Here is a 54,106-nt window from a genome sequence, read left to right on the forward strand (position 1 = left end):
AGCAGTTCGCGGTGGACCTCAACGTCGACAACCTCACCGACCGCTATTACCTGGATCCCCTGGCGCTCGGCGTGATGCCGGCACCGGGCCGGATCGTGCGACTGGCGCTGACCTGGCGCTACTGAGGGTGAAGTGATGTACCCCACGGGGCCGGCAACTGCCGGCCCCGTGTTCGTTTCAGGCGCCGGTCTGCTGCGCGACCGCGTCGGCATGCAGGGCCTCGCCCAGCTCATCAACGATGATGGCCCAGTCCGCATCGGACTTGAGCTGCTCGGCCAGGAACTGGCGCTGGCCATCATTCCAGAACGGCGCCTCCACCAGGGCCACCTCGGCGGGCAGCTGGTGGTCGACGATGAAGCGTGCGATCGCTTCGTCGCTGGCATCCAGGCCCAGCTGCAGGAACAGGTTGGTCATGCGCGGTTCGGTGGTGATCATCATGGCGGGGTCCTCCTCAAGAATGTGCCGCCATTATCGGTGCAGGCGCGTGAGGCCGGCATCGCCGGATCGGGTAGGGCAGCCGGCTGTACAACCAGGCTTGGGGTTGCCGCCGCGGCAGACGTCTCACTCGGGAAACCTGCGCACGGCCTGCTCCCGGGCGTGCGCGGGCTGCATCCCCCATTGCCAGCACGAGCGCCATGACCGTCATCGATACCCTTGAAGCCACCCGCAGCCAGCGCCTGAAGGCCGCCACCCGCGACAGCCACGGCGCGCTGGACAAGCGCATCATGGCCGGCGACATCTTCGCCAGCCGCGGCCAGTTCGCGCGTTTCCTGCGCGTGCAGTACCGCTTCCATCGCGATATCGACGCGCTCTACGCCAATGCCGCGCTCGACGCCCTGCTGCCGGATCTGGAGGCACGCCGCCGGCTGCCGTTGATCGCCCGCGACCTGGCCGACCTCGAACAGATCCTGCCGGCCCCGGTGCCGATGCGGCTGGACCCGGACCTGGCGCTGCCGACCGCGCTGGGCTGGCTGTACGTGGCCGAAGGCTCCAACCTGGGCGGCACCATCCTGTACAAGATGGCCGCCAGGCTGGGGCTGGACGCCGGGTTCGGTGCACGCCACCTGGCCGCACATCCCGACGGCGCCGCGCGTCATTGGCGCGAGTTCACCGCCGCGCTCGACGGGGTGGTGCTGGACGATGCGCAGGAACAGCAGGTCATCGATGCCGCCGATGCGGCGTTCCGCAGCGTGCACGGCCACGTTGAACTCGAGTTCGACGCGCGCTGATGCGCTGGCTGTGGTTCGGCCTGGGCTGGGGGATGGTGGCGCTGGGCGTGATCGGCGCGCTGCTGCCGGTGATGCCCACCACCATCTTCCTGATCCTGGCGGTGGGCTGCTTTGCACGCAGCTCGCCACGCTTTGAACGCAGGCTGCTCGACCATCCGCGTTACGGCCCGGCCTTGCGCCTGTGGCGCGAGCAGGGCGCGGTGAGCCGCAAGGGCAAGGCCTTTGCGGCCGGCGGCATGGCGTTCGGCTTCGTCATGTTCTGCTGGGGCGCGCATCCGTCGTGGCGGCTGTTGCTGGGCGTGGGCGCGTTCTTCATTGCCAGCGCGGCCTACGTGCTGTCGCGGCCATCGCCGCGCCTGCCGCCCACACCCGAGTGAGCCTGCGCCTTGTTCCGGCGCGCGTTGCAGCGCCCCTGCGCCTCCTTTCCTGATGAGCCTGACCATGACTGTGTTGCTTCCCTTCGCCATTGCCGCCCCCGCACCCGCACTGACGCCGTGGGGCATGTACCTGGCCGCCGACGTGGTGGTCAAAACGGTGATGATCGGCCTGGCTGTCGCGTCGGTGGCCACCTGGACGGTGCTGCTCGCCAAGGGCTGGGAACTGGCGCGCGAACGCCGCCACCTGCTGCAGGCGCGCGCGCTGCTGCTGGACAGCGTGCAACTGCCCGATCCACAGCTCGACCCGCGCCTGCAGCAAGAACCGGTGCGCCTGTTGCTGGAGGCGGCGCGTACCGAGCTGCGGCTGTCGCCGCACGGGGGCGACCCGGCGGGGGTGAAGGAGCGCGTCGGCTCGCGCCTGGAGCGCATTGAACTGGCCTGTGCGCGGCAGGCGAGGCGCGGCATCGGCGTGCTCGCCAGCATCGGTGCGATCGCGCCGTTCGTGGGCCTGTTCGGCACCGTGTGGGGGATCATGAACAGCTTCGTCGGGATCGCCCAGTCCAACACCACCAACCTGGCGGTGGTGGCGCCCGGCATCGCCGAAGCGTTGTTGGCCACCGCGCTGGGGCTGGTAGCCGCCATTCCCGCCGTGGTGATCTACAACCACTTCACCCGGGTGCTGGCCGGCCTGCGCGCGCTGCTGGGCGATCTTTCGGCGGCCGTGCAGCAACTGGTGTCGCGCGACCTGGACCGCGCCGCAGTGCACGCCGGCCCGGTGCTGGCACGCGCGGCGCACTGAGGCTTACGCATGGCACTCCGTACCGCACGCCACGACGACGACGCGCTGGAAGAAGCCCACGCGATCAACGTCACCCCTTTCATCGATGTGATGCTGGTGCTGCTGATCATCTTCATGGTCGCCGCGCCGCTGGCCACCGTGGACACCGCCGTGGACCTGCCGGCCAGCAGCGCGCGCCCGCAACCGCGCGAGGGCGAGCCGGTGTTCCTGACCGTGCAGGCCGACCTGTCGCTGCGGGTGAACGATGCCGCCGTTGCCGCTGACGCGTTGTCGGCGGCATTGCAGCGGCTGACCGGCGGCGACCGTGAGCAGCGCATCTATCTGCGCGCCGACCGCCAGGTGGCCTACGGCGACCTGATGCAGACCATGAACGCGCTGCGCGCGGCCGGCTACCTCAAGGTGGCCCTGGTCGGGCTGGAACAGCCCGCACCATGAGCGGAGGGAGTGCAGGGCACGCACGCTGGGCCGGCAGCCTGGGCATCGTGTTGGCCACCTACGCCATCGGCATCGGGGCCGTGCTGTGGTGGATAGGATGCGCGCCACCCGCACCGGCCAGCGCACCGCCGGAAGCGCTGAGGGTGGAACTGGCCGCGGTTGCCGAAGCGCCGCCGGTGCCGCCCACCGATATCGCGCAGGGGCCCTCGCAACAGGAACAACACCGCCCCAAACCGGAGCCGCAGCCGCTGCGCGCGCCGGTGCTGCCCCCGCAACCGCACCCGGACGGCGAGGAGGTCGCGCAACGCACGCCGCCGCCCCCCGAGCAGACGCCGTCGGACCAACACAACGTGGACCAGACCCTGGCGCCGCCGGACGTGCAGGCCAAGGCCACGCAACGGTACGCGGCGCCGCAGACGATGGCTGGCCAGCGCAGCGACGCGCAGGTCACCTGGCAGGGGCTGCTGCTGGGCCATCTGGAGCAGCACCGGCGCTATCCCCGCGGGGCCGAGCGCCTGCGCCAACAGGGCGTGGCCTATGTGCGCTTTGCGGTGGACCGGCAGGGCAATGCGAGCAACATCCGCATCGGCCAGAGCAGTGGGCATCCGCTGCTGGATGCCGAAACGCTGGACACCGTGCGACGCGGCAGCCCGGTGCCGGCGCCGCCGCCGGAGATCGGCGGCGACCCGGTAGAGGTGATGGTGCCGGTGGCGTTCTTCATCCGCCGGCGCTGACCCCGGCAACGCCCGGCCATGGGCCGGGCGACGGTGTGCCTACAGCAGCGGCACCAGCAACAGCGCGACGATGTTGATGATCTTGATCAACGGATTGATCGCGGGCCCTGCGGTGTCCTTGTACGGATCGCCCACGGTGTCGCCGGTGACGGCGGCCTTGTGCGCCTCGCTGCCCTTGCCGCCGAAGTGGCCATCCTCGATGTACTTCTTGGCGTTGTCCCAGGCCCCACCGCCGGTGGTCATCGAGATCGCCACGAACAGGCCGGTGACGATGGTGCCGATCAGCAACCCGCCCAGCGCGCGCGGCCCCAGCAGCAGGCCCACCACCACCGGCACGGCCACCGGCAACAGCGAGGGCACGATCATTTCGCGGATCGCCGAGCGGGTCAGCATGTCCACCGCGCGGTCGTACTGCGGCTTGCCGGTGCCTTCCATGATGCCGGGGATCTCGCGGAACTGGCGGCGCACTTCCTTCACCACCGCACCGGCCGCGCGGCCCACCGCTTCCATCGCCATCGCACCGAACAGGTAGGGGATCAGGCCGCCGATCAGCAGGCCGATGATCACCGTGTGGTCGGACAGGTCGAAGGCGAACGTCTGGCCCGGATTGGCCGCCTGCAGGTTGTGCGTGTAATCGGCGAACAGCACCAGCGCGGCCAGCGCCGCCGAGCCGATCGCATAGCCCTTGGTGACGGCCTTGGTGGTGTTGCCCACCGCGTCCAGCGGGTCGGTGATGTCGCGGATGCTGGAGGGCAGTTCGGCCATCTCGGCAATGCCGCCGGCGTTGTCGGTGATCGGGCCGTAGGCATCCAGCGCCACGATCATGCCGGCCATCGACAGCATCGCGGTGGCCGCGATGGCGATGCCGTACAGGCCGCCGAAGTAGTGTGCCAACCAGATCGCCACGCACACCGCGATCACCGGCAGCGCGGTCGACTTCATCGACACCCCGAGCCCGGCGATGATGTTGGTGCCATGCCCGGTGGTGGAGGCCTGCGCCACGTGCTGTACCGGCTTGTACTGGGTGCCGGTGTAGTACTCGGTGATCCACACGATCAGCCCGGTCAGCACCAGCCCGATCAACGCGCAGAAGTAGAGGTTCAGCGCGCCGTGGCTGTTGTCGGGCATCAGCTGCAGGGTGATCGGGTAAAACGCGATCGCTGCCAGCACCGCCGACACGATCACGCCCTTGTACAGCGCGCCCATGATCGAGCCGCCGGGCTTCACCTTGACGAACAGCGCGCCGATGATCGAGGCGATGATCGACACGCCGCCGAGCACCAGCGGATACAGGATCGCGTTGCGCCCGGCTTCGGCGATCATCAGGCTGCCCAGCAGCATGGTGGCGATCACCGTCACCGCGTAAGTCTCGAACAGGTCGGCGGCCATGCCGGCGCAGTCGCCGACGTTGTCGCCCACGTTGTCGGCGATCACCGCCGGGTTGCGCGGGTCATCCTCGGGGATACCGGCCTCCACCTTGCCCACCAGGTCCGCGCCGACGTCGGCGCCCTTGGTGAAAATGCCGCCGCCCAGTCGCGCGAAGATCGAAATCAGCGAGGAGCCAAACGCCAGCCCGACCAGCGCATGCAGTGCCTGCGCGGTGTCCAGCCCCATCCGCAGCAGCAGCGCGTAGTACCCGGCCACGCCCAGCAGGCCGAGCCCGACCACCAGCATGCCGGTGATGGCACCGCCGCGGAACGCCACGTCCATGGCGGCACTGAGGCCGTTGCGGGCCGCTTCGGCGGTGCGCACGTTGGCGCGCACCGACACGTTCATGCCGATGTAGCCGGCGGCGCCGGACAGCACCGCGCCGATCGCAAAGCCGATCGCGGTGTACCAGCTGAGGAAGAAACCAACCAGCACGAACAGCACCACGCCGGCGATGCCGATGGTGAGGTATTGACGGTTGAGATAGGCGCGCGCGCCTTCCTGGATGGCGGCGGCGATTTCCTGCATGCGGGCATTGCCAGCCGGTTGCCGGAGGATCCAGCGTGCCGACACGATGCCGTAGAGAATCGCGAGAATGGCGCAGAACAGCGCCAGAGAAAGCCCATAACGTTCCAGCATGTCCCCTCCCGGGTGATGGAATGGCATCCAGACGAACGGATGAACCTCTCCACGCGGGGGCACAACGGGCTGCAACCTTGGACCAACCCGTTCAGACCGTGCCCGGTCTTCAAGCGTGTGGCGGTGTTCAGCAATCCCTGGTGCCCCGAGTATGCGGGCAACACCCGCATACGGGTAGTGCCGGCCGCTGGCCGGCAACCACACACGCCCCTCCGCATCCGCGATCTGCCGGCCGCTGGCCGGCAACCACGCATGCCCCTCCGCATCCGCGATCTGCCGGGTACGCGACATCGCGTGCGCGCTGTCGCCCCATGGTTTGCTGCGCAAACCACGGGTCCCTCCTATCTGCCTCCAATCCCCCGCCGCTTCGCGGCTGCCCCCTGACTCAAGGGGCAGGCGTCCCGTCGTCTGGATCCCGCCAGGCGTTGAAGGGACGCCTTGCCACGCCGTTCAGCCACCCGCTGGCAGCCTCGGCCCATCCCCAGCCTCCGGAGTTCCGCCATGTCCACCCGTCACCTGCTCTGGCTGGCCCTGCTGCCCGCCGTGGCCGCCAGTGCCGCTGAAACCCCCGAGCTGAAACGCGCCGTTGGTGCGCCGCAGGCGGTGGGCGCGGCCCATACGCTGCGCCAGATCCCCGAGGCCTGTGCACGGCTGGAGGGCATGTTCACCGCCGATGCCGCACAGCCCTATAAATTCGCCGTGGTGCGCACCAGCGAGCAGTGCCAGCCGCGCGCCCGCTTCGTCGATTTCGACAAGGCCCAGCCCAGCGAAGCCAAAGGCTGGAAGCTCAACGACGTGATCCGGGTGCCGAACGCCGCGTGCCCGGCGCAGCAGGCGGTGGTGCGCGTGTGGCGCATGCCGGTGGCGCAGAAGGCCGAACTGGATGGCCAGGGCCAGTCGCGCATCTACCTGGAAGAGGCCAAGAAGCAGGCGGCCGCCGGCAAGATCGCACAGATCCCGATGTTCGCCGCGCAGCTGAAAGTGGACGGCACCGCCTGCCGCTGAGGCCCACGAAAAAGCCCGGACGGCAGGGCCGGTTCGGGCTTGGGTATCACGCGACGCTGGCCGGGCTCAGTTGCCCTTGCAGTCCTTCAGCCACAGCACGCGGCCGATCTGGTCGTAATGGTCGACCACGCCGACCAGGGTGACCTTTTCCTTCGGGCGCAACGCCAGCGCGAAGGCGGCCTGGCTCGGCGCGAAGGCGCAGGTGATGGCCACGCTTTCGAAGTCGATGCCACCGGAGCCGTTGGGCAGCTCGAAGCCGGTGTTGTAGGTGCCACCGCTCTTGAGCACGCCGTTGACCCGGCCGGTGATCGAATAGATCTTGCCCTTGTAGCGCGGTTCGATCGCGGCGGGGTTGTCCTTGTTCTGCGTGCGCAGCTGGAACCCGAAATCGCTGGCCGAAATGTTCACCGTGGAGGCCTTCGGCGTGGACGCGGCGAGCTGCTCGCCAGCCTTGCCCGGCTTTACCTGGGTCAGCATCTTGCACATCTCGGCGCGGATCGAATCGGCCTTGGCAAAGGCGCCGGGGTTGAGCTTGACCGTCATCGCCACGGTGCCGGTGCGGCCCTCGCTGGTGGCGCTGATGATGATCGGAATCGTCTTGTGCATCGCCGTCTGCGGATCTTCGATCAGCATCGCGCCGTTTTCCACGTCCGAGCTCAAGACGTCCATGTTGTTGCCCTTGGCAATCACGTTCATCTGGCCGATCGCGCTCTTGACGGTCAGCTCAGGCACGGTCACCGAGGCGGTATAGGTGGTGCCGGACAGGGGGTTGCCCTTCTTCTGGAAGCTGCTTTCGCAGGTATCGGCAAAGGCGGGCGCCGCTGCGGTGAGCAGCAGCAGGGAAACCAGGGTGTGGCGCTTCATCGGTACGGTCCTTGTCATCGCACGCAGGTGCGGAATGGGTTGCGGGTGCAGAAGCCCGCATGTCCTGCCGGCTCGGCGCGATTGTAGGGGGCACCCCGGCGCGCCGCAATTGCCGGCGGGCGGCACGCCCAGGAGCGCGCCGCCCGCCGGAGGGGCTCAGCCTTCCTGCCAGGCCGGCAGCTTCTTCTTCACGCCCACGTTCTTGAGCGTCACATACTTCGGCAGCCCATCGGCACCGTAGGGCAGGGGCGCCTCGCCCTTGATCAGCGGTGACAGGTAGGCGCGGGCCTTGGCCGTGATGCCGAAGCCGTCCTTGCGGATGAAGCCGGCCGGCATTTTCTTCTCGTGGTTGGCCACCTTGTGCAGGGGCGCGGCCTCGATCTTCCAGCGGTAGGGCGCGTCGCTGCTGCGCACGATCACCGGCATCACCGCGTTGTGGCCCTTCAAGGCGAACTGCACCGCCGCCTTGCCCACCGCCTGGGCCTGCTCCCAGTCGGTCTTGGAGGCGATGTGGCGCGCCGAGCGCTGCAGGTAGTCGGGCAGGGTCCAGTGCACCTTGTAGCCCAGCGTGTCCTTGACCCGGGCGGCCAGTTGCGAGGCCACGCCGCCCAGCTGGGTATGCCCGAACGAATCCTTGCCGCCGCCGGCATCGGCAACGAACGTACCGTCCGCAGTCTGGATGCCTTCGGAGGCGACCACCACGCAATGGCCCACGCGCTCGACCACCTGCTTGACCTTGGCCAGGAAGGCGGCCTCGTCGTAGGCGCGTTCGGGCAGCAGGATGATGTGCGGGGCATCGTCGGGGCCTTGCCCGGCCAGGCCAGCCGCCGCCGCCAGCCAGCCGGCATGGCGGCCCATGGCCTCATAGACGAACACCTTGGTCGAGGTTTCCGCCATGGCCGCCACGTCCAGCGCCGCCTCACGCACCGACACCGCGGTGTACTTGGCCGCCGAGCCGAAGCCCGGGCAGGTGTCGGTGACCGCCAGGTCGTTGTCGATGGTCTTGGGCACGCCGATGCAGGTGAGGTCGTAATCGAAGGCCTTGGCCAGCTGGGAGACCTTCCAGGCGGTGTCGGCCGAGTCGTTGCCGCCGTTGTAGAGGAACCAGCGCACGTCGTGGGCGCGCAGGACCTCCAGCAGGCGTTCGTACTTGCCCCGGTCGGCCTCGAGCGACTTGAGCTTGTACCGGCAGGAGCCGAAGGCCCCGCCCGGGGTGTGGGCCAGTGCGGCGATGGCCGCCGCCGACTCCTTCGTGGTGTCGATCAGCTCCTCGCGGAGCGCGCCAAGAATGCCGTTGCGCGCGGCCAAGACCTTGATTCCCTTGGCCCGGGCGGTGCTGATCACCGCCGAGGCGGTGGCATTGATCACGGCGGTGACGCCGCCTGACTGGGCGTAGAGCAGGGTACCTTTGGACATCATTTCACCTGGGGGTGGGGGAAGGACATTGCAGAGACATTACCGGTATGGGGTAAAGTGCGCGTATTGCGGTGCAGCGTGATTGTGGACAATCCCGGGGCGCGCGCCCTTCCATTTTTTTACCAAGTTGGAGTCAGGTTGATGCGATTGGTTCTGTTGGGACCGCCCGGTTCGGGCAAGGGGACACAGGCGACGCGCCTGAAGGAACACCTGTCGATTGCGCACATTTCCACCGGCGACCTGCTGCGTGCCGAAGTGGCCGCAGGCACCGAGCTGGGCAAGCAGGCCAAGGCTGTCATGGACGCCGGCAACCTGGTGTCCGACGACATCCTGCTGGGCATGCTCGAGTCGCGCCTGGGCCAGGCCGACGTGGCCAACGGCTTCATCCTTGATGGTTACCCGCGCAACGTGGCCCAGGCCAACGCGCTGGACACCCTGCTGGTGAAGATCGGCCAGCCGCTGGATGCGGTGGTGCAGCTGGACGTGCCGACCGAACTGCTGGTCGAGCGCATCGCCGGCCGCGCCGCCGAACAGGGCCGCGCCGACGACAACCCCGAATCGGTGCGCCAGCGTCTGCAGGTTTACAACGACCAGACCGCTCCGGTGGTCGATTTCTACGCCGGCCGCGGCACCCTGGCGCGCGTGGATGGCGTGGGTGAACTGGACGACGTGGAAGCGCGCATCCGCGCGGCGATCCACGGCTGAGCCGGTGGCGCTGCTTCGGCAGCGCGTGCCGAGCCTGTAAACACACACGCCTGGCCCCAAGGGGCCAGGCGTGCGGTTTAAGGTGCCAGCGGACGGGCTTGCTCAGAGCCCCGCAGCATGAGCTCCCCTGGGGATGGCCTCTTGGGGAGTAGGACCAATGGGGTGCTGCGGCTGGCCACCTGAATTGTGTCCGTCTTCACAGTGCATCGCTATCGGGGATTCCCCGACACGCCGAGTATTCTTCCTACACGCTTCCGGGGAATTGTCTGACGACAATATCCACAGTCGCAGGTGATCGGTCACAATCCACCGCATGAGCAAGATTCATATCCTTGGTATCGCCGGCACCTTCATGGGCGGCGTGGCCGCGCTGGCGCGGGAACTGGGCCATGCGGTGCATGGCAGCGATCAGGCGATCTATCCGCCGATGTCGACCCAGCTGGAACAGCTGGGCATCGCACTCGATCCGGGCTACCGGGCCAACAGTGTTGCCGCCGACTGCGATGAGGTGATCGTCGGCAATGCGCTGTCGCGCGGCAATCCGGCGGTGGAAGCGGTGCTCGATGCCGGCCAGCGCTACATTTCCGGTGCGCAGTGGTTGTCCGAACAGGTCCTGCCCGGGCGTGACACGCTGGCCGTGGCCGGTACCCACGGCAAGACCACCACCACCACCATCCTGACCTGGCTGCTGCAGGCGGCCGGGCGCGAGCCGGGCTTCCTGATCGGCGGCGTGGCCGAAGACTTCGGCGTGTCGGCGCGCCTGGGCAGCGGGCGCGAGTTCGTGGTCGAGGCCGACGAGTACGACACGGCCTTCTTCGACAAGCGCAGCAAGTTCGTGCACTACCGGCCGCTGGTGGCCATCCTCAACAACCTGGAATACGACCACGCCGACATCTTCCCGGACGTGGCCGCGATCCAGCGCCAGTTCCACCACCTGGTGCGCACCGTGCCCGCGCGCGGCCGCTTGATCGTCAATGGTGAGGATGCCTACCTGGCGCAGGTGCTGGCGATGGGCTGCTGGACCCCGGTGGAGCGCTTCGGCTTCGATCCGTCGCTGGAATGGCATGCCGAACTGGTCAACGCCGACGGCAGCGCGTTCGTGGTGCATCACCGCGGTGTGCGCGTAGGCGAGGTGCGCTGGCCCCTGCTGGGTCGCCACAACGTGCTCAACGGCCTGGCCGCGCTGGCCGCCGCGCACGCGGTCGGGGTGGAACTGACGTCGGTGATCCCGGCGCTGGCCAACTTCCGCAGCGTCAAACGCCGCCTGGAAGTGATCGGGCAGGCGCATGACATCACTGTCTACGACGATTTCGCCCACCACCCCACCGCCATCCACACCACGCTGGAAGGGCTGCGTGCCAAGGTTGGTGCTGCACGCATCGTGGTGGCGATGGAACCGCGCAGCAACTCGATGCGGCTGGGCGCGCATGCCGAAGCGCTGGCGCCCTCGCTGGACCTGGCCGATGCGGTGGTGTTCCTGCACCGCCCGGAGCTGGCCTGGGATGCGGCCGGCGTGATCGCTGCGGTGCGTGGGCAGGCCCACGCCGTGCCCGATACCGACGCGTTGCTGGCCCGCCTGGGCGAGATCGCAGCGTCCGGCGACCATGTCGTGTTCATGTCCAACGGCGGTTTCGACGGCGCCCCGCGGCGCTTCCTGGCGCAGCTGCAGCAGGGATGAGGCGGGCGCGCCCCAGGCCATGACCGAGACCGCTTCGCTGCCGTTGTTCCCGCTGCACGTGGTGCTGTTGCCTGGCGCCGCGCTGGGCCTGCGGGTGTTTGAACGCCGCTACCTGGACATGCTGCGCGAGTGCAGCCGGCAGGACACGAGTTTCGGCGTCTGCCTGATCCTGGATGGCGATGAAGTGGGGTCGCCGGCGGTGCCGGCCGCCTACGGCGTGGAAGCGCGCGTCGAGGATTTCGACGTGGGCGCCGACGGCGTGCTGGTATTGCGCCTGCGTGGCCAGCGTCGTTTCCATGTGTTGCGCACGCGTATCCGCGACAACGGGCTGGTGCTGGCCGACGTGGAATGGGCCACCCCCGACCACGACGACGAACTGCGTCCGGAACACGCGCTGCTGGCTACCGTGCTGGAGCACATCATCGAACAGGCCGGCGCGGCCTTCGCCCCGACCCATCCGGCCCAGCTGGAGCAGGCTGCCTGGGTAGGCTGGCGGCTGGCCGAACTGCTGCCGCTCGACGAACCGCAGCGCCTGCAGCTGCTCCAGCAGGACGACCCCCACCAGCGCCTGCAGCACCTGCTGGCCTGGATCCCCGACCTGACACCCCCCGCGTAGAGCGGGGCTCTGCCCCGCTGCTCAAGACGCCACGCCGCGTCTGCCGCGCTACACCACGCCGCGTAGAGCGGGGCTCTGCCCCGCTGCTCGACGCAATAACGCAACCGCACTTACCCGCACTTGCCGGGTAGAACCCGGCACTACGTCGCGCGTTGCCGCGTCATTCGGCCGGCGTGCGCACCCGCAACACCGGCATCTGCGTTTCCGGATGCGTGTCCACCTGCTGCGGCAGGCCGTCCAGTGCGTCGCGCACCGCCTTCAACGACGGGTCGATGCCGCGCATCGGTCGCCACATCCCGATCAGGTGGAAGTGCTGCTGGTAATGCAGCGTCTGCGCGCTGCCCAGCCACAACGGCTGGTTGCCCGGCTGCAGCCGCGCCGGCGCCGGCCACAGGCGCAGCGCGAAGATCTCGTTGGGCGCATTGCCCGCGCGCAGCATCAGCAGCGACTCCACCTGGGTGTCCAGCGTGGCCGGCAGCACCGGCACTTCGTCCGGCGTGGCCGACTTGTCGAGCATCAGCAGCGCCTGTTCCCACCCGGCCTGCGGCTGCACGTGCCAGCCCTGGCTTTCCAGGCGCTTCTGCAGCGGCGCCAGCGGGCCGGCCACCTGCACGTCCAGCGGCCAGCGCTGGTCGTCATCGAACTCGTTGCGACGCGCCGGCAGCTCCCGCCAGGCGTCCTGCAGCCACGCCGCGGCCGTCATGTCCACCGGGGCCGGCTGGGCTGGCTCGAAGCGGGCCAGCTTGAGTGGAATGTTGCGCGGCGCGTACCAGAGCGCGGCCACGGCGAACACGCCGTAGAACAGCCAGGCCACCGGCTTGACCCAGAACGAACGGTTGAAGCGGCGGCGATAGGCAATGCCCAGCACCAGCAGCCAGAAGATGCCGAACAGCATGCCGCCGATGACATCGCTCAGCCAATGCGCGCCCAGGTACAACCGCGCAAACCCGATCAGGCTCACCACGATGCCCGACAGCAGGTACGGCCACACGCGCGTGCGCCCGGGCAGCTCGCGCGCGATCAGCACGGCGAAGAAGCCGAAGATGATGGTGGCCATGGTCACCGACACCGACGGGAAGCCGAAGCCACTGCTGGCGTCCGGCGGGCGCACCACGTGCACCGTGGCGCCCAGCAGCTTGGTCAGTGCCAGCCCGAAGGCCAGCGCGGCCAGCCAGTGCGCGGCCGCCATCCAGCGCCGGCGCCAGACCAGGTAGCCCATGCCGGCTGCCGTGGCCGGCAGCAGCACCTGCCACGCGCCCAGCGACGCCAGCGCGGCCATCGGGTAGTCGGCCAGCGGGTTGCGCAGCGCCAGCATGGCCTGGTGCACCACCATGTCCAGGCGCAGCGGCTCGCCGTGCGCCACCACGGCCATCAGCAGCGCGAACCAGCACCAGCCCAGCAACAGCAGCATCAGCGCCAGCATGGCCAGCGGCACCGACTCGCGCCGTTGCGGGTCGAACACGGCCACCGAGTAACGGCCCAGGGTGGGGTGGCGCTGTGACCAGCGCAGCAGCGTGGCCAGCCAGCTGTCCATGCGCGAGGCCGACCAGCGGTAGCCGTACAGCACGATCGCCCACACCGCGCCCATCAGCACCGCCACCAGGCCCAGCACCATCACCAGCCGCCCGGCCACCGCCGCAACGGCGTCATAGGCTTCGCCCAGGACCCAGCCCGGCGCCAGGAACAGCACCGCCCAGGACAGGCTGGCGATACCGCTGGCCTGGAAGTAGCGCGACAGCGGCATCTTCATCATGCCGGCAATGGCCGGCACGAACGGACGGATCGCCCCGACATAGCGCGCCACCAGGATGCTCTTGAACGCATTGCGGCGGAACATCGTCTCGCCGCGGTCCAGCAGCTGCGGGTACTTGCTGAAGGGCCAGAAGCCCCGAAGCCGGTCGCCCCAGCGGCGCCCCACCCAGTAGCTGATGCCGTCACCGGCGAACGCACCCACCGCCGCACACGCCACCGCGTACGGGCCGGAGATCTGACCCAGGCCGATGAACACGCCCACGGCGAACAGCAGCGGCAGCGCGGGCACGATCGCGCCCAGCACGATGACCGCATCGCAGAAGGCAATGAGGAAAATGACCGCACCGGCGAGCACGGGGTGAGCTGAGATCCACGCAAGCGTGGTATCGATCCATGACGAGTCCATCGTCGGATTATAGAGGTGTGAAGGTGACTGACTGCCGGCCAGCGGCGGCCAACGTGCGTGATCTACAGTGAATGAACGCGATCGCACGCCTAGAATGGCGCCATGAACCGCGCCCCTGATCCCGCTCCGCATGCCCTGAAGGCCGACAGTTTCGGCCGCATTCTGTTGATCGAGCAGGACGGGCAGCGCTTTGTCCGCCGCGACCTGGGCGCCACCCCGTGGTGGCTGCGCCTGCCGGCCTGGTGGCTGGCCCGGCGCGAAGCACGCGCGCTGGCCCACCTGGACGGCATGGCCGACACCCCGGCGCTGCTGGCCTGGAACGGGCGCTGGCTGGACCGCAGCTTCATGGCCGGTGACGCGATGTACCAGCGACCGCCGCAGGGCGACCTGGCCTATTTCCGCGCCGCGCGCCGGCTGCTGCAGCGCGTGCACCGGCATGGCATCGCGCACAACGACCTGGCCAAGGAAGCCAACTGGCTGGTGCGCGAGGACGGCTCGCCGGCCCTGATCGACTTCCAGCTGGCGGTGATCGGCAACCCGCGCTCGCGCTGGATGCGCCTGCTGGCCCGCGAAGACCTGCGCCACCTGCTCAAGCACAAGCGCATGTACTGCCGACAGCACCTGACCCCGGTGGAGAAGCGGCTGCTCAAGCGCACCTCGTGGGTACGCGATGTGTGGTTCCGCACCGGCAAGCCGGTCTACCGCTTCGTCACCCGGAAGATCCTGCACTGGGAAGACAACGAAGGGCAGGGGCCCAAGCCGTGAGCGCGCCGGTGGTGCGCGGGGTGCCGGTGGATGCCGGCAACGTGCTGCACGCGCAGTTGCCCGGCGCCGACTTCGTGCACGCGTGCCGGGCGACGGTGCCACGCGGCGGCCGCTCGGCGCTGCAGGCCTACAAGGACATGGCGTCCACCGTGCCGGGCTGGTTTGACGGGCTCATGGCGGTGCGCAACGGTGGCATGCGGCTACTGGGCATGAAGGACCTGGGATCGCTGCGTGCCGTGCAGGACGCGGCCGACCCCATGCCCGGCCAACGGCTGGGCATCTTCACCGTGCAGCGGCGCACGGCCGACGCGATCGTGCTGGAGGACGACGACCGCCACCTGCACGTGCAACTGGCACTGCAATGGCGTGGCGATGCACTGGAGATCGCCACGGTGGTGCATACGCACAATGCCTTCGGGCGGCTGTACATGCTGCCGGTGGCGCCGGTACATCGGGTGATCGTGCCGCATCTGTTGCGGCGGCAGGTGCGCGGCTATGGGGTTTCGGGGGACCAATGAGCCGTGGATGCACCGGCGATGATGTCATTGTCGCTGGACGCGCCGTTCGTAAGTCAAGCCATTCGGCCAAAGACCAGCGGCAAGAGAATTTCCAGGAGGTTCCATGTGGTACTGCGCTCATGCGATTTTTTACTTCAAGTACGAACGGCAGGAATCATTCCTCCTGCATGAGAATGTCTATTTGATTGAGGCGGCGGATGATGGGCAGGCGCTGCTGGACGCAAAGAAGCTTGCCATGGAGAGCGAAGATCTGAGCGAAGATGGACACTTGGAAGTTGATGGAAACAAGGCGAGTTATCGCTTTGCTGGCATCAGAAAACTGATTGAGGTTCAGCTTGACTCGGACAAGACCGATAGAAAGCTCGATTCGGGCGTCGAGCTGACGTACTCGGTGTTGGCTGTTGACAGTCTTGTCGAGGTAGAACAGCTTGCCCGTGGCGAGATGACACATGTGCTGTATCAGGAATAAAAATCGATGCACAGGGAGCACGGAGACGAGAACGCGATGGGCTGGTGGCGGAGTATGTCTCGCAGCGCCCGACCAGGTGCAATGCCGTCGTACGTCCAAATCGCACCCCGGTCCGGGCAGTGTACGGTGAAACGTTATCGTGCATCCCCGTTGCTGCTGACGGCTGCTCTCGTCCTTGTGGCAGGTTGCGGTGTCGCCGATCATGATGATGCTGCGCTGCGCGATGGCGATTGCTGGCACGTCGGTAACCGTGCCGATCGCATTTACTGCGCCACGACCTACACGCAGTTGCTTGCGCATCCCGAGCGCTATGATGGGAGGCGTATCCAGATACAGGGTAGAGCGGCGGCAAAGGATGTCATTGAAGTCTACCCCTCGCTTGATTCGTTCGAGGGTAATGAGATCCAGGCGTCGCTGTCGCTGCGTTCGGGTGACCGAGTGCCTGAGCTAAGGGCGTATCTGCTGTCACCAACGCGTGTGGATTCCGCGTCGCGCGTCGTTGTGATGGGTGTCTTTCATTTGAATCGAACAGTTCCGGTTGGAAAGAGGCGGGGTGTAACGCTTGAGACGACTCGTCTGGGCAGCCTGGAACTGGATGACTTCAAGTTGTAGGTGGGCTTGTGTGGGGATGAACCTCGCATGCCGCCTGCAGGTGAATCCGCATGCGGGAGTTCGCCCTGTTATGCCTTCGGGGCACTTCTGTGTGAGATCTTGGTTTTGCGGAGCCGGCCAGCGGTCGGCACAACCGCGATTACCAGATCACCTCATGTCACTGGTGCAACTGCTGGGCGGCCTCCTGTCGATGTCGCGCATTGCCTCAGCGGAAGCCATCCAAGGCGCAAGAGTAAACCGTGTTTTCATGCCTTGCGTTCCAGCCACCGGCCGCATGTGTTGCCCGATGCCGTGGCGAATTTGATGTTTTGTAGTTGGCACAATCGGCGCGTCACTGCATCCCATTCCCGGGTGACGGAAGGAGGATGCGGTTTGGTGGCCTGGCGAGGGAGGTGAAATGATTAATATCAGAGCATCGGCGTTGATCGTCCTGGGGCTCGCGGGATGCCAAGGTGCGGAGCCCGTTACCGTCAGCGGCGTCGAAGATGTATGCGCCTATCGGATGAGCGGGGGCGTTTGCCATGTCTCGCCGACCCAGCTGCTGACCGCGCCGGAGAAGCTGGCGGGCAGAGAGGTTGTCGTGGTTCTCTACTACCCCGGCTTCGGTGCCCGCGTGTTGTTCGCCAGCCGCGATGCGGCGCAGAGCAACGATCTGTCGTCCGGGTTCGTTGTTCCCGGCGACGACCCTGCAGGTGGGCAGGGGGCGCAGCCAACGCTGGATCAGCCCGGCTATTACCGCGTGCTCGCTCACTTCGAACGATCCAGGCCGGTGATTGTCGGTGAGGGGGTAACACCGTTGGCCGTTGTTGCCGGTCGATTTGATCGCATTGTCCAGGCGCAGCGCATGTCCTCCCTGGACGAGGTGGTTGAGGAGTGCAGTGCGCTCGAGAACTGCAGCATGGGCTACGCACACGGGCTTCTGCCCATGCCACGGCTGGAGGTCACCGATAAGAAATAGAGTGCCGTCCTTGGCAACGTATGGATGTGTCGAAGGCCGTGTGTGACATCTGCGCGGCCTGACGTTGGCCGTTCCGCCGTCAGGGAGCGGTCACTGGCACCACCTGCTTCCCGATGAAGTTCCGCATCTGTGCGCTTGGCGTGGCGGTGGAGGGCGGACCAGTGGGTACGGTTGGGAGCGCAGCAAACGTTGCTGGCACGGCAGGTCAAAGCGATTTGGACGGCACGCCAGTGACTAGTACTCAATTGGATGTGTCAGCAGCAGGCGGGGCGCTGAGTAGTCTTGGTGGAAGCGCCATTAGTATCATGGCGGGTGATTCTGCACAGGCTTCAACTCAGGGGCTTCAGTCAACATGGGTAAAGCTCCGGTCAACTCGCCGACAGGCATTGGCTTTCAGATAGCTGCAACGACAGCAAGTTCCCTCCGCGTGGGGGTAGCTCAGGGAGCCGCGCAGGGAGCTATGTCCAACGCTGGGCAGAGGACCGCAGACGTTACCGTCGGAACATTGCAGAAAGTAGTTGAGGAGAAAGTGAAGTGAGAGGCTTCTTCAACCGGGCGTTCTTCGTGTACGAAATCGGCTCGCTCATAATGCTGCTTGTCCTGGCAACCGTCCTCACTTGGCCAGACCTGTTCAAAGCCCTGCGGTTCGGCGGGCGGCTGTTTTTGTTGATACAGCCGTTCCTTCTTCTGGGACTTGTTGCGGACCATTTCTCGCGGCGTCGTCGTAGATGAAACGTCGTGTCTGACACGCACCAACCGCTGGATCGGCAACGCTTCCTGGTGAGGCCGCGCCCTATGCAACTGATGATCGACGCGTGCAGGCTCCCGCATCTGCGGGGGCAGGAAGCCGGACAGCGGCCGGCACTCCGAGGTCGCCAGATCACGGTGCGGCCGCAGGGCCTGCCTGTTGCCCGATATGCGGGGCAACTGGATCATACGTGCGAAGAATTCGATGAGGACGGTCCTGTTAATCGGGCGCACGGCGTTCGGGAGTAGCGCCTGCGCCCAATTACTCACGGCGTAGCCACAGGCACCACCTGCTGCCCGATGAAATGCCGCGTTCCATCGAAGTCGTAGCCGATCTGAATCTGTCCGACGTCGGCGCACGCATGGCAGTCGCGCAGCGGCGTGCGGTACAGCAGTCGGATGCCGCCATTGTCCAGCGGCGTACTGCCGCCTGCCTGCGCCGGCGCGAACGGCGTTGCCTGTGGGTGGGCGGCCAGCAGGGCCTGCACGCCCGGGTCGGCACGCACGGTGTCGTCCAGCTGTACGGCGTCCACATCGATGCGCTTGCCGGCGGCATCCACCAGCCGCGTGCCCTCGTTGGTGTTGGCCCGGAACGGGTAGGCCACCGTGGCCACGCCAATGCCGTCGTGTTCATGCCAGGCGGTGACAAACGCCAGTTCGCCGGCACTGGACAGTTGCCCGGCCGCCGTGACCGCATCCGCGCTGGCACCACCGGCCTGCATCGCCTTGATCAGGCATTCGCGGGTGGCGGCCGCCTCGCCCTGGCGGCAGCTGTTGAGGTCGCCACTCCACACCACGGCATTGCTCCAGCGCACCGTGGCATCGGCGGCCATCTTCTGCGCGCTCGGCGTGGCGGTGGGGGGCGGGTCGGCGGGTTCGGCGGGGTCTTTCTGGCAGGCGGCAAGCAGCAACAGACCCAGGGCAGGCAACAGACAACGGGAACGGCGCATGGCAAGTACCTCGCAGCGGTAACCGGGAGGCCACTATCGTCAAGGGGCGGTGAAAATTCTGTGGGCGCGGCATACTGGCGCGAGACATTCATGCGCAGGAGCATTCGACGTGGCCAGTCTGCAAGGCAAGACCATTTTCATCACCGGTGGCTCGCGCGGCATCGGCCTGGCCATCGCCCTGCGCGCGGCGCGCGATGGTGCCAACGTGGCGATCGCAGCGAAGTCGTCGGTGCCCAACCCGAAGCTGCCTGGCACCATCCACAGCGCGGTCGAGGCAGTCACCGCCGCCGGCGGCCAGGGCCTGGCACTGAAGTGCGACATCCGCGAGGAAGACCAGGTGCGCGCCGCGGTGGCTGCGACCGTGGACACCTTCGGCGGCATCGACATCTTGGTCAACAACGCCAGCGCGATCTGGCTGCGCGGCACGCTGGATACGCCGATGAAGCGCTTCGACCTGATGCAGCAGGTCAATTCGCGCGGCAGTTTCCTGTGCGCGCAGGCGTGCCTGCCGTACCTGCTGCAGGCGCCCAATCCGCACATCCTGACCCTGGCGCCGCCACCGAGCCTGGATCCCAAATGGTGGGGCCCGCACACCGGCTACACGCTGGCCAAGATGGGCATGAGCTTCGTCACCCTGGGGCTGGCGGCCGAATTCGGTCCGCAGGGCGTGGCGGTCAATGCGCTGTGGCCGCGCACCATCATCGCCACCGATGCGATCAACATGATTCCCGGCGTGGATGTTGCCGGGTGCCGCACGCCGGAGATCCTGGCCGATGCCGCGCACGCCGTGCTGACCCGCGACGCAGCCGGCTTCAGCGGGCAGTTCCTGCTCGATGACGAGGTGCTGGCCGCGGCAGGTATCACCGACCTCAGCGGCTATGCGGTGGACCCGTCGCGGCCGCTGCTGCCGGATCTGTTCCTGGATTAAGGTTCCGGGCGGTAGGGGGGGGCGTTGTCGACAGCGGCTGCACGCGCAGCTGCTAAGGTGCGCACCCCCCGTGTTTCAGATCCCTGTCATGTCCCAGTGTGTTTCCCGTCTCTCCCTGGCCGCGGCCATCGCCGTGGCCGGCCTGCTCGGCGCCTGCAGCAAAGGCGCCTCCACCGCCGCCGATGCGCAGGGCGTGGAAAAAGTGAATGCCTACATCAACTGCTTCAACGCAGTGGAGGAGCCGATCCATCAGGGCTTCCAGCAGTACACCGGCTGGATGAAGGACGCCGACGCCGGCCCCACTGGCAAGGAAACGCAGGTGCGCGGCCCCGGCACGGTGCTGTCCCATCGCGTGGATGCGTGCAACGCCCCGATGGTGGCGGCACTGGCCATGACCCCGGCCGAGCCGGACCTGGACCCGGCGGCACGCGCGTATCAGAAGACCTTTGTCGACCTGTACGCGCTGATCGAGCAGGCCGACCGTTACTACAGCCGCGAAGACTACCTGCGCGATGACCACGCCGGCATGCGCAGCCAGCACGCGCCGCTGATGCAGGCCTACGCGGCATTCTTCGCCGCTGGCACGGCACTGGATGCCGCGCTGGAGAAGCGCGAGGACGAGCGACGTGCCGCGCAGCTCAAGGAGATCGAAGCCACCGAAGGCCGCTCGCTGGCGTACTACCAGCTCAGGATCGTGGGCGATGGCAAGCGGCTGACCCAGCTGCTCAGTGCCGATGCACCGGATCTGGCGCAGGCCCGCACCGAGCTGGCCGCATTCCAGGCGTTGTTGCAGCAGGCACAGAACGACAAGGTCGGGCGGGGCGATGCGATGTGGGGGCACGTAGAACGTTCGGCTGATGCGCTGGCCCGCGACGCCGGCCGCCGCATCGAACGCGTGCAGGAAAACAAACCGCTCACCCGCGGCGAGCAGATGCTGCTGCAGAGCGGTGGCCGCGCGAGCCTGCCGCAGGGTTCGGCAGAAGCCGTCATGGCCAGCTACAACGACCTGGTGGACATGGCCAACCGGATGACGCGGTTCAGCGGCGCGCGCTGAACGACCCTGTCGGCAGGGTGCGCCCTGCACCCTGCTGACGTGGCTGTCCTGCATCGCTGCCACCTTCCTTGTTGCCGGTTGGCAACCCGCGCGGTCCGCAGACCTGCGCGGTTCGCGTTGCTAAACTATGGCTCTGGAATCGTTTACAACACGGAGACGTTCAATGAAACACGTTCTTTCCACGGCGGTACTGGCCGTGTCGATCACCCTGGCGCTGGCCGCCTGCGGCAACAAGTCCGCCGAGCCTGCCAAGGACGCCGCCGCCCCGGCCAGCAAGGCCGACGCCCAGGCCGAAGAGGCCGAGCAGGCGCTCACCGGCAAGCTCAACAGCTACATCGACTGCTACAACGATGTCGATTCGGGCATCCACCAGGGCATCGGGTACTACACCAGCTGGATGAAGGACCCCAAGGCCGGCCCGACCGGTCGCGAAGAACGCCCGATCGGTCCGCCGGACCTGGACGCCGACGACCTCAAGACCTGCGATGCGGCCATTCCCACGGCGATTGCCGCGGCGCCGGCGCTGCCGGAGCTGGACAAGGCGGCCAAGGCTTACCTGGACAGCCTGCACACCCTGCAGCCGCTCACCCATGCGGCGTACGACTACTACAAGCGCGAAGACTTTGAAGACGACGGCTACGCGCGCGGCAAGGCGATGCATGCGCCGCTGATGGACGCCCTGGCCGCCTTCGTGCAGGCCAGCGGCGTGTTCAGCACCGCCCTGGAGGCCGAGAACGACCGTGCCCAGCAGGCGCAGCTGCAGGCGCTGGAGAAGCAGGAAGGCCGCACCCGCACGTACTACCGCCTGGCCATCATGATGGAGGCCAAGTCGCTGATGGACCTGATGGCCGAGGATGACTTCGACGTGGTGCAGGGGCGTGCCCGACTGGATGCCTTCAATACCATCGCCGACGAAGCGCACGCCAAGGTGGCCGACCAGGAACCGGGCAAGATGGACTGGAACAGCTTCGAGACCGCCGCGGAGAACTTCCGCCGCGAGGGCAAGGAGCGCATCAAGCGCGTGGTCGACAAGACCCCGTACACCGACTTCGAGCAGCGCATGCTCGATTCGCCGTCGCACGCCCCGCAGGGCTCGGCCGGGCGCCTGTTGAACGAGTACAACAGCCTGGTGTTCCAGAGCAACCGCCAGTAAACGGCAGGGCGATCCGCCCCGGTGCGTGCCGCGCGCCGGGGTGGATCGCGGTTACTGGTTGAAGGTATCGGGCAACGCGTCGCCGCACCGGCGGCAATGCCGGGCGTCCGGTTCGTGGCCTTCCAGCCCGCAGTGCGGGCACCCGCGTGCATCACGCCGCGCGGCCAGGTCGGCCTCGCGCATGGTGCTGGCCAGTTCGGCGGTGTAGATGCCGGTGGGCACGGCGATGATGCTGTAGCCGATCAGGATCAGCACCGAGGTGACGAAGCGGCCCAGCACGGTCTGCGGCACGATGTCGCCGAACCCCACCGTGGCCATGGTCACCACCGCCCAGTACATGCTGCTGGGGATGCTGGTGAACCCGTGGTTGGGCCCCTCGATGACGTACATCAGGGTGCCGGCGATGATGGTGATGGTGACCACCGTGAACAGGAACAGCAGCACCTTGCGCCGGCTGCGCCACAGCGATTCCATCAGCACGCCGCTTTCTTCGATGTAGCGGGTCAGCTTGAGGATGCGGAACACCCGCAGGATGCGCAGCGCGCGCACCACCAGCAGGCTCTGCGCGCCGGGGATGAACAGGGACAGGTAGGTGGGCAGGATCGAGGCCAGGTCGATGATGCCCCAGATGCTGAACGCGTAGCGCAAGGGCCGTTTGACCACCACCAGCCGCAGCAGGTACTCGGCGGTGAACAGGATCGTGAAGCCCCATTCCAGCACGTACAGCCAGTTGGCGTGGGCGATGTGGAAGCGCTGCACGCTGTCGAACATCACCACCAGCACGCTGGCGATGATGGCGTACACCAGCAGCAGGTCGAAATTGCGCGACGGGCGGGTGTCGTGGCGGTAGATGATCTCGAACCAGGTCCGGCGCCAGCCGGTCTCGGTGGCGGGGTTGAGCTGGGGGGCGGTGAACGGTCGCATGCGCTGCATTGTGCCCCACCGGCCCAAAGCGCGAGAATGGGACTTTCCCGCACCCCCTGAACGCCATGACCGCCGCTGCCACCGATCCGCTGTTGTCCCTGTCGCATTACTACCTGCCGGTGTACAAACCGCGCCAGGTGGTGCTTGAGCGCGGCCAGGGCGCGCGCGTGTGGGACACCCAGGGGCGCGAATTCATCGACCTGGCCGCTGGCATCGCCGTGTGCGGGCTGGGCCACAACGACCCGGACCTGACCGCCGCGCTGATCGAGCAGGCCGGCAAGCTGTGGCACACCAGCAACGTGTTCTACAGCGAACCGCCGCTGCGCCTGGCCGAGGAGCTGGTCACCAGTTCGCGCTTCGCCGAGCGCGTGTTCCTGTGCAATTCCGGCGCCGAAGCCAATGAAGTGGCGATCAAGCTGGTGCGCAAGTGGGCCTCCTCGAAGGGCCGCCCGGCCCACCAGCGGGTGATCGTGACCTTCCGCGGCAGCTTCCATGGCCGCACCCTGGCCGCGGTTACCGCCACTGCCCAGCCGAAGTACCAGGAAGGCTACGAGCCGCTGCCCGGTGGCTTCCGCTACGTCGATTTCAACGACGAGGTGCAGCTGGAAACCGCGATGGCCGCCGGCGACGTGGCGGCGGTGATGCTGGAGCCGATCCAGGGCGAGGGCGGGGTGATGCCGGCCAAGCCGGGCTTCCTGCAGCGCATCCGCGAGCTGTGCGACCAGCACGACGCCCTGCTGGTGCTGGATGAGATCCAGGTGGGCATGGGCCGTACCGGCACCCTGTTCGCGCATTGGCAGGAAGGCATCAAGCCGGACATCGTGACCCTGGCCAAGGCCCTGGGCGGCGGTTTCCCGATCGGCGCGATGCTGGCCGGGCCGAAGGTGGCCGAAGTGATGCAGTTCGGCGCGCACGGCACCACCTTCGGCGGCAATCCGCTGGCGGCGGCGGTGGCGCGCGTGGCGCTGCGCAAGCTGTCCTCGCCGGAGATCGGGCACAACGTGGGCCGCCAGTCGCAGGCGCTGCGCGATGGCCTGGACCGGATCAACGAGGAGTTCAAGGTGTTCAGCCAGGTGCGCGGCCGCGGCCTGATGCTGGGCGCAGTGCTGGACAAGGACTTCGCCGGCCAGGCCGGTGCCATCCTGGACCACGCCGCCGAGCACGGCCTGCTGACCCTGCAGGCCGGCCCGGACGTGCTGCGCTTCGTGCCGTCGTTGAACATCACCGACGAGGAAGTGGCCGAAGGCCTCAAGCGCCTGCGCGCGGCGGTGCAATCCTTCATCGCCTCCCGGTAGAGCCGACCGTTGGTCGGCTGCTGTGGTAGAGCCGACCGCTGGTCGGCTCTACGCCAGGCCGTACCGCTTCAACACCTTGCCGATGCTGCGACTGTCGGTGGCGGTTTCCGCCTGCAATCCCGCCTGACGCGCACCGCGCACGTTGGTGAACAGGTCGTCGATGAACAGCGTGCGCCCGGCGCGTGCGCCCAGCAGCGCCATCGCGTGCACGAATACAGCCGGGTCCGGTTTGCGTCCGCCCAGCGCGCCGCTGCACAGGATGCGCCCGTGCAGCGCCGGGGCAAGGGTCGGCAGGATGCGCGGAATGGTGTCCGCCATCAGCGCGCCGTTGTTGGTGAGGATTGCAATCGGCAGGCGGCGCGCGACCTGTTCAATGCGTTCGATTACCCCGGTCTGTGGCGCGGACGCGGCGATGCGGGCGTCCTGCCACTGCGCGATGCTCACCGTGCTGCCCAATGCCGCCCCCAACTGGTGCAGGTACCGCGTGCTGTCCAGGCCGGCGTCGTGCTGCTGCTCCAGGCCGCTGTCGAACAGGGCGGCGTGCACCTGTGCGACGCTGCAGCCGGTGCTGGCGGCCAGGTGAGCCACGCGCAGGTGCCGCGCATGACGCACCAGCACACCATCGAAATCCAGCAGCAGGCATTCCACGGCGACGGCCATCGCGCACTCTCGTCCAGGTCCAATGCTGACCGTACCCCACTCGGGGCGCGCGCTGCGACATCGCGTCGCAGGCCGGGCGCGGGCACGGACTCTAGAATCGCGTGGACTGTTCGATGGAGATCGCCGTGAAACTGCTTGTTCCCGTGTTGCTCGCCGGCCTGATGCTGGCCCCGGCTGCCCATGCCCGCGTGTGCGCGGTCAGCATCGACAGCACCGACCAGATGAGCTTCAGCCAGAAGGAGATCAAGGTCGGCGCGGACTGCAGCCAGGTGAAGCTGACCCTGCGCCACACGGGCAAGCTGGCCGCTACCGCGATGGGCCACAACTGGGTGCTCACGCGGACCCCGGACTACCAGCCGGTGGCGATGGCCGGCATGCGCACGTCCCTGGCCGACAGCTACCTGCCCAAGGGCGATGCGCGCGTGCTGGCGCATACCGCGGTGATCGGCGGTGGGCAGACCACCAGCGTGACCTTCTCGACCGCGAAGCTGGCCAAGGGCGGCGACTACACGTTCTTCTGCTCGTTCCCGGGGCACTTTGCGATGATGAAAGGCCGTTTTCTGTTCGGCTGAGCGCCGAACTGAAACCAACCGGTAGCTACCGACCGCTGGTCGGTAGACCGGGTGATCGGCACGCACGCGGTGACGACCAACGGTCGTCACCTGCCGTGTTCGATCAGCCTTTGACGACCTTGAACGCTTCGCGCGCCGCGTCGATGGTCGCGTCGATCACGCTGTCGTCGTGCGCGCTGGACATGAAGCCGGCTTCGTACGCGGACGGGGCCAGGAACACGCCGCGCTCCAGCATCGCGTGGAAGAAGGTGTTGAACGCGGTGATGTCGCAGGCGGTGGCCTGGGCGTAGGTGTCCACCTTCTGGTCGGTGAAGAACAGGCCGAACATGCCGCCCACCTGGGTGGTGGTCACGGCCACGCCGGCCTCGGCCGCGGCCGCTTCCAACCCGGCGCACAGGCGCGCGCTGGCCGCGCCCAGGCGGTCATGGAAGCCCGGTTCCTGCACCAGTTCCAGCATCGCAAGGCCGGCGGCCATCGCCACCGGGTTGCCGCTGAGCGTGCCGGCCTGGTAGATCGGGCCGGACGGGGCGATCTGCGCCATCAGGTCGGCCCGGCCGCCGTAGGCACCTACCGGCATGCCGCCGCCGATGATCTTGCCGAAGGTGGTCAGGTCCGGGGTGATGCCGTAAAGGGCCTGCGCACCGCCGAGGGCGACGCGGAACCCGGTCATCACCTCATCGAAGATCAACAGCGCGCCGTACCGGGTGCACAGGGCGCGCAGGTGCTGCAGGTAGCCGTCGCGCGGCGGAATGCAGTTGGCGTTGCCCACCACCGGCTCGATGATCAGCCCGGCGATGTGCTCGCCCTGTTCGGCGAACAGCGCGGTGGCCGCGTCGAAATCGTTGTAGGGCAGGGTCAGGGTGAGTTCGCTCAGGCCGGCCGGCACGCCCGGCGAGGTGGGCACGCCCAGGGTCAGCATGCCGCTGCCGGCCTTGACCAGGAACGAGTCGCCGTGGCCGTGGTAGCAGCCTTCGAACTTGACGATGCGGCTGCGCCCGGTGGCCCCGCGCGCCAGCCGGATCGCCGACAGCGTGGCTTCGGTGCCGGAGTTGACCATGCGCACCATCTGGCACGACGGGATCAGCCGGGTGAGGGTTTCGGCCATCACCACTTCGGCCTCGCACGGCGCGCCGAACGACAGGCCGTTGTTGATCGCGTGCTTCACCGCCTGGCGCACGGCCGGGTGGTTGTGGCCGACGATCATCGGGCCCCACGACCCCACGTAGTCGATGTAGCGGTTGCCATCCACGTCGTACAGGTACGGGCCATCGGCGCGCTGCACGAAGAACGGCTCGCCGCCGACCGACTTGAACGCGCGCACCGGCGAGTTGACGCCGCCCGGCAGCAGCGTCTGGGCGCGGGTGAACAGGGCGTGGGACTGGTCGTGGTTCATGGGGTGTCCTGGGTCTTACGGAAACTGGGCGAGGAAGGCGCGCTGGGTGGCAACCGGGTCGGGGGCGGCAAAAATGCCGCTGACCACGGCCACCAGGTCGGCACCGGCCGCGATGATGGGACCCACATTGTCCGGGCTGAGCCCGCCGATCGCCACCCGCGGCACGCCCAGTGCGGCGCTTTGCCGCAGCAGGTCCGGCGTGGCACGGCTGGTGGTGACCTTGGTGGTGGTGGAGAAGAACGCGCCGAAGGCCACGTAACTGGCGCCTTCTGCCACGGCATGCTCGGCATTGGCCAACTGGTCGTAGCAGGACGCGCCGATGAGGGCGTCGGGCCCCAGCAGGGCACGCGCCGCGCCGATGTCGCCGTCGGTGCCGCCCAGGTGCACGCCAGCGGCCCCCACGGCATGGGCCAGCGCCGGGTCGTCATTGATGATCAATGGCACGCCGTGCTGCGCGCACAGCGCCTGTAGTGCGGTCGCCTGCTGCAGGTGCAGGGCGGCATCGGCGGTCTTGTTGCGGTACTGCAGCCAGGTGGCGCCGGCGGCCAGCAGCGGCGCGGTACGCGCCAGCAGGCGGGCGGTGTCGGCCTCGTCGGGGGTGATCAGGTAGACGCCACGGGGGCGCACGGAGGAGGCTGAAGCAGAATTCATCGGTGGCTACCGGTAGCACGACGGGAGTGGGACAATGGCGGTCGCCCGTTTTTGTCCAGCCGTGATTATCCAATGACCGATGCCACCGCCACCACTTTCCGCACCTGGATGTGCGTTGTCTGCGGGTTCCTGTACAGGGAAGAAGACGGCCTGCCGGAAGAAGGCATCGCGCCGGGCACGCGCTGGGAAGACATTCCCGACACCTGGACGTGCCCGGACTGCGGCGTGACCAAGGACGATTTCGAGATGGTCGAGGTCGATTGACCGGAGGTCCGGTCTCGAGCGCGACGGTCGATTGCACGCAGGGGTAGGCATCGACCGTTGGTCGATACGCCCCGTCGTCAATGCAACCGCGGCGCCCGTCCGCCCAGTTCCACCAGCTTCTCGCGCACCCATTGCGCATCGGTGGCCTGCCGGTTGCGTTGCAGGTACAGCGCCAGGTCATGGCGCGCCCCCGCCTGGTACTCCAGGTTGAGGTACGCCAGGCCGCGGTCGCGCAGCGCATCGTCCTGTTCGGGGGCCAGCTTGAGCAGGCGGTCGGCACTGCGCGCGGCGCGGTCCCATTCGCCGCGCTCCACGTACACACCGTGCAGGTTGCGCAGCATGCGCATCAAAATCGCGCGCGCCGGGGCGGCATCCAGGATCTGCGCCAGGACGTGGTCGTCCGGGGTTTCACCACCCAGGTGCGAGCGCGCGCGTTCGCGCAGTTCTTCCACGTCCAGCGGGCGGCCGCCGTTGTAGGGGTCCATGACCAGCACCCCGTCGTCCACCGGCAGGCGCACCAGGAAGTGCCCCGGGAAGGACACCCCGTCCAGCGGAATGCCCAGCCGGCGCGCGACTTCCATCTGCACCAGGGCCAGCGAGATCGGATTGCCCAGGCGGCGTTCGAACACCTGGTTGAGGTAGCTGTTGCGCGGGTCGTAGTACTCGCCGTGGTCGCCGCCGTAGCCCAGTTCGTCGAACAGGTGGCGGTTCACGGCGGCGATCTTGAGCGGCCAGTGCTCGATGGTGTCCACCTCGGTACGCAGGTGGTCGGCATGGGCCTGCACCACTGCGTCGTAGACGGTGGGGTCCAGGTCGGGGTACTCGTCGCGGGCGATCAGCAGTGCCGTGGGCAACAGCGGCAGGGCCTCGTCATCCAGCTCGGCCAGTGAATCCCACGTCGGCAATGTGATCTGCCCCTGCATGGCTACAGACTGGCGACAAACGCAGCCGGTTTCAAGGGCTTCAGCACCGGATCACGCCCACCGGTAGAGCCGACCGTTGGTCGGCTGAGCGGGAACGTTGTGGAGGGCCAGGGGCGACCGACCCACGGTCGGCTCTACCCCGGGCGGGGGCGCGGTATCAGCGGTCGGCGATGCCCGGGCCGAAGGTGATCTCGGTGCCGTCCTTCAAGCCCAGCTTTTCAGCCTGGCCAGCATTGAGTTCCAGCACGTAACGGGCCGGGCCGCTGCTGGGGTAGGGCGGGCAACGGTCGCCGGCCGAGCACGGCGGCACGTCGCGCTGCTGGCTGACCAGCCGGCGCTGTTCGTCGAAGTACAGGATGTCCAGCGCGATCTTGGTGTTCTTCATCCAGTACGCCTGCAGCTCCTCGCGCTCGTGCAGGAACAACATGCCGTGGTTGGCGTCCATCTGGTCGCGGAACATCAGCCCGCGCGCGCGGCTGGCGTCATCGCGGGCCAGTTCGACCTGGTAGCGGGCACCGCTCAGTTCCACCCAGTGGCGGGCGCCGCTGCTGGCGCAGCCGGTGAGGGTCATCAGGAGCAGCAGCGGCAACAGGCGGATCAGCGACATCGGGGTCTACCTCGGCAGGAAGAAGGCCGGCCATCGTGGGCCGGCCGCGGAATCAGAATACCTGCGGCGGCTCGCCGCCGACGATCACCACGTCGGCCGGACGCCGCGCGAACAGGCCCACGCTGACCACGCCGGGCAGCTGGTTGAGCTCGCGCTCCAGCTTGACCGGGTCGGTGATCTGCAGGTGGTGGATGTCCAGGATCACGTTGCCGTTGTCGGTGACCACGCCTTCGCGCCAGGCCGGCTGGCCGCCGGTCATGTCCAGGATGCGGCGCGCGATCAGGCTGCGGGCCATCGGGATCACTTCCACCGGCAGCGGGAAGCGGCCCAGTACCGGCACCTGCTTGCTCGGGTCGATGATGCACACGAAACGCTCGCTGGCCTCGGCGATGATCTTTTCGCGGGTCAGCGCGGCGCCGCCGCCCTTGATCAGGCACTTGTTGCCGTCGCACTCGTCGGCGCCGTCCACATACAGCGACAGGTTGCCGGTGTGGTTGAGCTCCATCACCTCGATGCCGTGCGACTTCAGCTGGGCGGTGCTCTGCTCGGAGCTGGACACGGTGCCCTTGATGCGGTGCTTGATGCGGGCCAGGCCGTCGATGAAGTAGGCAACGGTGGACCCGGTGCCGACCCCGACGATCATGCCGTCTTCGACGTATTCCAGGGCTTTTTCAGCAGCCAGGCGCTTGGCTTCGGACATGGCGGGCAACTCTATGAGGGAAAGGGGGAATCAGTGTTTTTCAAGCGACAGCAGCAGCTTCCACTGCGCAGCCGTGACCGGTAGGATCGACAGGCGGTTGCCGCGCGCGGTGAGCGGGAACCCTTCGCCCAGCGCATCTGCGTGCAGCTTGATTTCGTCCAGCGAAATGGTCGCGCGCAGTTTGCGCTCGAAGGCCACGTCCACCAGCATCCAGCGCGGTTCTTCGCGGGTGGCCTTGGGGTCGTGGTAGTCGGACGTGGGGTCGAACTGGGTATCGTCCGGGTAGGCCTCGCTGGCCACCGTGGCAATGCCGACGATGCCGGGCACCTTGGTATTGGAGTGGTAGAACAACACCCCGTCGCCGACCTTCATGCCGTCGCGCATGAAGTTGCGCGCCTGGTAGTTGCGCACGCCGTTCCAGGGCTCGCGGCCCACGCGCTGCAGATCGTCGATGGAAAAGGCGTCCGGTTCGGACTTCATCAGCCAGTAGCGCTTGCGTGCGGTCATGCGTGATTTCTATCGCGGTAGGTCGCGGCCGTCGGCCGGTACGGGAACAAGGGTGGAGAGGTCGGTGCAGATCGCATCCACCGCGACATCCCAGGGCTGTACCGGCAGGTCATCGACCTGCTGCACCGAGAAGCCGACCCCCACCAGCCACGGCGGTGCGGGGCGCTGGTGGCGGAAAGCGAAGCTGCGATCATACCAGCCGCCTCCCATGCCCAGGCGCCGGCCCTGCGCATCGAACCCGACCAGCGGTGCCACCACCAGCGCCATCTGCTCCGGCGCCAGGGTGGCTTCCAGTGCGATGTCGGGTTCGGGAATGCCGTAGCGGTTGGCGGTCAGGGGCTGGCCCGGTCGCCAGGGGGCGAAGCGCAGCGTGTCACCGGCCAGGATCGGCAGGCAGTACTGCAGCGCGTGCGGCAGCTGCATCTGCCAGCGGTGCAGGGCGATTTCGCCATCCATCGCCCAATAGCCGGCTACGAAACCGTGGGCAGGGGCGAAGGGAAGCTGGAGCAGGCGATCGGCCAGAAGGTCGGCGGCGGCCAGGCGCTGCGCGGCGGGGATGTCTCGGCGGCGTTGGCGCAGCTGCTGGCGCAGTGCGGAGCGCGGGTCGGTCATGCCTGGGTCCGGGGCGTGGTGCGGGCGCGGATAAAACAAGAGCGACGTCCCGGTAGGGGCGTCGCTCTTGCAGGAATACTGCATTCTCCGCGGTGACGATGCGTGCGAAACGACCTTGAACCCGGGGTTCAAGTGGGTACGCTGGGGTTCCTTCGGGCTTCCCGCTACAAGGCGGACTTGCACTCCCGGCGCCGTCGCGCACCCGTGGTCGTAATTAAGGGACAAGGCGAATGTTTGCACACGCCGTCGTTCACAGCAGAGAACGCGTCGCCATTATAGCCAAGCGCGCGCCGAGGGATAGGCCGTTCGTCGGTCGGATTGCAGCTGAATTCAGATCGATGAAGGCCATGCGATGGCCTTGTGCAATGAAACCTGCCGTGGAACATCGGTAGAGCCGACCGTTGGTCGGCTGCCTGACTCACGCCCCGTCGATCGCCCGATCCAGCCGCCGGTTCAGATCGGCCAGGGTCTGCTGCAGCGCGACGCCCTGGCGCGCGTGTTCATCGCGCAGTTGCTGCAGCTCGTGGGCCAGGTTCAAGGCGGCCAGCACGGCCACCCGGTCCACGGCAGCCATGCGGTTGCTGCCACGGATCTCGCGCATCTTCGCGTCCAGCAGCCGGGCGGCGGCGGTGAGGATTTCTTTCTCTTCCGGGCCCACGCCCACCGTGTATTCACGGTCCAGGATGCGGACACTGACCGGTTCGGTCTGGCTCATGTGTGCTGCTCCAGGGACTTGAGGCGGGTGATCATCGCTTCGACCCGGGAGCGGGCCTGTTCGTTCTTGGCCAGCAGCTGCGAGCGCTCGGCCACCAGCTGTTCCTGCTGATGGCGCAGGCTGCGGTTCTCCTCGGCCAGGCGCTGGTTGCGTTCCAGCAACGCCTCCACCCGGGCGGCGAAGGCCTGCAATTGGGTGATGGCGTCGGAAGGTTCCATGCCCGGCACGATAGGCAAGGGCGGTGGAGCCGGTCAAGCGAATAATGACGGGGGCTGCGACGGGGCCCGGATTGCCCCCGCAACGCCTGCCCGGGAACGCGATGGCAACCCGACGGCCACGGGCGGATTGCTACACTGTGACGCTGCCAGAGCGCCGCCCCCGGCGGCCCCGGCGCCTTTTTCCGATCGAGCCCCAAGATGACCGAACTTCCGAGTGTCGATGACGTAAACAAGGCCAGCCAGGCGTTGGGCCTGGGCGCCAATGCCGCCGAACTGCATGGCGGACTGTGCGGCTGGCTGTCTGCCGGCGGTGCGCCCGTGCGCGAATGGCCGGCCCGGGTACTGGCCGATGACAACCTGCCGCTGCCCAGTGAGGACGATCCGCTGTCGCAGCTGCTGCAGGCCAGCGTGGCGCAGCTGGAAGACCGCGACTTCGCGTTCGAGCTGCTGCTCAGCGACGCCAGTGACACCGCCGCGCAGGCCGATGCGCTGTTCACCTGGGCGCGCGCCTTCCTGGGCGGCTTCGGGCTGGGCTCCGGTGGCCGTCGCCCGACGCTGTCCGAAGAGGGCGAAGAAGCACTGAACGACCTGGCCAAGCTGGCCCAGGCCTCCAGCGAAGACTTCGAAAGCGGCAACGATGATGACGAAGACGCGCTGGCCGAGATCGAGGAGTTCATCCGCGTGGCGGTGCTGCTGCTGCACGGCGACTGCGTGATGGCCGCGCGCCACCGGCAGCGCCTGAACTGAGATGGATATCCGGCAGCTGACCGGCATCTCCGCCGCCGAATACTCCCGTCGCCGCCAGCAATTGATGGAAATGGCCGGCGACGACGCGATCCTGGTGCTGCCCGCCGCCGCCGAGCGGGTGCGCAGCCTGGATACGCATTTCCCGTTCCGCCAGGACTCGGACTTCTGGTACCTCAGCGGCTTCCCGGAGCCGGACGCGGTGCTGGTGCTGATCCCCGGCCGGCGCCACGGCGAGGTGATCCTGTTCTGCCGTGAGCGCGACGCCGACCGCGAAGCGTGGGACGGCGCGCGTGCCGGGCAGGAAGGTGCGGTGTCGCAGTACGGGATGGACGATGCGTATCCCATCGACGACCTCGACGATATCCTGCCCGGTCTGCTGGAAGGGCGCTCGCGGGTGTACTACCACTTCGGCCGCGACGCGGAGTTCGACCTCAAGCTGATCGGCTGGGTGAACCGGGTGCGCTCGCAGGTCCGGCATGGCGCGCAGCCGCCGCATGAATTCCTGGAGCTGGGCCACCTGCTGCACGAGCAGCGGCTGTTCAAGTCCACCGCCGAGATCGCGCTGATGCAGCGCGCCGCCGATATCAGCGTGCAGGCCCACCGGGTGGCCATGCGGGTGGCGCGGCCGGGCATCCACGAATACGAACTGCAGGCCGACCTGGAGCGCGAATTCCGGGCCAATGATGCGTGCGCGGCGTACTCCAGCATCGTCGGTGCCGGTGCCAACGGCTGCATCCTGCACTACCGCGACAACAACGCGCGGTCGCGCGACGGCGAGCTGGTGCTGATCGATGCCGGCGCCGAGTACCGCGGCTACGCCAGCGACATCACCCGCACCTTCCCGGTAAACGGGCGCTTCAGTGCCGAACAGCGCGCGCTGCACGATCTGGTCGGGGCGGCGCAGGCGGCGGCGTTGGCGCAGGCCAGGCCGGGCAACGCGTATGAAGCCGGGCACCTGGCGGCGGTGGAGACCCTCACCGAAGGCCTGCTGCGCCTGGGGCTGCTCAAGGGCAGCGTGGAAGAGAACATCGCCGAGGGCCATTACCAGCGGTTCTACCGGCACAAGACCGGGCACTGGCTGGGGCTGGACGTGCACGACGTGGGCGATTACCGGCTGGCGGGCGACTCGCGCATGCTGGAACCGGGCATGGTGTTCACCATCGAACCGGGCCTGTATGTCTCGGCCGATGACCGCAGCGTGGAAGCGCGTTGGCGCGGCATCGGCATCCGCACCGAGGATGACGTGCTGATCACCGAGGACGGGCACCAGGTGCTGACCGCGGCGCTGGCGCGCAGCGCCGATGAGATCGAAGAGGAAATGGCGGCCCCGTAGCGCCGGGCTCTGCGCGGCTGCGCGTGGTCCGGCACCGCGTGCAGCCACCCATGGGGTGGCTCTACCGTCGGCCCCGTAGCGCCGGGCTCTGCCCGGCTGTGCGTGGTCCGGCACCGCGTGCAGCCACCCATGGGGTGGCTCTACCGTCGGCCCCGTAGCGCCGGGCCCTGCCCGGCTGCGCGTGGTCCCGCATCGTGCGCAGCCACCCATGGGGTGGCTCTACCGTCGGCCCCGTAGCGCCGGGCTCTGCCCGGCTGTGCGTGGTCCGGCACCGTGTGCAGCCACCCATGGGGTGGCTCTACCGCCGTCAGTCGGCCGCGGCGAACGCCGGGCGGGTGAGGTTGTCGGCATCGCCGTCGGTGCACAGCACTTCGTCTTCGATGCGGATGCCGCCGTAGGGACGGAAGAAGTCGACGCGGTTCCAGTCGATGCTGTCGCCGTTGCCGGCCTGCTTCACTTCGTCCAGCAGCATGTCGATGAAGTACACACCCGGTTCGATGGTCACCACCATGCCCGGCTCCAGCACGCGGGTCAGGCGCAGGTACGGGTGGCCCTGCGGGCGTTCGATGCGGCCGCCGCGGTCGCTGGCGGCGAACCCGGCCACGTCGTGAACCTGCAGGCCGATCAGATGGCCCAGGCCATGCGGGAAGAACGCCGCGCTGACGCCGGTGGCCAGGGCCGCTTCGGGCGACACCTTGAGCACGCCGAAGTCCTTCAGGATGCCCATCAACGACAGGTGCGCGTCCACGTGCAGCTGCTTGTAGTCCACCCCGGCACGCACGCCGGCGGCCATCTGCTGCTGGGCCGCGTCGACCGCGTCGATCATGGCCTGGAACTCGTCATGGCCGGCGGCGGCATAGGTGCGGGTGATGTCGCTGGCATACCCGTACGCGCTGGCACCGGCATCGATCAGGAAGCTGCGCAGCGGGTTCGGTGCGCTGCGGCCCAGGTCGGTGTAGTGCAGCACCGCGGCATGTTCATTGAGGCCGATGATGTTGCCGTAGGGCAGTTCATTGGCGTCCTGGCCCACCGCGCTGCAGTAGGCCATGTGGATCTCGAACTCGCTGGCGCCGGCGCGGAACGCGGCTTCGGCGGCGCGGTGGCCGCGCACGCCCAGACGCTGGGCCTGGCGCATCAGTGCGATTTCATACGGGGTCTTGTAGCCGCGCTGCCAGTCCAGGTAATCCAGCACCGGCGCGGGATTGTTCGGCACGAACGCGCCCAGGGCGCTCTGCGGCTCGCCCAGGATCGCGCAGCGCGCCGGGTCCTTGGGCAGCAGCGCCAGGGCATGCTCGGCGCTGCGGATGATCTCGATGTTGACGTGCTCCACCCACCAGCCGTTGGGGGCATCGGGCACCACGTGCCAGTAGTCGAACGGCTGGAAGAAGATCAGCGTCGGGCGCTGGCCGGGGGTGTACACCAGCCAGCTGTTGGGCAGCTTGGTCAGCGGCAGCCACGCCTTGAAGTTCGGGTTGACCGCGTAGGGGTAGTCGCGGTCGTCGAACGCCTGGTAGTGCTGGGTGCCGCTGGGAATCACCAGGTGGTCGAAACCGCCGCGCGCCAGCGCTTCATCGGCACGCTGGCGCAGCACGCTGACGTGATGGGAGTACAGGGCGCCAAGGTCAGGTTGGTTCATCGCGGAGGCTCGTTGGGCAGTGCGGAGTGCAGCCCATGATTCTGCCGCAATCACGCCCGTCGCGCTGTGCCGGAACCGGCACTCAGACCGCCGAAGTTTCCTGTGCGATCCACGCCCGCAGCCATTCGCGGTGCTCGCGGCTGAGGGTGATGAATCGGAAGCCCACCCAGGCCTGGCCGGGGGCATGGGTCTGCTCGCTCCACAGCTGGTGCGCGCCGACGTCCAGGGCAACAGGCTGTCCGTTCGGACCGGGAATGGCGAACTGCAGCTGGTACAGCGCGTCGTCGTGCATCGGTGCCGAAGCCAGCATGAGCATGCCGGTTTCGGAAATATTGCCGAGCCGTCCCACCACCGCTTCGGCCAGCATGTCGGTGACAGGCACCAGTTCGGCCACCTGGCGGCGCGGCGCGCGGCGGGTATCGGTATCGGCAGTCATGGTGCGGTCTCTGCGGCAGGGCCGGGGCCGGCCAGCGAACGCAGCGTGCGCAGCGTCGCCTGCCAGGCGCGGTCGATCAGGCGGCTCTTGTCTTCGTTGACGAGGCGCACCTGGCCATGCGCCATCAGACGGGCCAGCGCGTCGAGCGAATGTTCGCCCACCTTCTGGCCGCGCGGATTGACGAACAATGCGTTGTCGGTCAGCAGGCTGTACCACGACAGCCGCTGGCGGCGCAGGTCGCCCTGCTGGTTGGTGGTGAATTCGAACCAGGTGCCGAACGGCAGCGTGCGCAGCTGGCGATAGCAGTCTTCCTCGGCCAGGCTGCGTGCCAGCGGCGCGACCTTGCGCGGCTCATGGCCCTCGCCCTGTTCGCCCAGGCGGGTGCGGGCACGGATCCGCGCGGTCAGTTCGGTGCGCGAACTGCCTTCATCTTCGCCGCCCGGGGAGGACAGGCGCCGCGCGATCGCGGCCGCTTCGTCCTGGTGGTAGCCCACCTGCAGCAGCGCGGCTTCCACCTGGCCGCCCAGATCGGCATCGCTGGGCGCGGTGCCCGGCGGCTGGCAGGTCACTTCGGCGATCCGGGCGGTTTCCTGCTCGCGCTGCTGCCATTGTTCGGAGCCTTCGCCATGCCGAAGCAGGGTAAGGGTGAGCACGTCCGACCACGCCTGCTTCAGCAGCGACTGCACGAAGCGCGGGGGTTCGGCGTGCGCGCACAACTGTTCGATGCTGGCCCCGGCCTGCTGTTTGGCCGACTCCAGCCGCTCCTTGCCGCGCGCGGCTTCCACATGGCGGCGCTCGGCCAGTTCGGCCTTGTGCGCCAGTGCGCGGAAGTGCTGCTGGATGTCTTCGTTGGCGGCCTCGAACACCGCCGCGTCGCCCTGGTAGTCGTCCACCACCTGGTCCACGGCGCGCCCCAGCTTCTGCACCAGCTGCGGATCGACGTCGTCTTCGCCCAGCCAGTTGGCGCCTGCTTCGGCCACGGCGTTGAGCAGTTCCCGCGCGGGGTGCTGGTCGCGCACGAAGAACGCCGGGTCGGACAGGGCCGCCCGTGCCACCGGTACCTGCAGGCGCGCCAGCAGGTCGGCGGCGACCGCGTCCGGGCGCACTTCGCGCTGGATCTGCCCGTACAGCATGTCCAGCAGGTCGAAGGTGTCGCTGTCCTTGACCGTCAAGGCGGCCTGCGCGCCATGGTCGGCGCGCATCTGGGCCAGCAGCGCGTTGTGCAGGTCGGCCATGCTGCGCCGGGCCGTGCCGGTGCCCGCGCTCTGGGCCTGCAGTTTGGCCAGGGTGGCATGGACCGATTCGCTGGCCACCGCTACCGGCGGGCCGGCAGGAGGGGCGGGGCTGGCCGCCGTCGGAACGCCCGGCAACGCCACGGCGCCGTTTGCCGCCGCGGCGCTGCTGCCGGTTGCAGCGCCAGCACTGCCGGTCGCCCCGGCAAGGCCATTGGCGCTGGCCTGGCGCGCGGCGTCGAGCAGCTGGTGCAGGGCGGACATGGCGGGCGCCGACAGATCCTGCGGCGCGGCGCCTGCGGCCGAAACGGGTGCGTCACGTGCGGCAACGGCGGGCGCAGGCGGGCCGGGGCGCAGCGAGGCGGGCAGGTCGCCCATCGCCTCGCTGGTCATCGCCGCCCAGGCGCTGTTGCTGGCCGATCCGCTCCAGCCGGTCAGGGGGCGATTGACCTTGCCGCCTTCACGGGGCGGCGCGCTGCGTTCGGCGCCGGTGACGATGCGCCGGGTCGTGGCCGACCGCGCAAGGTAAGGGGTGTAGACCAGGCCGGGCAGGATGCCTTCGTGGCCCAGCAGGATATTGGCGCGCTCCAGCAGTTCGCCCAACCGGTCGATCAGCTGGCGGTCGAACACGCGGTACAGCGCCAGCTGGGTTTCCAGCCCCAGCGCGAAACGTTCGCCCAGTTCCCGCACGATCCGGCACAGCACGTGCGGGCCGAACGGCAGGTCTTCGACATCGAACTCCGGGCCGGCGGCCAGCACCGCGAAGCGTTGCCCCAGCAGCTGCAGAGCGCTGGCCGAGCGTTGCGCCTCGCGGCGGATGATCTCCACCAGCACGATGTCGCGGTCGATGTCGGTGTCGGCGACCAGGGTCAGCGTACTGGCGGTGAGGGTGCTGGCCGCCGGGGTCGGCACATGGCGCACGCGCGGCTCGCGCAGTTGGGCCAGGGCCTGCCCCAGTGCGTCCAGGAACAGCGGGGCGAACTGTGCGTTGACCTCGTGCAGGCGCCGGGTCTGTGCGTAGATGTCGGCCTGGATCTGGCTGTTGCGCGCGCGCTCGGCATCGCGGAACAGCTCGCGTTCCAGTTCGACGATGGTCAGCTTCAGCGGGGTGGCCAGGGTCTGCGCGGCCAACGCATGCAGCGACGCCAGCAGGCGGCGCACGCGCGGCGGCGCGGCCACGTGGGCGAAACGGGCCGGGTCGGTCTGGGACGATGAAGGTGCGGACGCAGACATCCGTTGTGGTTCCGGCTCACCTGAGAGTAAGGAATCTAACGGTTTCGCGGTGTCCCCGCCAGAAGGGATCCCCCGACACCCAGGCGCGGTAGCGCCGACCGTTGGTCGGCTGCCGTGCTGGCGTTGCAGACCTGCGCGGGGAACAGACGACCAGCGGTCGGCGGGGGCGCCATGTGTCGCGCAGCCGACCGACGGTCGGCTCTACGGCCCGGTTCGGTTCGCCGGGCAGCCGACCAACGGTCGGCTCTACGTGGGGAGGAACAGTTCGACCACGTCGTTGGTGAAGCGCCGGCCCAGCTCGGTGGGGCGGGCGTGCTCGCCGTCCAGGGTCATCCAGCCGCGCTGGATCGCTGCCTGCAGCGGCACGGCGATGCTCGCGCGCTCCAGCCCGGTGCGCGATTCGAAGTCCTTCAGGGTGAACCCTTCGTGCAGGCGCAGCAGGTTGAGCATGTACTCGAACGGCAGGCGCTCGCCATCGATTACGTCATCGCCGCCGATCGCCGCGGCCGTGCCGGCAGCATCCATGAAAGTCTGCGGGTGCTTGTGCTTCCAGCGCCGCAGCACGTGCTGCTCGGCACCGCTGCTGATCTTGCCGTGCGCGCCCGCGCCGATGCCCAGGTAGTCGCCGAAGCGCCAGTAGTTCAGGTTGTGCGCGCTCTGCCGGCCTGGCTTGGCGTAGGCGCTCACTTCGTACTGGGCGTAGCCGGCCTCGGCCAGCAGCGCCTGGCAATGCTCCTGGATGTCCCACGCCGAATCCTCGTCGGGGATGCCCTGCGGCGGCCGCGCGAAGAACACCGTGTTCGGCTCCAGGGTGAGCTGGTAGTGCGACATGTGCGTGGGCTGCAGGGCGAATGCGCGTTCCAGGTCATGTTCGGCCTGGGCCAGCGTCTGCTGTGGCAGCGCGTACATCAGGTCGATGTTGAAATTGTCGTAGCCCGCATCCTGGGCCAGCTTCACTGCACGCTCGGCTTCACCACTGTCATGGATGCGGCCCAGGCGCTTGAGCGCCTCATCGTTGAAGGTCTGGATGCCGAAGCTGATCCGGTTCACCCCGGCCGCGCGGTAGCGGTCGAAACGGCCGTGCTCGGCAGTACCCGGATTGGTTTCCAGGGTCACTTCCAGGTTCGGCGCAAAGCGCAGCCGCGCCGATGCCGCCTGCAGGAAGCGGTCGATCGCCTCGGGCGGGAACAGGCTGGGCGTGCCACCGCCGAAGAACACGCTGCTCACCACCCGGCCCCAGACCAGCGGCAGGTCCTGGTCCAGGTCGCGGATCAGGGCGTCGATGTACGCCTCGAACGGCAGTTCACCCTTGGCCGCGTGCGAGTTGAAATCGCAGTACGGGCATTTGCGCACGCACCACGGCAGGTGCACGTACAGCGCCAGCGGCGGCGGAATCAGCCGCGGCGCGTGATCGTGGTCGCCGGTGCAGACGTCACCGGGCGCGTGGGAGCAGTGGTCGTGTGGCTGGGCCATGGCAGTCAAGGGTAGTGCCGGCCGCTGGCCGGCTCTCCAGGAAGAATCAGGGGGGACATCACAGCAACGCGGGCAGTTTCTGCTTGAGCAACTGCAGCGCCAGCGCGCGATGGCTGATGGCATTCTTCTGCGCCGGGTCCATTTCCGCCGCCGTCAGGCCGTGCGTCGGGTCCAGGAACACCGGGTTGTACCCGAAGCCGTTGCTGCCACGCGTTACGTCCAGGATCACCCCTTCCCAGCTGCCTTCGCAGATCAGCGGCTGCGGGTCGTTGGCGTGGCGCAGCAGCACGATCACCGCGTAGAAGCGGGCGGTGCGGCGGTCGGCGGGAACCTCGCGCAGCGCGTCGAGCAGCTTGGCATTGTTGGCCGCATCGTTGGTCGGGCTGCCCGCATAGCGCGCGCTGTACAGGCCGGGCGCGCCGTCGAGCGCATCCACGATCAGGCCCGAATCGTCGGCCAGCGCCGGCAGGCCGGTGACGGCACTGGCATGGCGCGCCTTGATGAGCGCGTTCTCGACGAAGGTCAGGCCGGTTTCGGGCACGTCACTGACGCCCAGCTCGCCCTGCGCCACGATCTGCAGCGGCAGGTCGCCGAGCATGGCCTGCAGTTCCTTCAGCTTGCCGGCGTTGCCGCTGGCCAGTACCAGTGTCTTCATTTCGGCTCCAGCAGGTCCCAGGTGTTGCCATACAGGTCGCGGAACACCGCCACGGTGGCGTACACCTCTTCGCGCGGGCTTTCCAGGAATTCCACGCCACGCGCGGTCATCGCGGCGTGGTCGCGCCAGAAATCGTCGGTGTTCAGGAAGAAGCCGACGCGGCCGCCGGTCTGGTTGCCGATCCGGCTGCGCTGCTCATCGGTACTGGCACGCGCCAGCAGCAGGGCCGCGGCGCTGCCGTCGGCCGGCCCCACCACCACCCAGCGCTTGTCGCCCTGGTCGATGTTGTCGATCAGGGCGAAACCGAGCATGCCCGTGTACCAGGCAATGGCCTCGTCGTAGTCGGCCACCACCAGGGTGGTCAGCGCGATGCGGCGGTTCATGCAGACGCCAGGGCGGCCTGCTGCGCCGCGAACAGATCCTTGATGCCCTTCTCGGCCAGCACCAGCAGCGCGTCCAGCTCGTCGCGACGGAACGCGTGGCCTTCGGCGGTGCCCTGCAGTTCGATGAAGCCGCCGCCGTCGTTCATGACCACGTTCATGTCGGTGTCGCAGTCACTGTCTTCGGCGTAATCCAGGTCCAGCACCGGCGTGCCGCGGTACACGCCCACCGACACCGCCGCCACCGCGCCGAAGATCGGGTTGCGCTTGATGTCGCCGCGCTTGAGCAGGAAGTTCACCGCGTCCACCAGCGCCACGTAGGCACCGGTGATGGCAGCGGTGCGGGTGCCGCCATCGGCCTGCAGCACGTCGCAGTCCAGGGTGATGGTGCGTTCGCCCAGGGCGCCGCGGTCGATGCAGGCGCGCAGGGTGCGGCCGATCAGGCGCTGGATTTCCAGGGTGCGGCCCCCCTGCTTGCCACGCGCCGCTTCGCGGTCGTTGCGGGTGTGGGTGGAGCGCGGCAGCATGCCGTACTCGGCGGTGACCCAGCCTTCGCCCTTGCCACGCAGGAAGCCGGGCACGCGGTTTTCCACGCTGGCGGTGCACAGCACGCGGGTTTCACCGAAGCTGACCAGCACCGATCCCTCGGCGTGACGGGTGAAGGCGCGCTCGATGCGCACTTCGCGCAGCTGGTCGGCCTGGCGGCCGCTGGGACGGGTGTCGGACATGCGTTGGGGTTCCGTGGAAGCTGGGGGAACGCGACCATGCCCGCACCCCGAAGGGGCAGGCAGGGAGGCTCGAATGAGACCGCTAGGGTACCATTCCCCCTTTGGGAACATCGGAAACCCACCATGATTCGAAGCATGACCGCCTATGCCGGCGGCGAGCGCGCCACCCGCTGGGGCACGCTGGCCTGTGAGCTGCGCTCGGTCAACCACCGGTTCCTGGAGGTGGGCGTGCGCCTGCCCGACGAGCTGCGTGCGTTGGAACCGCAGCTGCGCGAGCGCGTCGCTTCCCGCTGCAGCCGCGGCAAGATCGACCTGGTCATGCGCCTGCGCGCGCCGGAGGTCACCGGTGCACTGGTGGTCAACGACGTGCTGCTGGCCCAGCTGGGCGAACTGGCCCGCCGCCTGGCGCCGGGCTTCCCCAGCCTGCAGGTGAGCTTCACCGAACTGCTGCAGGTGCCGGGCGTGATGCAGGGCGAGGCGGTGGATGCCGCCGCGCTGCATGCCGAGGCGCTGGCGCTGCTGGATGCCACCCTGGACGGCTTCGTGGCCGCGCGCGAGCGTGAAGGCGACAAGCTGGCCGCCGCCATCCAGGAGCGCGTGGACGGGGTGGAGCGCATCGCCGCCGAGGTCACCACGCTGATTCCGCTGATCCGCGAGGGCCAGCGCACCAAGCTGGCCGCGCGCCTGGCCGACCTGCCGCACCCGGTCGACCCCGGTCGGGCCGAGCAGGAGCTGGTGATGTGGCTGCAGAAGCTGGACGTGGATGAAGAGCTGGACCGCCTGGGCAGCCATATCGTCGAAATCCGCCGGGTGTTCACCCAGCGCGAGCCGGTCGGCCGCCGCCTGGACTTCCTGCTGCAGGAGTTCAACCGCGAAGCCAACACGCTGGGCTCCAAGTCGGTGGACAGCCGCACCTCCAATGCCGCCGTCGAGCTGAAGGTGCTGATCGACCAGATCCGCGAACAGGTGCAGAACATCGAATGAGCAGCCAGCCCATGCCCGCCGGCGCGCCTGCGCGCGGCACCCTGTACATCGTGGCCGCGCCTTCCGGGGCCGGCAAGAGCAGCATCGTCAATGCCACGCTGGCACGCGACCCGCAGATCGCCCTGTCGATCTCGTTCACCTCGCGCGCTACGCGCCCGGGGGAGATCAACGGCGAGCACTACCATTTCGTCAGCGCCGAGGAATTCGAGCGGATGATTGCCGCCGGCGACTTCTTCGAACATGCCTGGGTACATGGCGACTGGAAGGGCACCGCACGGCAGTCGGTGGAGCCGCAGCTGGCCGCCGGCCAGGACGTCCTGCTGGAGATCGACTGGCAGGGCGCCCAGCAGGTCCGGCAGCTGGTGCCCGGCACGGTGACGGTGTTCATCCTGCCGCCGTCCAAGCAGGCGCTGCAGGACCGCATGCGCAAGCGCGGCCAGGACAGCGAGGCGGTGATCGCCCAGCGCCTGTCCGCCGCGCGTGAAGAGATGCTGCACTTCAACGACTTCGACTACGTGATCGTCAATGAGGTGTTCGAGACCGCAGTGGACGAGCTGTGCGCCATCTTCACGGCCAGCCGGCTGCGCCGGGAGGCCCAGAAGGTCCGCCACGCGGGCCTGATCCAGGCCTTGCTGACCCAAGACGCGGCCCCAACTGACTGATTCCAAACGGGGTGCTAGCGGGTTGGCTTGATTTTGTCCAGCCCCCGCCGGTACAATCCGTCCCCTTTCCCTCATTCGATTGAGCAGCCCTCACCGGCTGCCGGGAGCCCGCATGGCCCGCATCACCGTAGAAGATTGTCTGGAAGTCGTGAACAACCGTTTCGAACTGGTCATGATGGCGTCCAAGCGCGCCCGTCAGCTGGCCAATGGCGTCCAGGCCACCCTGGACAACAGCGAAACCGAAGACAAGCCGACCGTGCTGGCGCTGCGCGAAATTGCCGCCCGCAAGATCGACAACGCCCTGATCGACGAAGTCGAGAAGGCCGAGCGCGAGCGTGCCGAGCGTGAAGCACTGGAATGGGCCGCTGCCGAAGTCGTCGCCGACGAAGACATGTCCAAGAACGACGACTGATCGCATCGCGCGAACCGGTTGTGGTTGCACGAACAGCCCGCCTTGGCGGGCTGTTCTGCGTCTGGACCCCGGAAAACACCGGCACGCAATGACGCACGTTGATCGTTCCAACGCCGGTAGGCAACGACCGTGGGTCGTCGCACCGCCCTCCGATCCCTGTTCAGATGTTTGCCGTTATCCCGCCGCTGGAATAGTCTTCCAGCATGAACCCAGGCCCCACTGCCAAGGTCGCCTCGCCCCCCGGCGCGGCCGTACCCGACTATGTCCTCCAGCTCGAACGCGCAGCGCATTACCTGCCGCCCGAGCAACTGCCGTTGCTGCGCCGTGCCTGGGAAGTGGGTGCCTCCGCGCATGCCGGGCAGACCCGCAAGTCCGGTGAGCCCTACATCACCCATCCGGTGGCCGTGGCCCAGGTGCTGGCCGAGCTCGGCCTGGACGTGGAAGCGCTGATCGCCGCGATCCTGCACGACACCATCGAAGACACCCCGCTCACGCGCGAGGAACTGGCCGCCGAGTTCGGCGAAGCCGTGGCCGAACTGGTCGACGGCGTGACCAAACTCGACAAGCTGAAATTCCGCGACCGCCAGGAAGCGGCCGCCGAAAGCTTCCGCAAGATGTTGCTGGCGATGTCGCGCGACCTGCGCGTGATCATGATCAAGCTGGCCGACCGCCTGCACAACATGCGCACGCTGGGCGCGCAGAGCCGCGAAGCGCGCGGCCGCATTGCCCGCGAAACGCTGGAGATCTACGCCCCCATCGCGCAGCGGCTGGGCATGAGCCTGGTCAAGAGCGAGCTGCAGAACCTGGGCTTCAAGGCGCTGTACCCGTGGCGCCACGCCATCCTGGAAAAGCACATCCGCAGCCAGCCGGTGGTCCGCCGCGAGGCGATGGCGCAGGTGGAAGTGCAGCTTTCCCAGCGCCTGGCCAAGGAAGGGCTGGAGCACCGGCTGGTCAGCCGCATCAAGACCCCGTGGAGCATCTACAACAAGATGCACGACGAGAACAAATCCTTCGACCAGGTGATGGATGTCTTCGGCTTCCGCCTGGTCGTGCGCAGCGTGCCCAATGCCTACCACGCACTGGGCGCGGTGCATGCCACCTTCAAACCGCTCGACGGGCGCTTCCGCGATTTCATCGCGATTCCCAAAGCCAACGGCTACCAGTCGCTGCACACGGTGCTGTTCGGGCCGTACGGGTCGCCGATCGAAGTGCAGATCCGCACCGAGGAAATGGACCTGATCGCCGAGCGCGGCGTGGCCGCGCACTGGACCTACAAGTTCGGCGGCGACTCGCCCAACAGCGCGCAGAGCCGCGCGCATGCCTGGATCGTGGAACTGATCGATTCCCAGCGCGCCGCCGGGTCGTCGCTGGAGTTCCTGGACAACGTCAAGGTCGACCTGTTCCCGGACGAGGTGTACCTGTTCACCCCGAAGGGCAAGATCCTGGCCCTGCCGCGCAATTCCACCGCGCTCGATTTCGCCTATGCGGTGCACACCGACGTGGGCAACATGGCCGTGGCCTCGCGCGTGGACAAGAAGCTGGTGCCGCTGCGCACCAAGCTGGTCAGCGGGCAGACGGTGGAAGTCATCACCGCGCGCTCGGCCACGCCCAAGCCGCAGTGGCTGGAGTTCGTGGTCAGTTCCAAGGCGCGTACCGCGATCCGCCACCAGCTCAAACAGCTGGAGCACGAAGACGCGGTCCAGTTGGGCCACCGCATGCTCGACCGCGCGCTGGAGGCGATGGACAGCTCGCTCGAACGCCTGCCCAAGGGGCGCCTGGATGCGTTCCTGGCCGAGCACCGCTACCCCCGCCTGGAGGCCCTGCTGGCCGAAGTGGCGCTGGGCAACTGGATGCCCAACCAGGCCGCGCAGGCGCTGATGGCCTACGCCGAGCTGCGGGGCGGCGCGCATTCCAAGCATTCGCAGGAAAAGATCCTGATCAACGGCAGCGAGCGCGGCGTTGTCAGCTTCGCCAACTGCTGCCAGCCGATTCCGGGCGACGACATCATGGGCTACCACACCGCCGGCAAGGGCATCGTGGTGCACCGCATGGATTGCCCGAACCTGGCCGAACTGCGCAAGTCGCCCGAGCGCTGGGTACCCATTGGCTGGGACACCACCGTGTCCGGCGACTACGACACCTCGCTGGTGGTGGAAGTGGAGAACGGCACCGGCGTGCTGGCCCAGCTGGCCGCGGCGATCGCGCAGAGCCACTCCAACATCGAGCGCGTGGACTACCTCGACCGCGATTTCAACGCGGCGGTACTGGCCTTCAACATCCAGGTCCGCGACCGCAACCACCTGGCCGAGGTCATGCGCAGGCTGCGGCGGCTGTCGGTCGTGCAATCGGTTCGCAGGCAATAAACCGCGTTCCGTAGAGCCGACCGTCGGTCGGCTGCACGGACACCGCGCGGCGATGATCACCCTACCGAGGTAGAGCCGACCGTTGGTCGGCTGCCTGCACACCCTGCGGCGATGATCGACATGGTCGGCCAGCCGACCAATCGTCTTCGTCATTCTCCGGCCAGCCGACCAACGGTCGGCTCTACCTGAGATTTCGGCGTCGATGGCGGCGTTGGATGCGTCTGCGGGGACGGCGGGTCCGGCGGTACAATGGTGGGCCCACTTTTGTTCCCCGGAGCTCCCATGTCCCGCCAGATCATCACCAGCGCCAACGCCCCGGCCGCGATCGGTCCGTATTCGCAGGCCGTACGTGCCGGCAACACCGTGTACTTCTCCGGCCAGATCCCGCTGGACCCGGCCACCGGTGACATCGTCGGTGCCGGCGATATCGAAGCGCAGGCCCGTCGCGCCTTCGACAACCTCAAGGCCGTGGCCGAAGAAGCCGGCGGTTCGCTGGACCAGATCGTCCGCCTTGGCCTGTACCTCACCGACCTGGCCGAGTTCGCCAAGGTCAACGCGGTCATGCAGGATTACTTCAAGGCCCCGTTCCCGGCCCGTTCCACCATCGAAGTGTCCGGCCTGCCCAAGGGCGCCAACTTCGAGGTTGATGCGGTGATGGTGCTCGACCAGGCCTGACGTGGCACGGTCACGGGCTCCTGCACCGGCCCTGGCCGCGGCCGGGGAAGCATCGTTGTCGATGCTTCCCGGGATCGGTCCGGCGGTGGCCACCAAGCTGGAGGCCCGTGGCCTGTCCTCGCTGCAGGACCTGTGGCTGCACCTGCCCCTGCGGTACGAAGACCGCACCCGGCTGACCACCATCGCCCAGTTGCAGCCCGGCGTGGCCGCGCAGGTGGAAGGGCGGGTCAGCGCGGTCGAGCGCGGCTTCCGGGGCCGCCCGGTGCTCAAGGTCGCCATCGAGGACGACTCCTACGGCACCCTGGTGCTGCGCTTTTTCCATTTCCGCTCGCAGCAGGTGGCGCAGTTCGCCGTCGGCGCGCGCATCCGCTGCTATGGCACCGCCAAGCCCGGCCATACCGGGCTGGAGATCGTCCACCCCAGCTACCGGGTGATGGGCGTCAACGACGATGACGATCTCGGCGACAGCCTCGACCCGGTCTACCCGGCCATCGAAGGCGTCGGCCCGGCCACCCTGCGCAAATTCATCGGGCTGGCGCTGGACCGGTTGCCGGAAGAATCCACGCTGGAACTGGTGCCGCCGGGCTGGTTGGCGGGCATGGGCCTGCCGTCGTTGCGCAGCGCGCTGCTGACCGTGCATCGGCCGCCGCCGAATGCCGACCTGGCCGCGCTGGCCGCCGGCCGCCACCCGGCACAACGACGCCTGGCCATCGAAGAGCTGCTGGCCCACCACCTCAGCCTGCGCCGCCAGCGCATGGCCCTGCAGGCGCACCACGCGCCGTCGCTGCGCGGGCCGGGCGTACTGGTCAGGCAGCTGCGCGACAGCCTGCCGTTCCAGCTCACCGGCGCGCAGCAGCGCGTGTTCGAACAGATCCGCAAGGACCTCATCAAGGCGCACCCGATGCTGCGCCTGGTGCAGGGGGACGTGGGGTCGGGCAAGACCGTGGTGGCCGCCCTGGCGGCGATGCTGGCGGTGGAGCGGGGCAAGCAGGTCGCGCTGGCCGCGCCCACCGAACTGCTGGCCGAGCAGCACCTCAACAACCTGCGCGCCTGGCTGGAACCGCTGGGCGTGCGCACCGCCTGGCTGGCCGGCAAGGTCACCGGCAAGGCGCGCACCAAAGTGCTGGCCGACGTGGCCTCCGGCGACGCGCAGGTGGTGGTCGGCACCCATGCCCTGATGCAGGACAGCGTGGTGTTCAAGGACCTGGCCCTGGCCATCGTCGACGAGCAGCACCGCTTCGGCGTGCACCAGCGCCTGGCCCTGCGCGACAAGGGCGCGGACGGGCGCAGCGTGCCCCACCAGCTGGTGATGACCGCCACCCCGATCCCGCGCACGCTGGCGATGTCCGAGTATGCCGACCTGGATGTGTCGGCCATCGACGAACTGCCGCCGGGCCGTACCCCGGTGCAGACCGTGGCGTTCAACAACGACCGCCGCCCCGAGCTTATCCAGCGCATCGCCGTGGCCTGCGCCGAGGGGCAGCAGGTGTACTGGGTATGCACGCTGATCGAGGAAAGCGACGAACTCGATGCCACCCCGGCCCAGGCCACCTTCGAATCGCTGCAGGCGCTGTTGCCGGGCGTGCGCGTGGGCCTGGTGCACGGGCGGCTCAAGGCCAGTGAAAAACTCGCCACGATGGTGGCGTTCAAGGCCGGTCAGCTCGACCTGCTGGTGGCCACCACCGTGATCGAAGTAGGCGTGGACGTTCCCAATGCCTCGCTGATGATCATCGAAAACGCCGAGCGCCTTGGCCTGGCCCAGCTGCACCAGCTGCGCGGGCGGGTAGGGCGCGGCTCGGCCGTGTCGCGTTGCGTGCTGCTGTACCAGGCGCCGCTCTCGGCCATGGCGCGCGAGCGGCTGGAAACCATGCGCCAGACCAACGACGGTTTCCTGATCGCCGAAAAGGACCTGGAGCTGCGCGGCCCCGGCGAACTGCTCGGCACCCGCCAGACCGGCCTGGCCGCGTTCCGCATGGCCGACCTGGCCCGCGACGCGGACCTGCTGCCGGGCGTGCACGACCTGGCCGAGCGGCTGCTGGCCGAAGCGCCGGAGGTAGCCGACAAGGTCGTGCGCCGCTGGATCGGCACGGCCGTGCGCTACGCGGCGGCGTAAAGCAGCGCCGAAACGGCCCATCCGGTCGTGGGCGGGCCGATCGACGCGGCACCATTCAACCCTGTACCGACCAACGGTCGGTACCCACCTGCGCCCGAGCGCCCCCGCCTTGTATTTGTCATGACAGGGTGCGAAAGTCCCTTGCCGATTATCAAGACGGCAACGATGACCAAGAAGATTCCGCTGTTGATCGACACCGATCCGGGTGTCGATGACGCCCTGGCCCTGTTGATGGCCTTCGCCGATGAGCGCCACGATATCGTCGGCCTGACCATCGCCGCCGGCAATGTCGGCCTGGACCACACCGTGCGCAACGCGCTCAAGCTGTGTGAAGTGGCCGGCCGTGACGACGTGCCGGTGTACGCCGGTACCGCCGACCCGCTGCTGCACCCCTCCGTCGACGCGGCCCACGTGCATGGTGCCGACGGCTTTGGCGATGTGAACCTGCCGGCCGCCAAGCGCCAGGCCGAAGCCGAGCACGCCGCGCTGGCCATCCTGCGCCTGTCGCACCAGTACGCCGGCGAGCTGTTCCTGGTCGCCCTGGGCCCGCTCACCAACCTGGCCCTGGCCCTGAAGCTCGACCCGACCCTTCCGCAGCGCGTGAAGCGCTTCCTGGTGATGGGCGGGGCAGTCACCTGCCACGGCAACATCACTCCGGCGGCCGAGTTCAACATCGCCTTCGACCCGGAAGCGGCGCACGTGGTGTTCACCGGTTTCCCGCACATCGAAGTGGCCGACTGGGAAGCCACCGTCGCCCACGGCCTGCTGCACGCCGACGTCGAGAAGTGGCTGGCCGCCGACACCGACAAGGCCCGTTTCTATGAGCTGATCTCGCGCCAGACCCGCCTGTGGTCCGAAGACAGCCGCGGCGAGCGCTGGTTCGCCGCCGACGCCCTGGCCATGGCCTGGGCGCTGCAGCCCGAAGGTGCCCTGCGGGTCGAATCGCGTCCCCTGAACGTCGAACTGGCCGGCGTGCACAGCCGAGGTGCTACCATTGTCGACTGGAACCGCCAGACCGGGCAGCCGGATAACACCCAGCTGCTGATGGCCTACGACCAGGGGCGTTTTGAAGCCCAGGTCCGGGCGGCACTCGGCGTCTGACGACGCCGCTGCGGCGGACCTTTCGCACGGTTGATGGTCCCGGCTTGCCCTTTGCGGCATCCGGGGCTATAATGCCGCTCTTGATCACCAGCCCTTATTACGGTGCGCGCCCATGAAGGCCGATACTCATCCTGTTTACCGCGACGTGGTTTTCCACGACGTTACCTCTGATTTCAAGATCCTGACCCGTTCGACCATGTCCGCCAAGGAAACGGTCAAGTGGGAAGATGGCAACGAGTACCCGCTCGTCAAGGTTGAAATCTCCTCGGCTTCGCATCCGTTCTACACGGGCAAGCACAAGGTGATCGACACCAGCGGCCGTATCGACAAGTTCCAGAAGCGCTACGCGCGCTGAGTTGTCGCTGCAGTTGCACGAAAACAACGGTCGCCCTGGCGGCCGTTGTTTTTTTGTGTCCGCTCCAGGGCGGTGAACTGAACGCAGGCCAAGCGGTGTACCGGTGCCTGCGGAACGCTGTGTCCGGACGATGTTGTCCGCATGCGCCGCCGGGCCTTGCCGTTGCTGGCCGCGCGCACCATACGCAGGCCCGTACCCGCGTCTACGACTTCCGTCCTAGGGCGGCAGAAATGTTGCTGTGCGATAATGGCGGGATCCACGATAACGATCGTGGACTTCCTTCACGTGCCTGCCCCATGCGCTTGGGTGGGCGCCTTCCCTCGAGGAGCGCACACAGTGTCCGATCTTGATCAGGTCACGCTCAACGCCGGCGAAAAGTCGGTTGTTTTGCCCGTCATCAAACCTACGCTCGGCAACGATTGCGTCGATATCTCGAAGCTGACCAAGGAAACCGGTCTCTTCACGTACGACTCCGGCTTCACCGCCACCGCCAGCTGCAAGTCCGCCATCACCTATATCGACGGTGACAAGGGCGTGCTGCTGTACCGCGGCTATCCGATCGAGCAGCTCTCGGAAAAGTCCAGCTACGTCGAAGTGGCCTACCTGCTGATCAATGGCGAGCGTCCGAGCGCCGAGCAGTTGAAGGCCTTCACCGACGAGCTGGCTGCTGAAGCCAACGTCGATGCGTCGATCAACACGCTGATCGCCAGCTTCGCCAAGGATGCCCATCCGATGGCCATCCTGACCGCCGCCATCGCGCAGCTGTCGGGTATCTACCACGCCTCGCTGGACCTGTCCGACGCCGAACAGCGCCGCCAGGCCGCCGTGCGCCTGATCGCCAAGGTGCCGACCCTGTCGGCCCTGATCTACCGCCATGGCAAGGGCCTGCCGGCCAACACGCCGGACACCTCGCTGGACTACGTCAGCCGCTTCCTGAAGCAGACCTTCGAATCGGCCGACGGCCAGTACGAACTGAACCAGGATGTGGTCAAGGCACTGGATCTGCTGTTCATCCTGCACGCCGACCATGAGCAGAACGCCTCGACCTCGACCGTGCGCCTGGTCGGTTCGACCGGTGCCAACCCGTACGCGTCGGTCGCCGCTGGCGTCACCGCGCTGTGGGGTCCGGCCCACGGCGGTGCCAACGAAGCCGTGCTGAAGATGCTGGAAGAAATCGGTTCGGCCGACAACGTCGAGTCGGCCGTGCTCAAGGCCAAGGACAAGACCTCCGGCTTCCGCCTGATGGGCTTCGGCCACCGCGTGTACAAGAACTTCGACCCGCGCGCCAAGGTCATCGGTGAGATGACCGGCAAGGTGCTCAAGCAGCTGGGCGTGCAGGACCCGCTGCTGGACGTGGCCGTCAAGCTGGAACAGGCCGCGCTGCAGGACGACTACTTCGTCGCCCGCAAGCTGTACCCGAACGTCGATTTCTACAGCGGCATCATCTACAAGGCGCTGCAGATCCCGACCGAAATGTTCACCGTCATGTTCGCCCTGGGCCGTACCTCCGGCTGGGTCGCACATTGGCTGGAACAGCAGGTCGATCCGGAAATGAAGATCGGTCGTCCGCGCCAGGTCTACACCGGCAGCGACGTGCGCGACTACCAGGGCTGATCGTCCCGGTAACGCGTGTTGAAAGGCGCCCCGCATTGCGGGGCGTTTTTTTTGTTCTTCGCCCATCTGCGGGAGCTTCGTGTTGCAAGGGCCGTCGCAGAGTGAGCACGACGCTACCGGGATGGCCGAGGGGTACGGGCGCCCTTTCGCTCGGCTGTCGTCTCCGATCAGGCGGGTCGCGCGAGTGAGGGCCCCGTAGCAGTCGGTAGGCCCCTGGCGCAAATGTCCCCCGGCCGCGTCGCGGCCTCCTCCTTTACTTTGCCCAGGAGCCTACCGGCTGCTACGGGGCTCTGCTTGCGGTAAGCAGCGGGCGCCGGGCTCTTGGTGCTGTCGGTGGGTCGGGCGCTGGGCCCCCATGCCCTTGGAGGCGAAGTAAAGGGGGAGGCGTCGGCCGCAGGCCGACGCCGGAGGACATTCGCCGGAAAGGGCATGGGGGCCCAGCGCCCGACCCGCCGACGGCTGCGCCTGAAAAGCGTCAAGGCACGTTTGTGCGTACCCGCAGATGGGCGAAGGACCTTTTTTTTGCGAGGGGTGTCTGTTGCCGCCGGTGCCCCTGGGCAGCCACCCATGGGGTGGCTCTACCGTTCTGACGATGAACGGGACCTGCGGGGGTGGGGCGGTGCGGTGACGTTTTCGTACTTATTGCATGGGTCTATCGGGCTCTACGGAACAGGCTTGTTACATCAATCAAGCCATACCGAAAGGAGACCGACCATGAAGCGCTACCTGCTGATTCCCCTGCTGGTTGCCCCCGTTGCCCTGCATGCCAGCGACGCCCTGGCTGGCTACACCGGGCCGGGGGCCACCGCGGTCGCCACCACCGTGGCGCAGGCGCGCCAGCAGCACGACGACCATGCGGTGCTGCTGCTGGGCCATCTGGTCGCCAAGGTCGGCGATGAACGCTACCGCTTCCGCGACGCCACCGGCGACATCGAGGTGGAGATCGACGACAAAGACATGCCGCACCAGGCCATTGGCGCGGCCACCACAGTCGAGCTGTTGGGCAAGGTGGACACGCACCGCTTCAAGGCCACCGATATCGAGGTGAAGCGCGTGCAGGTCCTGCCGCCGCGTTGACCCCCGCCTGTCCGTTTGCGCAGATCGCCGTGCTCGCCGCCCACGCCGGCGCGTGAATGTGAGAACGCCGGCCGAACGGAACTGTGCGTACGCACCCAGAATCAAATGTTGAATAGGCAGCCAAGTGATTTGGGCATTGACGCGCCCAATGGCCGGGCGGACGCTCTCGTCGCATCCTGCGGCTGCTGCGCAGCGGGGGTGACCAGGACCGGGCCGACACAGGCATGTTGCCGACCCGCCGCCGATGCATGAGGCATCCGGAACGCAGGGGGTTGTGATGGGGATGAAGTCGCAACAGCGGTAACCGAACCGACCGGTGCCAGCGTCTCGTAGGCGCACCGGGTCGGGCAGTCGAACAGGTGGATGCAGGCAAACGATCGCGCGTCGTTGCGTACCGTCGTGGGCGATGACACATCGCACGGCGACGCAGCGCTGTCGCCACCGTGTCCATGCACCAGCGCAACGCACAGGTTGACGATGACGTGGCCGCCATGGGCGGACGCAGGACGCCGTGCGCCCTGTGTTCCTGCCCGGGGCGCATCGCCGGAAGCAATGCCCGCTGGGCCACAGGCAGACGCTGCTGTTCCTTCCAACGGAAATGGAGACGCACACATGGCTG

The 54,106-nt window shown here is 67.7% G+C and carries 59 protein-coding genes and 1 other RNA gene (2 of these 60 only partly in view); 34 read left to right on the forward strand and 26 right to left on the reverse strand.

What is annotated here, in order from left to right:
- A protein-coding gene (locus tag ABIA71_RS07975; RefSeq protein WP_354284561.1) for a TonB-dependent receptor crosses the window boundary here: on the forward strand, positions 1–125 show its 3' portion. It extends 2,800 nt beyond the left edge of the window; only the last 125 of its 2,925 coding nucleotides appear in the window; the start codon falls outside the window, past its left edge; the stop codon is at positions 123–125.
- A gap of 52 nt (positions 126–177) precedes the next feature.
- On the opposite strand, the gene ABIA71_RS07980 is transcribed toward ABIA71_RS07975, so the two are convergent.
- Positions 178–435, reverse strand: a complete 258-nt coding sequence (locus tag ABIA71_RS07980; RefSeq protein WP_128097658.1) for a DUF2789 domain-containing protein — start codon at positions 433–435, stop codon at positions 178–180.
- A 200-nt stretch (positions 436–635) separates the two neighbouring features.
- Here ABIA71_RS07980 and ABIA71_RS07985 point away from each other — a divergent pair, with 200 nt between their 5' ends.
- From ABIA71_RS07985 to ABIA71_RS08005, 5 genes are read left to right on the forward strand one after another with little or no spacing between them, the layout of a single operon-like run.
- A complete protein-coding gene (locus ABIA71_RS07985; protein WP_354284563.1) occupies positions 636–1,229 on the forward strand; it encodes a biliverdin-producing heme oxygenase in 594 nt (197 codons plus the stop codon).
- Positions 1,229–1,606, forward strand: a complete 378-nt coding sequence (locus ABIA71_RS07990; protein WP_354284565.1) for a YbaN family protein — start codon at positions 1,229–1,231, stop codon at positions 1,604–1,606. The genes ABIA71_RS07985 and ABIA71_RS07990 overlap by 1 nt, the downstream gene beginning before the upstream one ends.
- A 52-nt stretch (positions 1,607–1,658) precedes the next feature.
- A complete protein-coding gene (gene exbB, locus ABIA71_RS07995) occupies positions 1,659–2,405 on the forward strand; it encodes a tonB-system energizer ExbB (protein ID WP_502961215.1) in 747 nt (248 codons plus the stop codon).
- A 9-nt stretch (positions 2,406–2,414) separates the two neighbouring features.
- On the forward strand, positions 2,415–2,840 hold the full coding sequence (gene exbD / locus ABIA71_RS08000; protein ID WP_354284569.1) for a TonB system transport protein ExbD: 426 nt from the start codon (positions 2,415–2,417) through the stop codon (positions 2,838–2,840).
- Positions 2,837–3,574 carry an energy transducer TonB gene (locus ABIA71_RS08005; protein ID WP_354284571.1) on the forward strand — a complete coding sequence of 246 codons (738 nt, stop codon included), beginning with the start codon at positions 2,837–2,839 and terminating at the stop codon, positions 3,572–3,574. The genes exbD and ABIA71_RS08005 overlap by 4 nt, the downstream gene beginning before the upstream one ends.
- A 39-nt stretch (positions 3,575–3,613) precedes the next feature.
- Here ABIA71_RS08005 and ABIA71_RS08010 read toward each other — a convergent pair whose 3' ends face one another.
- Complete coding sequence (locus ABIA71_RS08010; protein ID WP_354284573.1) at positions 3,614–5,641, reverse strand: sodium-translocating pyrophosphatase; 2,028 nt, start codon at positions 5,639–5,641, stop codon at positions 3,614–3,616.
- 501 nt (positions 5,642–6,142) lie between these two features.
- Here ABIA71_RS08010 and ABIA71_RS08015 point away from each other — a divergent pair.
- A complete protein-coding gene (locus ABIA71_RS08015) occupies positions 6,143–6,646 on the forward strand; it encodes a hypothetical protein (RefSeq protein WP_354284575.1) in 504 nt (167 codons plus the stop codon).
- A 66-nt stretch (positions 6,647–6,712) separates the two neighbouring features.
- Here the strand turns inward: ABIA71_RS08015 and ABIA71_RS08020 are convergent, their stop codons facing one another.
- A complete protein-coding gene (locus ABIA71_RS08020; protein WP_354284577.1) occupies positions 6,713–7,510 on the reverse strand; it encodes a hypothetical protein in 798 nt (265 codons plus the stop codon).
- Positions 7,511–7,666: 156 nt separating this feature from the next.
- Positions 7,667–8,926 (reverse strand): 6-phosphofructokinase, encoded by a 1,260-nt coding sequence (locus ABIA71_RS08025; RefSeq protein WP_354284579.1) that lies wholly within the window; start codon positions 8,924–8,926, stop codon positions 7,667–7,669.
- A gap of 141 nt (positions 8,927–9,067) precedes the next feature.
- Here ABIA71_RS08025 and ABIA71_RS08030 point away from each other — a divergent pair, with 141 nt between their 5' ends.
- From ABIA71_RS08030 to ABIA71_RS08040, 3 genes are all read left to right on the forward strand, one after another.
- Positions 9,068–9,631: an adenylate kinase gene (locus ABIA71_RS08030; protein ID WP_038686440.1), complete on the forward strand. Its 564-nt coding sequence runs from the start codon at positions 9,068–9,070 to the stop codon at positions 9,629–9,631.
- A 313-nt stretch (positions 9,632–9,944) separates the two neighbouring features.
- Positions 9,945–11,309 (forward strand): UDP-N-acetylmuramate:L-alanyl-gamma-D-glutamyl-meso-diaminopimelate ligase, encoded by a 1,365-nt coding sequence (gene mpl, locus ABIA71_RS08035; RefSeq protein ID WP_354284581.1) that lies wholly within the window; start codon positions 9,945–9,947, stop codon positions 11,307–11,309.
- A 19-nt stretch (positions 11,310–11,328) separates the two neighbouring features.
- Positions 11,329–11,925 (forward strand): LON peptidase substrate-binding domain-containing protein, encoded by a 597-nt coding sequence (locus tag ABIA71_RS08040; RefSeq protein ID WP_354284583.1) that lies wholly within the window; start codon positions 11,329–11,331, stop codon positions 11,923–11,925.
- A gap of 160 nt (positions 11,926–12,085) precedes the next feature.
- Here ABIA71_RS08040 and ABIA71_RS08045 read toward each other — a convergent pair whose 3' ends face one another.
- The gene (locus ABIA71_RS08045; protein ID WP_354284585.1) at positions 12,086–14,083 is read right to left on the reverse strand and encodes a bifunctional DedA family/phosphatase PAP2 family protein; all 1,998 of its coding nucleotides are present in this window, start codon (positions 14,081–14,083) and stop codon (positions 12,086–12,088) included.
- A gap of 102 nt (positions 14,084–14,185) precedes the next feature.
- Here ABIA71_RS08045 and ABIA71_RS08050 point away from each other — a divergent pair, with 102 nt between their 5' ends.
- From ABIA71_RS08050 to ABIA71_RS08070, 5 genes are all read left to right on the forward strand, one after another.
- Positions 14,186–14,848, forward strand: a complete 663-nt coding sequence (locus ABIA71_RS08050) for a protein kinase family protein (RefSeq protein ID WP_354284587.1) — start codon at positions 14,186–14,188, stop codon at positions 14,846–14,848.
- On the forward strand, positions 14,845–15,366 hold the full coding sequence (locus ABIA71_RS08055; RefSeq protein WP_354284589.1) for a DUF2867 domain-containing protein: 522 nt from the start codon (positions 14,845–14,847) through the stop codon (positions 15,364–15,366). The genes ABIA71_RS08050 and ABIA71_RS08055 overlap by 4 nt, the downstream gene beginning before the upstream one ends.
- 103 nt (positions 15,367–15,469) lie before the next feature.
- Entirely contained in the window at positions 15,470–15,835 is a 366-nt protein-coding gene (locus tag ABIA71_RS08060) for a DUF4288 domain-containing protein (protein WP_354284591.1), read from the forward strand.
- A gap of 126 nt (positions 15,836–15,961) precedes the next feature.
- The gene (locus ABIA71_RS08065) at positions 15,962–16,447 is read left to right on the forward strand and encodes a hypothetical protein (RefSeq protein WP_354284593.1); all 486 of its coding nucleotides are present in this window, start codon (positions 15,962–15,964) and stop codon (positions 16,445–16,447) included.
- Between the two features lie 397 nt (positions 16,448–16,844).
- Positions 16,845–17,405: a hypothetical protein gene (locus tag ABIA71_RS08070; protein WP_354284595.1), complete on the forward strand. Its 561-nt coding sequence runs from the start codon at positions 16,845–16,847 to the stop codon at positions 17,403–17,405.
- A 438-nt stretch (positions 17,406–17,843) separates the two neighbouring features.
- Here the strand turns inward: ABIA71_RS08070 and ABIA71_RS08075 are convergent, their stop codons facing one another.
- The gene (locus ABIA71_RS08075; RefSeq protein WP_354284597.1) at positions 17,844–18,341 is read right to left on the reverse strand and encodes a hypothetical protein; all 498 of its coding nucleotides are present in this window, start codon (positions 18,339–18,341) and stop codon (positions 17,844–17,846) included.
- A 77-nt stretch (positions 18,342–18,418) separates the two neighbouring features.
- Positions 18,419–19,102 (reverse strand): hypothetical protein, encoded by a 684-nt coding sequence (locus tag ABIA71_RS08080; protein WP_354284599.1) that lies wholly within the window; start codon positions 19,100–19,102, stop codon positions 18,419–18,421.
- A gap of 109 nt (positions 19,103–19,211) precedes the next feature.
- On the opposite strand from ABIA71_RS08080, the gene ABIA71_RS08085 reads away from it, so the two are divergent.
- The 3 genes from ABIA71_RS08085 to ABIA71_RS08095 all read left to right on the forward strand — a co-directional run bounded on the left by ABIA71_RS08085 (position 19,212) and on the right by ABIA71_RS08095 (position 22,237).
- The gene (locus ABIA71_RS08085; RefSeq protein ID WP_128097358.1) at positions 19,212–20,030 is read left to right on the forward strand and encodes an SDR family oxidoreductase; all 819 of its coding nucleotides are present in this window, start codon (positions 19,212–19,214) and stop codon (positions 20,028–20,030) included.
- An 88-nt stretch (positions 20,031–20,118) separates the two neighbouring features.
- Positions 20,119–21,084, forward strand: a complete 966-nt coding sequence (locus tag ABIA71_RS08090; RefSeq protein ID WP_354284601.1) for a YiiG family protein — start codon at positions 20,119–20,121, stop codon at positions 21,082–21,084.
- Positions 21,085–21,247: 163 nt separating this feature from the next.
- Positions 21,248–22,237: a YiiG family protein gene (locus ABIA71_RS08095; RefSeq protein ID WP_354284603.1), complete on the forward strand. Its 990-nt coding sequence runs from the start codon at positions 21,248–21,250 to the stop codon at positions 22,235–22,237.
- 51 nt (positions 22,238–22,288) lie between these two features.
- Here the strand turns inward: ABIA71_RS08095 and ABIA71_RS08100 are convergent, their stop codons facing one another.
- On the reverse strand, positions 22,289–23,161 hold the full coding sequence (locus ABIA71_RS08100; RefSeq protein ID WP_354284604.1) for an ion transporter: 873 nt from the start codon (positions 23,159–23,161) through the stop codon (positions 22,289–22,291).
- Between the two features lie 65 nt (positions 23,162–23,226).
- Between ABIA71_RS08100 and ABIA71_RS08105 the strand changes: the two genes are divergently transcribed.
- Entirely contained in the window at positions 23,227–24,456 is a 1,230-nt protein-coding gene (locus ABIA71_RS08105) for an acetylornithine transaminase (RefSeq protein ID WP_128097355.1), read from the forward strand.
- Positions 24,457–24,504: 48 nt separating this feature from the next.
- Here the strand turns inward: ABIA71_RS08105 and ABIA71_RS08110 are convergent, their stop codons facing one another.
- Positions 24,505–25,116, reverse strand: coding sequence for an HAD-IA family hydrolase (locus ABIA71_RS08110; RefSeq protein ID WP_354284606.1), 612 nt, complete (start codon positions 25,114–25,116; stop codon positions 24,505–24,507).
- A 113-nt stretch (positions 25,117–25,229) separates the two neighbouring features.
- Between ABIA71_RS08110 and azu the strand changes: the two genes are divergently transcribed.
- Positions 25,230–25,688 (forward strand): azurin, encoded by a 459-nt coding sequence (azu, locus tag ABIA71_RS08115; protein WP_128097353.1) that lies wholly within the window; start codon positions 25,230–25,232, stop codon positions 25,686–25,688.
- A gap of 103 nt (positions 25,689–25,791) precedes the next feature.
- On the opposite strand, the gene hemL is transcribed toward azu, so the two are convergent.
- Together hemL and thiE are read right to left on the reverse strand one after the other, a co-directional pair.
- A complete protein-coding gene (hemL, locus tag ABIA71_RS08120) occupies positions 25,792–27,081 on the reverse strand; it encodes a glutamate-1-semialdehyde 2,1-aminomutase (RefSeq protein ID WP_354284608.1) in 1,290 nt (429 codons plus the stop codon).
- A 15-nt stretch (positions 27,082–27,096) separates the two neighbouring features.
- Complete coding sequence (gene thiE, locus ABIA71_RS08125; protein WP_354284610.1) at positions 27,097–27,732, reverse strand: thiamine phosphate synthase; 636 nt, start codon at positions 27,730–27,732, stop codon at positions 27,097–27,099.
- 72 nt (positions 27,733–27,804) lie between these two features.
- Between thiE and ABIA71_RS08130 the strand changes: the two genes are divergently transcribed.
- Entirely contained in the window at positions 27,805–27,996 is a 192-nt protein-coding gene (locus tag ABIA71_RS08130; protein ID WP_037553342.1) for a rubredoxin, read from the forward strand.
- A 77-nt stretch (positions 27,997–28,073) separates the two neighbouring features.
- Here the strand turns inward: ABIA71_RS08130 and ABIA71_RS08135 are convergent, their stop codons facing one another.
- From ABIA71_RS08135 to ABIA71_RS08170, 8 genes are all read right to left on the reverse strand, one after another.
- On the reverse strand, positions 28,074–28,919 hold the full coding sequence (locus ABIA71_RS08135) for a SirB1 family protein (RefSeq protein ID WP_354284612.1): 846 nt from the start codon (positions 28,917–28,919) through the stop codon (positions 28,074–28,076).
- 157 nt (positions 28,920–29,076) lie between these two features.
- On the reverse strand, positions 29,077–29,526 hold the full coding sequence (locus tag ABIA71_RS08140) for a DUF192 domain-containing protein (protein ID WP_128097349.1): 450 nt from the start codon (positions 29,524–29,526) through the stop codon (positions 29,077–29,079).
- Between the two features lie 52 nt (positions 29,527–29,578).
- Entirely contained in the window at positions 29,579–30,226 is a 648-nt protein-coding gene (gene rpiA / locus ABIA71_RS08145) for a ribose-5-phosphate isomerase RpiA (RefSeq protein ID WP_128097348.1), read from the reverse strand.
- A gap of 30 nt (positions 30,227–30,256) precedes the next feature.
- Positions 30,257–30,733 carry an EVE domain-containing protein gene (locus ABIA71_RS08150; protein ID WP_128097347.1) on the reverse strand — a complete coding sequence of 159 codons (477 nt, stop codon included), beginning with the start codon at positions 30,731–30,733 and terminating at the stop codon, positions 30,257–30,259.
- A 9-nt stretch (positions 30,734–30,742) separates the two neighbouring features.
- Entirely contained in the window at positions 30,743–31,345 is a 603-nt protein-coding gene (locus ABIA71_RS08155; RefSeq protein WP_354284615.1) for a 5-formyltetrahydrofolate cyclo-ligase, read from the reverse strand.
- An 80-nt stretch (positions 31,346–31,425) separates the two neighbouring features.
- Positions 31,426–31,610, reverse strand: a non-coding RNA gene (gene ssrS / locus ABIA71_RS08160) — 6S RNA.
- 153 nt (positions 31,611–31,763) lie between these two features.
- Positions 31,764–32,060, reverse strand: coding sequence for a cell division protein ZapA (locus tag ABIA71_RS08165; RefSeq protein WP_038686480.1), 297 nt, complete (start codon positions 32,058–32,060; stop codon positions 31,764–31,766).
- On the reverse strand, positions 32,057–32,278 hold the full coding sequence (locus tag ABIA71_RS08170) for a TIGR02449 family protein (RefSeq protein ID WP_038686482.1): 222 nt from the start codon (positions 32,276–32,278) through the stop codon (positions 32,057–32,059). Before ABIA71_RS08170 ends, ABIA71_RS08165 begins: the two co-directional genes overlap by 4 nt.
- Positions 32,279–32,476: 198 nt before the next feature.
- On the opposite strand from ABIA71_RS08170, the gene ABIA71_RS08175 reads away from it, so the two are divergent.
- A complete protein-coding gene (locus tag ABIA71_RS08175) occupies positions 32,477–33,025 on the forward strand; it encodes a UPF0149 family protein (protein ID WP_354284618.1) in 549 nt (182 codons plus the stop codon).
- A 7-nt stretch (positions 33,026–33,032) separates the two neighbouring features.
- Positions 33,033–34,358 (forward strand): aminopeptidase P N-terminal domain-containing protein, encoded by a 1,326-nt coding sequence (locus ABIA71_RS08180; RefSeq protein WP_354284704.1) that lies wholly within the window; start codon positions 33,033–33,035, stop codon positions 34,356–34,358.
- Positions 34,359–34,665: 307 nt separating this feature from the next.
- Here the strand turns inward: ABIA71_RS08180 and pepQ are convergent, their stop codons facing one another.
- From pepQ to rph, 7 genes are all read right to left on the reverse strand, one after another.
- Positions 34,666–35,994, reverse strand: a complete 1,329-nt coding sequence (gene pepQ, locus ABIA71_RS08185) for a Xaa-Pro dipeptidase (RefSeq protein WP_354284620.1) — start codon at positions 35,992–35,994, stop codon at positions 34,666–34,668.
- Positions 35,995–36,076: 82 nt separating this feature from the next.
- Entirely contained in the window at positions 36,077–36,430 is a 354-nt protein-coding gene (locus ABIA71_RS08190) for a PilZ domain-containing protein (RefSeq protein ID WP_354284622.1), read from the reverse strand.
- On the reverse strand, positions 36,427–38,895 hold the full coding sequence (locus tag ABIA71_RS08195) for a DUF1631 domain-containing protein (RefSeq protein ID WP_354284624.1): 2,469 nt from the start codon (positions 38,893–38,895) through the stop codon (positions 36,427–36,429). Before ABIA71_RS08195 ends, ABIA71_RS08190 begins: the two co-directional genes overlap by 4 nt.
- A gap of 246 nt (positions 38,896–39,141) precedes the next feature.
- Positions 39,142–40,368 carry a radical SAM family heme chaperone HemW gene (gene hemW, locus ABIA71_RS08200; RefSeq protein ID WP_354284626.1) on the reverse strand — a complete coding sequence of 409 codons (1,227 nt, stop codon included), beginning with the start codon at positions 40,366–40,368 and terminating at the stop codon, positions 39,142–39,144.
- 58 nt (positions 40,369–40,426) lie between these two features.
- The gene (rdgB, locus tag ABIA71_RS08205; RefSeq protein WP_354284628.1) at positions 40,427–41,023 is read right to left on the reverse strand and encodes an RdgB/HAM1 family non-canonical purine NTP pyrophosphatase; all 597 of its coding nucleotides are present in this window, start codon (positions 41,021–41,023) and stop codon (positions 40,427–40,429) included.
- Positions 41,020–41,406 carry a VOC family protein gene (locus ABIA71_RS08210; protein ID WP_354284630.1) on the reverse strand — a complete coding sequence of 129 codons (387 nt, stop codon included), beginning with the start codon at positions 41,404–41,406 and terminating at the stop codon, positions 41,020–41,022. The genes rdgB and ABIA71_RS08210 overlap by 4 nt, the downstream gene beginning before the upstream one ends.
- A complete protein-coding gene (gene rph / locus ABIA71_RS08215) occupies positions 41,403–42,131 on the reverse strand; it encodes a ribonuclease PH (protein ID WP_128098123.1) in 729 nt (242 codons plus the stop codon). Before rph ends, ABIA71_RS08210 begins: the two co-directional genes overlap by 4 nt.
- Positions 42,132–42,254: 123 nt before the next feature.
- Between rph and ABIA71_RS08220 the strand changes: the two genes are divergently transcribed.
- From ABIA71_RS08220 to ABIA71_RS08270, 11 genes are all read left to right on the forward strand, one after another.
- Entirely contained in the window at positions 42,255–43,115 is an 861-nt protein-coding gene (locus ABIA71_RS08220; RefSeq protein ID WP_038686490.1) for a YicC/YloC family endoribonuclease, read from the forward strand.
- The gene (gmk, locus tag ABIA71_RS08225) at positions 43,112–43,777 is read left to right on the forward strand and encodes a guanylate kinase (RefSeq protein ID WP_128098124.1); all 666 of its coding nucleotides are present in this window, start codon (positions 43,112–43,114) and stop codon (positions 43,775–43,777) included. Before ABIA71_RS08220 ends, gmk begins: the two co-directional genes overlap by 4 nt.
- A gap of 112 nt (positions 43,778–43,889) precedes the next feature.
- A complete protein-coding gene (gene rpoZ, locus ABIA71_RS08230; RefSeq protein ID WP_005410877.1) occupies positions 43,890–44,189 on the forward strand; it encodes a DNA-directed RNA polymerase subunit omega in 300 nt (99 codons plus the stop codon).
- Positions 44,190–44,392: 203 nt separating this feature from the next.
- Entirely contained in the window at positions 44,393–46,552 is a 2,160-nt protein-coding gene (locus ABIA71_RS08235; protein ID WP_128098125.1) for a RelA/SpoT family protein, read from the forward strand.
- Between the two features lie 282 nt (positions 46,553–46,834).
- Positions 46,835–47,227 carry a RidA family protein gene (locus tag ABIA71_RS08240; RefSeq protein WP_038686492.1) on the forward strand — a complete coding sequence of 131 codons (393 nt, stop codon included), beginning with the start codon at positions 46,835–46,837 and terminating at the stop codon, positions 47,225–47,227.
- Position 47,228: 1 nt separating this feature from the next.
- On the forward strand, positions 47,229–49,340 hold the full coding sequence (gene recG, locus ABIA71_RS08245) for an ATP-dependent DNA helicase RecG (RefSeq protein ID WP_354284634.1): 2,112 nt from the start codon (positions 47,229–47,231) through the stop codon (positions 49,338–49,340).
- 165 nt (positions 49,341–49,505) lie between these two features.
- Complete coding sequence (locus ABIA71_RS08250; RefSeq protein ID WP_102788190.1) at positions 49,506–50,441, forward strand: nucleoside hydrolase; 936 nt, start codon at positions 49,506–49,508, stop codon at positions 50,439–50,441.
- Positions 50,442–50,553: 112 nt separating this feature from the next.
- Positions 50,554–50,796 (forward strand): type B 50S ribosomal protein L31, encoded by a 243-nt coding sequence (locus ABIA71_RS08255; protein WP_038686500.1) that lies wholly within the window; start codon positions 50,554–50,556, stop codon positions 50,794–50,796.
- A 246-nt stretch (positions 50,797–51,042) separates the two neighbouring features.
- Positions 51,043–52,410: a citrate synthase gene (locus ABIA71_RS08260; RefSeq protein ID WP_502961216.1), complete on the forward strand. Its 1,368-nt coding sequence runs from the start codon at positions 51,043–51,045 to the stop codon at positions 52,408–52,410.
- Between the two features lie 714 nt (positions 52,411–53,124).
- Entirely contained in the window at positions 53,125–53,487 is a 363-nt protein-coding gene (locus tag ABIA71_RS08265) for a NirD/YgiW/YdeI family stress tolerance protein (RefSeq protein ID WP_354284639.1), read from the forward strand.
- A 612-nt stretch (positions 53,488–54,099) separates the two neighbouring features.
- A protein-coding gene (locus tag ABIA71_RS08270; protein ID WP_128097592.1) for a hypothetical protein crosses the window boundary here: on the forward strand, positions 54,100–54,106 show its beginning. 275 nt of this gene lie beyond the right edge of the window; 7 of the gene's 282 nt are visible here — the first part of the coding sequence; it begins with the start codon at positions 54,100–54,102; the stop codon falls past the right edge of the window.

It is taken from the genome of Stenotrophomonas sp. 2619, from assembly GCF_040548725.1.
Classification (GTDB): domain Bacteria; phylum Pseudomonadota; class Gammaproteobacteria; order Xanthomonadales; family Xanthomonadaceae; genus Stenotrophomonas; species Stenotrophomonas maltophilia_AP.

Excerpts from the sequence above, each read along its gene's own strand:
- ABIA71_RS07980 (WP_128097658.1), bottom strand. The coding sequence starts at position 435 with ATGATCACCACCGAACCGCGCATGACCAACCTGTTCCTGCAGCTGGGC.
- ABIA71_RS07985 (WP_354284563.1), top strand. The coding sequence starts at position 636 with ATGACCGTCATCGATACCCTTGAAGCCACCCGCAGCCAGCGCCTGAAG.
- ABIA71_RS07990 (WP_354284565.1), top strand. The coding sequence starts at position 1,229 with ATGCGCTGGCTGTGGTTCGGCCTGGGCTGGGGGATGGTGGCGCTGGGC.
- exbB (WP_502961215.1), top strand. The coding sequence starts at position 1,659 with ATGAGCCTGACCATGACTGTGTTGCTTCCCTTCGCCATTGCCGCCCCC.
- exbD (WP_354284569.1), top strand. The coding sequence starts at position 2,415 with ATGGCACTCCGTACCGCACGCCACGACGACGACGCGCTGGAAGAAGCC.
- ABIA71_RS08005 (WP_354284571.1), top strand. The coding sequence starts at position 2,837 with ATGAGCGGAGGGAGTGCAGGGCACGCACGCTGGGCCGGCAGCCTGGGC.
- ABIA71_RS08010 (WP_354284573.1), bottom strand. The coding sequence starts at position 5,641 with ATGCTGGAACGTTATGGGCTTTCTCTGGCGCTGTTCTGCGCCATTCTC.
- ABIA71_RS08015 (WP_354284575.1), top strand. The coding sequence starts at position 6,143 with ATGTCCACCCGTCACCTGCTCTGGCTGGCCCTGCTGCCCGCCGTGGCC.
- ABIA71_RS08020 (WP_354284577.1), bottom strand. The coding sequence starts at position 7,510 with ATGAAGCGCCACACCCTGGTTTCCCTGCTGCTGCTCACCGCAGCGGCG.
- ABIA71_RS08025 (WP_354284579.1), bottom strand. The coding sequence starts at position 8,926 with ATGTCCAAAGGTACCCTGCTCTACGCCCAGTCAGGCGGCGTCACCGCC.
- ABIA71_RS08030 (WP_038686440.1), top strand. The coding sequence starts at position 9,068 with ATGCGATTGGTTCTGTTGGGACCGCCCGGTTCGGGCAAGGGGACACAG.
- mpl (WP_354284581.1), top strand. The coding sequence starts at position 9,945 with ATGAGCAAGATTCATATCCTTGGTATCGCCGGCACCTTCATGGGCGGC.
- ABIA71_RS08040 (WP_354284583.1), top strand. The coding sequence starts at position 11,329 with ATGACCGAGACCGCTTCGCTGCCGTTGTTCCCGCTGCACGTGGTGCTG.
- ABIA71_RS08045 (WP_354284585.1), bottom strand. The coding sequence starts at position 14,083 with ATGGACTCGTCATGGATCGATACCACGCTTGCGTGGATCTCAGCTCAC.
- ABIA71_RS08050 (WP_354284587.1), top strand. The coding sequence starts at position 14,186 with ATGAACCGCGCCCCTGATCCCGCTCCGCATGCCCTGAAGGCCGACAGT.
- ABIA71_RS08060 (WP_354284591.1), top strand. The coding sequence starts at position 15,470 with ATGTGGTACTGCGCTCATGCGATTTTTTACTTCAAGTACGAACGGCAG.
- ABIA71_RS08070 (WP_354284595.1), top strand. The coding sequence starts at position 16,845 with ATGATTAATATCAGAGCATCGGCGTTGATCGTCCTGGGGCTCGCGGGA.
- ABIA71_RS08075 (WP_354284597.1), bottom strand. The coding sequence starts at position 18,341 with ATGATCCAGTTGCCCCGCATATCGGGCAACAGGCAGGCCCTGCGGCCG.
- ABIA71_RS08080 (WP_354284599.1), bottom strand. The coding sequence starts at position 19,102 with ATGCGCCGTTCCCGTTGTCTGTTGCCTGCCCTGGGTCTGTTGCTGCTT.
- ABIA71_RS08090 (WP_354284601.1), top strand. The coding sequence starts at position 20,119 with ATGTCCCAGTGTGTTTCCCGTCTCTCCCTGGCCGCGGCCATCGCCGTG.
- ABIA71_RS08095 (WP_354284603.1), top strand. The coding sequence starts at position 21,248 with ATGAAACACGTTCTTTCCACGGCGGTACTGGCCGTGTCGATCACCCTG.
- ABIA71_RS08100 (WP_354284604.1), bottom strand. The coding sequence starts at position 23,161 with ATGCGACCGTTCACCGCCCCCCAGCTCAACCCCGCCACCGAGACCGGC.
- ABIA71_RS08105 (WP_128097355.1), top strand. The coding sequence starts at position 23,227 with ATGACCGCCGCTGCCACCGATCCGCTGTTGTCCCTGTCGCATTACTAC.
- ABIA71_RS08110 (WP_354284606.1), bottom strand. The coding sequence starts at position 25,116 with ATGGCCGTCGCCGTGGAATGCCTGCTGCTGGATTTCGATGGTGTGCTG.
- azu (WP_128097353.1), top strand. The coding sequence starts at position 25,230 with ATGGAGATCGCCGTGAAACTGCTTGTTCCCGTGTTGCTCGCCGGCCTG.
- hemL (WP_354284608.1), bottom strand. The coding sequence starts at position 27,081 with ATGAACCACGACCAGTCCCACGCCCTGTTCACCCGCGCCCAGACGCTG.
- thiE (WP_354284610.1), bottom strand. The coding sequence starts at position 27,732 with ATGAATTCTGCTTCAGCCTCCTCCGTGCGCCCCCGTGGCGTCTACCTG.
- ABIA71_RS08130 (WP_037553342.1), top strand. The coding sequence starts at position 27,805 with ATGACCGATGCCACCGCCACCACTTTCCGCACCTGGATGTGCGTTGTC.
- ABIA71_RS08135 (WP_354284612.1), bottom strand. The coding sequence starts at position 28,919 with ATGCAGGGGCAGATCACATTGCCGACGTGGGATTCACTGGCCGAGCTG.
- ABIA71_RS08140 (WP_128097349.1), bottom strand. The coding sequence starts at position 29,526 with ATGTCGCTGATCCGCCTGTTGCCGCTGCTGCTCCTGATGACCCTCACC.
- rpiA (WP_128097348.1), bottom strand. The coding sequence starts at position 30,226 with ATGTCCGAAGCCAAGCGCCTGGCTGCTGAAAAAGCCCTGGAATACGTC.
- ABIA71_RS08150 (WP_128097347.1), bottom strand. The coding sequence starts at position 30,733 with ATGACCGCACGCAAGCGCTACTGGCTGATGAAGTCCGAACCGGACGCC.
- ABIA71_RS08155 (WP_354284615.1), bottom strand. The coding sequence starts at position 31,345 with ATGACCGACCCGCGCTCCGCACTGCGCCAGCAGCTGCGCCAACGCCGC.
- ABIA71_RS08165 (WP_038686480.1), bottom strand. The coding sequence starts at position 32,060 with ATGAGCCAGACCGAACCGGTCAGTGTCCGCATCCTGGACCGTGAATAC.
- ABIA71_RS08170 (WP_038686482.1), bottom strand. The coding sequence starts at position 32,278 with ATGGAACCTTCCGACGCCATCACCCAATTGCAGGCCTTCGCCGCCCGG.
- ABIA71_RS08175 (WP_354284618.1), top strand. The coding sequence starts at position 32,477 with ATGACCGAACTTCCGAGTGTCGATGACGTAAACAAGGCCAGCCAGGCG.
- pepQ (WP_354284620.1), bottom strand. The coding sequence starts at position 35,994 with ATGAACCAACCTGACCTTGGCGCCCTGTACTCCCATCACGTCAGCGTG.
- ABIA71_RS08190 (WP_354284622.1), bottom strand. The coding sequence starts at position 36,430 with ATGACTGCCGATACCGATACCCGCCGCGCGCCGCGCCGCCAGGTGGCC.
- ABIA71_RS08195 (WP_354284624.1), bottom strand. The coding sequence starts at position 38,895 with ATGTCTGCGTCCGCACCTTCATCGTCCCAGACCGACCCGGCCCGTTTC.
- hemW (WP_354284626.1), bottom strand. The coding sequence starts at position 40,368 with ATGGCCCAGCCACACGACCACTGCTCCCACGCGCCCGGTGACGTCTGC.
- rdgB (WP_354284628.1), bottom strand. The coding sequence starts at position 41,023 with ATGAAGACACTGGTACTGGCCAGCGGCAACGCCGGCAAGCTGAAGGAA.
- ABIA71_RS08210 (WP_354284630.1), bottom strand. The coding sequence starts at position 41,406 with ATGAACCGCCGCATCGCGCTGACCACCCTGGTGGTGGCCGACTACGAC.
- rph (WP_128098123.1), bottom strand. The coding sequence starts at position 42,131 with ATGTCCGACACCCGTCCCAGCGGCCGCCAGGCCGACCAGCTGCGCGAA.
- ABIA71_RS08220 (WP_038686490.1), top strand. The coding sequence starts at position 42,255 with ATGATTCGAAGCATGACCGCCTATGCCGGCGGCGAGCGCGCCACCCGC.
- gmk (WP_128098124.1), top strand. The coding sequence starts at position 43,112 with ATGAGCAGCCAGCCCATGCCCGCCGGCGCGCCTGCGCGCGGCACCCTG.
- rpoZ (WP_005410877.1), top strand. The coding sequence starts at position 43,890 with ATGGCCCGCATCACCGTAGAAGATTGTCTGGAAGTCGTGAACAACCGT.
- ABIA71_RS08235 (WP_128098125.1), top strand. The coding sequence starts at position 44,393 with ATGAACCCAGGCCCCACTGCCAAGGTCGCCTCGCCCCCCGGCGCGGCC.
- ABIA71_RS08240 (WP_038686492.1), top strand. The coding sequence starts at position 46,835 with ATGTCCCGCCAGATCATCACCAGCGCCAACGCCCCGGCCGCGATCGGT.
- ABIA71_RS08250 (WP_102788190.1), top strand. The coding sequence starts at position 49,506 with ATGACCAAGAAGATTCCGCTGTTGATCGACACCGATCCGGGTGTCGAT.
- ABIA71_RS08255 (WP_038686500.1), top strand. The coding sequence starts at position 50,554 with ATGAAGGCCGATACTCATCCTGTTTACCGCGACGTGGTTTTCCACGAC.
- ABIA71_RS08260 (WP_502961216.1), top strand. The coding sequence starts at position 51,043 with ATGGCGGGATCCACGATAACGATCGTGGACTTCCTTCACGTGCCTGCC.
- ABIA71_RS08265 (WP_354284639.1), top strand. The coding sequence starts at position 53,125 with ATGAAGCGCTACCTGCTGATTCCCCTGCTGGTTGCCCCCGTTGCCCTG.